Annotated in this window: 38 protein-coding genes and 1 other annotated feature; of the genes, 31 read left to right on the top strand and 7 right to left on the bottom strand. The window is 49.8% G+C overall.

The genetic code is table 11. The features are described from left to right. Positions 1-158: 158 nt before the first annotated feature. Together ACOBQJ_RS16275 and ACOBQJ_RS16270 are read right to left on the bottom strand one after the other, a co-directional pair. A complete protein-coding gene (locus ACOBQJ_RS16275) occupies positions 159-983 on the bottom strand; it encodes a hypothetical protein (protein ID WP_421072834.1) in 825 nt (274 codons plus the stop codon). A gap of 26 nt (positions 984-1,009) precedes the next feature. Beyond that, positions 1,010-1,357, bottom strand: a complete 348-nt coding sequence (locus ACOBQJ_RS16270) for a hypothetical protein (RefSeq protein ID WP_421072833.1) — start codon at positions 1,355-1,357, stop codon at positions 1,010-1,012. A gap of 513 nt (positions 1,358-1,870) precedes the next feature. Here ACOBQJ_RS16270 and ilvE point away from each other — a divergent pair. From ilvE to ACOBQJ_RS16185, 17 genes are all read left to right on the top strand, one after another. Further along, complete coding sequence (gene ilvE, locus ACOBQJ_RS16265) at positions 1,871-2,755, top strand: branched-chain-amino-acid transaminase (RefSeq protein WP_421072832.1); 885 nt, start codon at positions 1,871-1,873, stop codon at positions 2,753-2,755. Positions 2,756-2,903: 148 nt separating this feature from the next. Next, complete coding sequence (ilvB, locus tag ACOBQJ_RS16260; protein ID WP_421072831.1) at positions 2,904-4,571, top strand: biosynthetic-type acetolactate synthase large subunit; 1,668 nt, start codon at positions 2,904-2,906, stop codon at positions 4,569-4,571. 50 nt (positions 4,572-4,621) lie between these two features. After that, the gene (locus ACOBQJ_RS16255) at positions 4,622-4,990 is read left to right on the top strand and encodes a four helix bundle protein (RefSeq protein ID WP_421072830.1); all 369 of its coding nucleotides are present in this window, start codon (positions 4,622-4,624) and stop codon (positions 4,988-4,990) included. Positions 4,991-5,051: 61 nt separating this feature from the next. After that, positions 5,052-5,573, top strand: coding sequence for an acetolactate synthase small subunit (gene ilvN / locus ACOBQJ_RS16250; RefSeq protein ID WP_421072829.1), 522 nt, complete (start codon positions 5,052-5,054; stop codon positions 5,571-5,573). Continuing rightward, positions 5,573-6,565, top strand: a complete 993-nt coding sequence (ilvC, locus tag ACOBQJ_RS16245; protein WP_421072828.1) for a ketol-acid reductoisomerase — start codon at positions 5,573-5,575, stop codon at positions 6,563-6,565. Before ilvN ends, ilvC begins: the two co-directional genes overlap by 1 nt. A gap of 327 nt (positions 6,566-6,892) precedes the next feature. After that, entirely contained in the window at positions 6,893-8,554 is a 1,662-nt protein-coding gene (gene ilvB, locus ACOBQJ_RS16240) for a biosynthetic-type acetolactate synthase large subunit (RefSeq protein ID WP_421072827.1), read from the top strand. An 18-nt stretch (positions 8,555-8,572) separates the two neighbouring features. After that, positions 8,573-10,147 (top strand): 2-isopropylmalate synthase, encoded by a 1,575-nt coding sequence (locus ACOBQJ_RS16235; protein WP_421072826.1) that lies wholly within the window; start codon positions 8,573-8,575, stop codon positions 10,145-10,147. Next, the gene (gene leuC / locus ACOBQJ_RS16230) at positions 10,128-11,390 is read left to right on the top strand and encodes a 3-isopropylmalate dehydratase large subunit (protein WP_421072825.1); all 1,263 of its coding nucleotides are present in this window, start codon (positions 10,128-10,130) and stop codon (positions 11,388-11,390) included. The genes ACOBQJ_RS16235 and leuC overlap by 20 nt, the downstream gene beginning before the upstream one ends. A gap of 2 nt (positions 11,391-11,392) precedes the next feature. After that, positions 11,393-11,884, top strand: a complete 492-nt coding sequence (gene leuD, locus ACOBQJ_RS16225; RefSeq protein WP_421072824.1) for a 3-isopropylmalate dehydratase small subunit — start codon at positions 11,393-11,395, stop codon at positions 11,882-11,884. A gap of 296 nt (positions 11,885-12,180) precedes the next feature. Continuing rightward, complete coding sequence (gene leuB, locus ACOBQJ_RS16220) at positions 12,181-13,254, top strand: 3-isopropylmalate dehydrogenase (RefSeq protein WP_421072823.1); 1,074 nt, start codon at positions 12,181-12,183, stop codon at positions 13,252-13,254. A 330-nt stretch (positions 13,255-13,584) separates the two neighbouring features. Further along, the gene (cimA, locus tag ACOBQJ_RS16215; RefSeq protein ID WP_421072822.1) at positions 13,585-15,219 is read left to right on the top strand and encodes a citramalate synthase; all 1,635 of its coding nucleotides are present in this window, start codon (positions 13,585-13,587) and stop codon (positions 15,217-15,219) included. After that, a complete protein-coding gene (locus ACOBQJ_RS16210; RefSeq protein WP_421072821.1) occupies positions 15,200-15,700 on the top strand; it encodes a GNAT family N-acetyltransferase in 501 nt (166 codons plus the stop codon). Before cimA ends, ACOBQJ_RS16210 begins: the two co-directional genes overlap by 20 nt. Before the next feature lie 124 nt (positions 15,701-15,824). Next, positions 15,825-16,661 (top strand): diadenylate cyclase CdaA, encoded by an 837-nt coding sequence (gene cdaA, locus ACOBQJ_RS16205; RefSeq protein ID WP_421072820.1) that lies wholly within the window; start codon positions 15,825-15,827, stop codon positions 16,659-16,661. A gap of 5 nt (positions 16,662-16,666) precedes the next feature. Further along, positions 16,667-17,620: a YbbR-like domain-containing protein gene (locus ACOBQJ_RS16200; RefSeq protein WP_421072819.1), complete on the top strand. Its 954-nt coding sequence runs from the start codon at positions 16,667-16,669 to the stop codon at positions 17,618-17,620. Between the two features lie 123 nt (positions 17,621-17,743). Then, positions 17,744-19,081, top strand: coding sequence for a phosphoglucosamine mutase (glmM, locus tag ACOBQJ_RS16195; RefSeq protein WP_421072818.1), 1,338 nt, complete (start codon positions 17,744-17,746; stop codon positions 19,079-19,081). Between the two features lie 674 nt (positions 19,082-19,755). Beyond that, positions 19,756-21,585 (top strand): glutamine--fructose-6-phosphate transaminase (isomerizing), encoded by a 1,830-nt coding sequence (gene glmS, locus ACOBQJ_RS16190; RefSeq protein ID WP_421072817.1) that lies wholly within the window; start codon positions 19,756-19,758, stop codon positions 21,583-21,585. A 605-nt stretch (positions 21,586-22,190) separates the two neighbouring features. Next, a complete protein-coding gene (locus ACOBQJ_RS16185; RefSeq protein ID WP_421072816.1) occupies positions 22,191-22,697 on the top strand; it encodes a hypothetical protein in 507 nt (168 codons plus the stop codon). A gap of 206 nt (positions 22,698-22,903) precedes the next feature. Here ACOBQJ_RS16185 and ACOBQJ_RS16180 read toward each other — a convergent pair whose 3' ends face one another. Next, entirely contained in the window at positions 22,904-24,532 is a 1,629-nt protein-coding gene (locus tag ACOBQJ_RS16180) for an ankyrin repeat domain-containing protein (RefSeq protein ID WP_421072815.1), read from the bottom strand. 316 nt (positions 24,533-24,848) lie between these two features. Here ACOBQJ_RS16180 and ACOBQJ_RS16175 point away from each other — a divergent pair, with 316 nt between their 5' ends. The 5 genes from ACOBQJ_RS16175 to ACOBQJ_RS16155 all read left to right on the top strand — a co-directional run bounded on the left by ACOBQJ_RS16175 (position 24,849) and on the right by ACOBQJ_RS16155 (position 29,548). Then, the gene (locus tag ACOBQJ_RS16175) at positions 24,849-25,049 is read left to right on the top strand and encodes a hypothetical protein (RefSeq protein ID WP_421072814.1); all 201 of its coding nucleotides are present in this window, start codon (positions 24,849-24,851) and stop codon (positions 25,047-25,049) included. An 82-nt stretch (positions 25,050-25,131) separates the two neighbouring features. Continuing rightward, on the top strand, positions 25,132-25,740 hold the full coding sequence (locus tag ACOBQJ_RS16170) for a hypothetical protein (RefSeq protein ID WP_421072813.1): 609 nt from the start codon (positions 25,132-25,134) through the stop codon (positions 25,738-25,740). Positions 25,741-25,862: 122 nt separating this feature from the next. Next, positions 25,863-26,135 (top strand) — a binding site (T-box leader). A 51-nt stretch (positions 26,136-26,186) separates the two neighbouring features. Then, on the top strand, positions 26,187-28,718 hold the full coding sequence (locus ACOBQJ_RS16165) for an AMP-binding protein (RefSeq protein WP_421072812.1): 2,532 nt from the start codon (positions 26,187-26,189) through the stop codon (positions 28,716-28,718). Between the two features lie 198 nt (positions 28,719-28,916). After that, positions 28,917-29,144 (top strand): AbrB/MazE/SpoVT family DNA-binding domain-containing protein, encoded by a 228-nt coding sequence (locus ACOBQJ_RS16160; RefSeq protein ID WP_421072811.1) that lies wholly within the window; start codon positions 28,917-28,919, stop codon positions 29,142-29,144. Beyond that, a complete protein-coding gene (locus tag ACOBQJ_RS16155; RefSeq protein ID WP_421072810.1) occupies positions 29,144-29,548 on the top strand; it encodes a type II toxin-antitoxin system death-on-curing family toxin in 405 nt (134 codons plus the stop codon). Before ACOBQJ_RS16160 ends, ACOBQJ_RS16155 begins: the two co-directional genes overlap by 1 nt. Before the next feature lie 120 nt (positions 29,549-29,668). Here ACOBQJ_RS16155 and ACOBQJ_RS16150 read toward each other — a convergent pair whose 3' ends face one another. Next, positions 29,669-31,072, bottom strand: coding sequence for an ATP-binding protein (locus tag ACOBQJ_RS16150; RefSeq protein ID WP_421072809.1), 1,404 nt, complete (start codon positions 31,070-31,072; stop codon positions 29,669-29,671). Between the two features lie 312 nt (positions 31,073-31,384). Next, positions 31,385-31,534 carry a hypothetical protein gene (locus ACOBQJ_RS16145; RefSeq protein ID WP_421072808.1) on the bottom strand — a complete coding sequence of 50 codons (150 nt, stop codon included), beginning with the start codon at positions 31,532-31,534 and terminating at the stop codon, positions 31,385-31,387. Positions 31,535-31,763: 229 nt separating this feature from the next. Here ACOBQJ_RS16145 and ACOBQJ_RS16140 point away from each other — a divergent pair, with 229 nt between their 5' ends. The 4 genes from ACOBQJ_RS16140 (at position 31,764) to ACOBQJ_RS16125 (ending at position 36,849) form a co-directional block, all read left to right on the top strand. Further along, positions 31,764-32,450, top strand: coding sequence for a response regulator transcription factor (locus ACOBQJ_RS16140; RefSeq protein ID WP_421072807.1), 687 nt, complete (start codon positions 31,764-31,766; stop codon positions 32,448-32,450). Continuing rightward, the gene (locus tag ACOBQJ_RS16135) at positions 32,432-33,688 is read left to right on the top strand and encodes a sensor histidine kinase (RefSeq protein ID WP_421072806.1); all 1,257 of its coding nucleotides are present in this window, start codon (positions 32,432-32,434) and stop codon (positions 33,686-33,688) included. Before ACOBQJ_RS16140 ends, ACOBQJ_RS16135 begins: the two co-directional genes overlap by 19 nt. A gap of 69 nt (positions 33,689-33,757) precedes the next feature. Further along, positions 33,758-34,441, top strand: coding sequence for an ABC transporter ATP-binding protein (locus tag ACOBQJ_RS16130; protein WP_421072805.1), 684 nt, complete (start codon positions 33,758-33,760; stop codon positions 34,439-34,441). Continuing rightward, entirely contained in the window at positions 34,438-36,849 is a 2,412-nt protein-coding gene (locus ACOBQJ_RS16125) for an ABC transporter permease (protein WP_421072804.1), read from the top strand. The genes ACOBQJ_RS16130 and ACOBQJ_RS16125 overlap by 4 nt, the downstream gene beginning before the upstream one ends. Positions 36,850-36,969: 120 nt before the next feature. Here the strand turns inward: ACOBQJ_RS16125 and ACOBQJ_RS16120 are convergent, their stop codons facing one another. Beyond that, the gene (locus ACOBQJ_RS16120; protein WP_421072803.1) at positions 36,970-39,093 is read right to left on the bottom strand and encodes a HelD family protein; all 2,124 of its coding nucleotides are present in this window, start codon (positions 39,091-39,093) and stop codon (positions 36,970-36,972) included. Next, positions 39,086-39,937 carry a GNAT family N-acetyltransferase gene (locus tag ACOBQJ_RS16115; protein WP_421072802.1) on the bottom strand — a complete coding sequence of 284 codons (852 nt, stop codon included), beginning with the start codon at positions 39,935-39,937 and terminating at the stop codon, positions 39,086-39,088. Before ACOBQJ_RS16115 ends, ACOBQJ_RS16120 begins: the two co-directional genes overlap by 8 nt. Positions 39,938-40,264: 327 nt before the next feature. Here ACOBQJ_RS16115 and ACOBQJ_RS16110 point away from each other — a divergent pair, with 327 nt between their 5' ends. The 5 genes from ACOBQJ_RS16110 (at position 40,265) to ACOBQJ_RS16090 (ending at position 44,520) form a co-directional block, all read left to right on the top strand. Further along, positions 40,265-41,065: an ABC-three component system protein gene (locus ACOBQJ_RS16110; protein WP_421072801.1), complete on the top strand. Its 801-nt coding sequence runs from the start codon at positions 40,265-40,267 to the stop codon at positions 41,063-41,065. Further along, the gene (locus tag ACOBQJ_RS16105; RefSeq protein ID WP_421072800.1) at positions 41,049-41,276 is read left to right on the top strand and encodes an ABC-three component system middle component 7; all 228 of its coding nucleotides are present in this window, start codon (positions 41,049-41,051) and stop codon (positions 41,274-41,276) included. The genes ACOBQJ_RS16110 and ACOBQJ_RS16105 overlap by 17 nt, the downstream gene beginning before the upstream one ends. Next, positions 41,266-41,916: an AAA family ATPase gene (locus tag ACOBQJ_RS16100; RefSeq protein ID WP_421072799.1), complete on the top strand. Its 651-nt coding sequence runs from the start codon at positions 41,266-41,268 to the stop codon at positions 41,914-41,916. The genes ACOBQJ_RS16105 and ACOBQJ_RS16100 overlap by 11 nt, the downstream gene beginning before the upstream one ends. After that, positions 41,816-42,868, top strand: coding sequence for a DUF2326 domain-containing protein (locus ACOBQJ_RS16095; protein WP_421072798.1), 1,053 nt, complete (start codon positions 41,816-41,818; stop codon positions 42,866-42,868). Before ACOBQJ_RS16100 ends, ACOBQJ_RS16095 begins: the two co-directional genes overlap by 101 nt. Positions 42,869-43,017: 149 nt before the next feature. Continuing rightward, complete coding sequence (locus tag ACOBQJ_RS16090; protein ID WP_421072797.1) at positions 43,018-44,520, top strand: hypothetical protein; 1,503 nt, start codon at positions 43,018-43,020, stop codon at positions 44,518-44,520. Positions 44,521-44,677 lie beyond the last annotated feature (157 nt).

Raw genomic sequence — 44,677 nt, 5'->3', positions numbered from 1 at the left:
ATACTCGGGCCACTTCAGCTTTAGTATTTCCTTGATCTTGTTAGATGAATGCCTCATATTCTAATGTTAGCATAATATGGACAATCTTGCCATCACAATCAAAGTATACTTTCCTAAACAATAAAAAAAACCGCCTTATGGCGGTTTTGCCCAATATGCTATTTTTTTTCCTGCTCTTTATCTTTTTCTGCGGCGGATGGGGCCGCTTCCGGCACTGAAGCCATGCCGGGGGAGGGGCTTATAATCGGCCCGCCGCTGGTTATGGGGCCTATTGCGGGGGTGGTCCCGATACCCACGCCAGGGTTAAAAATGGGGGTGCCGGACCCGAAACTGGGGAGATTTGGCCCGTAAGTTGTGCCGGGGCCAAATATGCCGCCAGGCCCCATGCCGACACCGCCGCCGGCGCCTGCACCGGGTGCGGGGATGCCCATGCCGGGCCCCATGCCCATGCCGGGTCCCGGGGCCATGCCGGGGCCGGGAAGCATACCCGGGCCGCCAAAGGTATCAGACCCGATATTTACACCCGGGCTGGTCCCGATAGAAGGGCCAATGCCGATAGGGGGGCTGGGAGTGGGAACAACAGGAGTGGGAGTAGGACAGGGTTCGATTGGGTGGCATGGCATACCGGGGCAAAAACCGGGGCAGGTCACGCCAGTGTATAGCGGGCAGGGTCCTCCCATTACAGGCATAAATCCCATTTCCGGGCCAAAACCAGCGCCGGCGCCCATGTCCGGACCCATACCGGGCAAGAACATGCCCGGCTGCATCCCGGTTTCAGGATAAGGCTGCGCGCACGGGTCACAGGTGCTGCAGAGGACATTGTTCCAAAACATCGCCTCATGCAGTTCCTCACTGATTAAATGCAGGACCATATTCCTTGCCGCCTCGTCCGGGGCCAGTATGGCCAACCGGGCCAGGTGGCATATTTGATGCAATTCCGCGTTTATTATTTGTCTCACATTGTCACACCATGTTGGCATCAAAACAATAACCTCCTTATTATAATTATCTATTTTTCTTGCTTGTCACCCGCGGCGTAGAAATTAGGCGGCATGAAAGGCGGTAGTTGAACGGGTGGCGGGTCACCGGGCATAAAAGGCATGGCTGCCCCAATTCCATAAGCGGCCGCGATGGCGGCAAGCGCAGCGGCCTGGTTGGCCTCCTGGGCGGCCATCATCGCGATCGTCCTCTGCAGGCAGGGTGTGGGGGCGCACTGGGCAAGTGCGCAATACAGCGCCGCCTCGTTCTGCTCATGCATGGCAATGGCGTCAAGGAGTGAGCCCGGATCCATGGGACACATACCTGTCATGTGGTCGTTCATCATGGCTTCAGCCTTGGCCTCAGTCTTATTATCCATATTTTATATTCCTCCTGATCACTTTTTTACATAATATGTGAAAATATTTATTGTGGTTACAATTTCCAAAGGTCCACCTTTCTTCGAAATTTGTAATAATATAAAGGGACTAATTAAATTATAACTTGACACTTTTGGGGGATTTTTGTATACTGAAAAACAGTTATATTGGCAAAAGCTATGAAGGGGACCAGGGTCTGCCGGCAGAGCTTCAGAGAGCCGGGTTAGCTGAAAACCGGCGCTTTTAGGCAGGTTCCGATATCACCCCGGAGTCGCAGGCTGAAAATTAGAGTAAGCCGGGCCGGTTCAGGCATCCGTTATAATGCCGTGCTTTTTGAAGCACTATAAGAGGCTTCCTCTTTTGGAAGCAAGCAGGGTGGTACCGCGCAAGGTTTCAACCTCTCGTCCCTGACAGTTTAGAGAGCTGTCAGGCGAGAGGTTGTTTTATTTCTAACGCCTTAAAATATGAGATTTTAATGTAAGTATTATATATTCATAGGGGGAGTTGTTCTTATGATCGTATACCTGAACGGTGAATTTGTACCAAAAGAGAAAGCGGTTGTTTCTGTTTTTGACCATGGACTGCTGTATGGTGACGGAGTTTTCGAAGGCATCCGGGCGTATCACGGCAGGGTTTTCAAGCTGGGTGACCACCTGGACCGCCTTTATGACGGGGCCAGGGCGATTAGCCTGAATATACCTGTAAGCAAGGACGAAATGCAGGAAATTGTGCTGGAAACACTACGCCGCAACAACTTGAGTGACGCCTACATCCGGCTGGTAGTAACCAGGGGCCCCGGAGACCTGGGCCTTGACCCGCGCAAGTGTCCGGAAGCTTTTATCTTCTGCATAACCGCTTCTATTGTCCTTTATCCTGACGAGTTGTATAAAAAAGGCATGTCGGTTATTTCCGTGTCTACCCGCCGGAACATACCCACCGCCTGTATCCCGAGGGTTAAGTCATTGAACTACCTGAACAACATTTACGCCAAGATGGAAGCCAACCTTGCCGGCATGCCCGAGGCAATCATGCTGAATAATGAAGGATACGTTGCTGAAGCGACCGGAGATAATATTTTTATCGTGAAAAAGGGCGTTTTAATTACGCCGCCTTCCTCCGCCGGCATTCTGGAGGGGATTACCCGCAACGCGGTCATGGATATAGCCCGCGAGAAGGGGATCCCCGTTGAAGAGAAAATGTTTACCATGTATGACGTCTACACGGCCGACGAAGTTTTCCTTACAGGCACCGCAGCAGAGGTTATACCTGTCATTAACGTGGACGGGCGAATTATTGGCGACGGCAAGCCCGGCCAAATGACATGGGAACTGATTACTGCTTTCCATGAGCTTACCAAGGTAGACGGCCCCCTTATTTACCCCGCGGAGGGTGCTTAAAATAGCAATATCTTTTTTTAATTAAAAACGGGCGAATGGCCGGCCGTGTACCGGCCATTTTTTTATAGAGTATAAAGCGCTCAAAACATTTATAGCGGCAGGCTCTCCTTAACTGGGAAAGGGAGTCTTTAAGGAAGGAATGACTGGCATGAGTGTAGTAAAATTATCTGGAGCGGAAATTTTATTAAAAAGCATAGAGGCCGAAGGGGTAGACACCATATTCGGGTATCCCGGAGGCCAGGCGCTGCCGATTTACGACGCGCTTTATGATTCAGGCATCCGGCATATCCTTGCCCGCCACGAACAAGGTGTCGCCCACGCGGCGGACGGTTACGCCCGGGCTACCGGCAGGCCCGGAGTCTGCCTGGCTACTTCCGGCCCCGGCGCCACAAACCTTGTTACCGGTCTTGCAAACGCGTATATGGACTCTGTGCCCATGGTAGCAATCACCGGACAGGTCACACGGTCCTCACTGGGTAAGGACTCCTTCCAGGAAGCTGACATCACCGGCATCACCATGCCTATCACAAAACACAATTTTTTGGTCAAAGACCCTTCCGAGCTGGCCATGACGGTAAAAGAAGCGTTTTATATCGCCACTACCGGCCGGCCCGGCCCGGTGCTGATCGATGTTCCAAGTGATATTTCACTGTCTCAAATTGATTACAAACCGCCGGGAGAGATTAAACTGCCCGGATACAAACCTGTGCCGGATATCGACGTGAAGCAGGTAATTGAGGCGGCCGAAGCGATAGCATGTTCAAAACAGCCTCTTATATATGCGGGCGGCGGCGTGGTTATTTCCGGAGCGCACGACGAATTGCTCAGGCTGGCCGAGATGCTGGCGGCGCCGGTTACCTGTACCCTGATGGGGCTGGGGGGATTCCCCGGCAACCACCCGCTTTCTCTCGGCATGCTGGGGATGCACGGCACCAAGTACGCCAACTTTGCCGTTTGTGAATGCGACCTGCTAATTGCCGTGGGGGCGCGTTTTGACAACCGGGTGACCGGCAAGCTGGAGACGTTTGCCCCAAAAGCGAAGATAATTCATATTGATATAGACCCGGCCGAAATCGGCAAAAACGTGAAGGTCGACATCCCCATTGAGGGCGATGTCAAGGCAGTGCTGGGCCGGCTGCTGGAAGTGCTCCGGCCGAACCTGGAAGACGCCTGGCGGGAAAAGATCAAAGCCTGGAAAAAAGAATACCCCTTGAAATACTGTGAAAGCGGCAACATAAAACCGCAGTATGTAATCCAGGAAATATACAACCTCACAGAGGGCAACGCCAGGATTACCACCGAGGTGGGACAGCACCAGATGTGGACTGCACAGTATTACTCTTTTACCAAACCGCGTTCCTTTATCACCTCGGGAGGCCTCGGCACAATGGGGTTCGGCCTGCCCGCGGCCATCGGCGTCCAGGTGGGCTGCCCGGACGAAGTGGTATTTGACGTAGCCGGCGACGGCAGCATCCAGATGAATATCCAGGAGCTTTGCACCGCGGTCAATTATGATCTCCCCGTCAATGTGGCAATATTAAATAACGGCTATTTGGGTTTGGTCAGGCAGTGGCAGGAGATGTTCTACAACCGGAGGTATTCTCAAAGCGAACTGCTCAACCCCGATTTCGTAAAGCTGGCTGAAGCCTACGGGGCAATCGGGATCAGGGTGGCCAGGAAGGAAGAGGTTGTGCCGGCGCTGAAAAAGGCGATCCAGGCCAAAAAACCGGTTATGATAGATTTTATTATTGACAGGGAAGATAACGTCCTGCCCATAGTTCCTCCGGGCGAGTCGCTGGACAACATGTTGGGATAATATGAGACGTGGGATATGGGACGTGAGACGTGGGAAAAGGGAAATGAGATGTGAATAATGTGGTTACCGGATATGGCAATCTTGAAGTCTATAAGAGCGCATTTGGTTTAGCAATAAAATTGCATAAAATCACATTGTTATTCCCTGATTACGAAAAGTATGAATTAGGCAGCCAATTAAGAAGAGCAGCAGTTTCAGTGGCATTAAATATTGCAGAGGGATACGGAAGGAAAGATTCTTTAAAAGAGTTTCAACATTATCTTAGAAATGCTTTGGGTTCATGTAATGAAGTGTGTGTTTTACTCGATATAGTTAAAGCTCTCGGATATATTCAAGAAGCTTCTTATAAGGAAGTATTTGAGGAATATGACATTCTCGGAAAACGAATTTATCGCTTAAGAGAAAAAAATATTAAATAAATCGGTTTTTCTCACGACTCACGTCACACGTCTCACGACAAATTATGGGGGGTTAAAAAAAATGAGGCATACCCTGGCTGTATTGGTAGAAAATAATCCTGGAGTGCTTGCCCGGGTCGCGGGGCTTTTCAGCAGGCGCGGCTTCAACATCGACAGCCTGGCTGTGGGCCGGACGGATAATCCCTCCGTATCGAGGATGACCATCGTGGTCGAGGGGGACGACAGGTATTTAGAGCAGGTGAACAAGCAGCTCCACAAGCTGGTGGACGTTATAAAAATCAGCGATATCACCAGGGATGCCTATGTCGACCGGGAGCTGGTCCTGATTAAGGTCAACGCCGACGCTTCAAAGAGGGCGGAAATAATGCAGCTGGTGGATATTTTCCGAGCCCGCATTGTGGATGTAGGCCCCAAGACCCTGACTATTGAAGTAACCGGCAATGACGGAAAAATAACCGCTTTTGAAGACTCGCTGCGCCCATTTGGAATCAAAGAACTGGTCCGCACAGGCAAAATCGCCATGCTGCGGGGGTTTAAAGCCAGTTCTAAAAATCATATGAATAAAGAGGAGGACGAAAGCTAATGCCAAAGATTTACTACGACCAAGACGCGGACCTAAACTTATTGAAAGGTAAGACCATCGCAATTATCGGGTACGGTAGCCAGGGCCATGCCCAGGCGCAAAACCTCCAGGAAAGCGGTCTCAATGTAATCGTCGGACTGCGCCGGGACCTGCCTGACTGGCAAAAGGCAGAGGCTGACGGGCTCAAGGTAGTGACTGTGCCCGAAGCGGCAAAAGCGGGAGACATCATTCAGATCCTGGTCCCCGACGAGCTTCAGGCCGGAATCTACCAGGAGCAGATCGAGCCGTACCTGGAGGAAGGCAACGCGCTCATGTTTTCCCACGGATTTAACATCCATTTCGGCCAGATCGTGCCTCCGGCCAATGTCGATGTATTTATGGTAGCCCCCAAGGGACCGGGTCATATTGTGCGCAGGATGTATACGGAAGGCAAAGGCGTGCCCTGCCTGATCGCGGTTTACCAGGACTACAGCGGCAAAACCAAGGACATCGGCCTGGCTTATGCCAAGGGTATTGGCGGGACCAGGGCGGGCGTTTTTGAGACCACCTTCAGGGAAGAGACCGAGACCGACCTGTTTGGCGAGCAGGCAGTGCTCTGCGGCGGCGTCACCGAGCTGATGAAAGCCGGCTTTGACACCCTCGTGGAAGCGGGTTATGCTCCTGAGATAGCTTATTTTGAGTGCCTGCACGAAATGAAGCTGATCATTGATTTAATTAATGAGGGCGGACTCAACCTGATGCGCTATTCCGTCAGCAACACCGCTGAATACGGGGACTACATAGCCGGCCCGCGCATTATCACTGAAGAAACCCGCAAAGAGATGAAGAAGATCCTGTCCGAAGTGCAAAACGGCGAGTTTGCCAAGAGATGGATCCTGGAAAACAGGGCCGGCCGCCCGGCATACAACGCCATGAAAAAGAAAGAAAGCGAACACCTGGTCGAGCAAGTCGGCGCCGAACTGCGTAAGATGATGCCCTGGCTGAAGAAATAGAAGTCGGTCGTCGGACGTCAGACGTCAGAATAAAATCAATCATTTTCACAGGGTTAACAGGATTAAGGATAAAGAATTATTTTCACAGGATTAACAAGATTTAAAAGAATTATTTTCACATGATTAACAAGATTGGCAAGATTAACAGGATTAAATTTAAAACTAAAATTAATATATAAATTAAATTAAGGCAATCTCGTTAATCTTAAAAATCCTATAAATCATAATATAAATTAAATCTTTATTTAAGAAATCTTGTTAATCCTATAAATCCTGTAAATCTGGTGAAAGTGTTATTAGCCCACGACTAAATTGGGGGAGTTAGTTTTGGAAATTACTGTTGCGGAAGCCCTTGTCAGGTGCCTGGAGCAGGAAAACGTGGAAATTGTGTTCGGATATCCGGGCGGAGCGGTACTGCCTGTCTACGACGCCTTGAATAATACCAGCATCAAGCATGTCCTTGTGCGGCATGAACAGGGCGCCGCCCACATGGCGGACGGCTACGCCCGGGTTACCGGGAAGGTCGGCGTGTGCCTGGCCACATCAGGTCCCGGCGCGACCAACCTGGTAACCGGCATTGCCAACGCTTACATGGACTCCGTGCCCATGGTGATCATAACCGGCCAGGTGGCTACCAGCATGGTGGGGACAGACGCGTTTCAGGAAGTTGACATCACAGGCATCACCATACCCATCACCAAGCATAATTTCCTGGTAAAAGAACCGGCACAGCTGCCCTCGGTGGTCAGGAAAGCGTTTCTCCTGGCTTCCACCGGCCGTCCGGGCCCGGTGCTGATAGACCTGCCAAAAGATGTGGCCCAGGCTATAATAAAGTTCAGGTATCCAAAGACAGTGGATTTGCCCGGGTATAAACCAACCGTCAAAGGGCATACCGCAATGGTGCAGCAGGCAGCCAAAATTATGATGGGGTCCGAGCGTCCGGTTATATACGCCGGCGGTGGCGTGCGGATCGCCAACGCCGCGCCTGAGCTGCTCCAGCTGGCGGAAACCATCTGCGCCCCGGTGACCCATACCCTGATGGGGCTGGGTTCCTTCCCGGGCGACCATCCTCTTTTTCTGGGCATGCTGGGGCTGCACGGCACCCGCTACGCCAACCAGGCGGTTACTGAGAGCGACTGCCTGATAGCTGTCGGCGCGCGTTTTGACGACCGGGTTGTCTCCAAAATAAGCGGCTTCGCTCCCACTGCCAAGATTATTCATATTGACATAGACCCTGCTGAAATAGGCAAAAACGTCCGGACCCAGCTGCCCATAGTGGGCGATGTGAAAAACGTCCTGGGGGCAATCCTGCAGCACCTGGAAAAGAAGCAAAACAACTCCTGGGTGCAGAGGATCTGTAAGCTTAAAGAGGTTATGGCGCTGCGGTATAAACAGGACGGCACTTTAAAACCACAATTCGTGGTGGAAAAGCTGAACGAGTTTAAGGAAGACAGCGCCATTGTGGTCACGGACGTGGGGCAGCACCAGATGTGGACGGCGCAGTACATGCGATTTAACGAGCCGCGCTGCTTTCTGTCTTCCGGGGGGCTGGGGGCGATGGGATTTTGTCTGCCTGCCGCCATAGGCGCCCAGATGGGAGCGCCGGACAGGAAGGTAATCCTGGTGGTGGGCGACGGAGGCATCCAGATGACCATGCAGGAACTGGGCACCGCCGCCGAGCAGAAGCTGCCGCTGAAAATTTTTATTTTGAACAACAACCGCCTGGGTATGGTCCGCCAGCTGCAGGAATTTTACTGTGATAAAAGATATATAGCCGTGGACATGAATTTCAATCCCGATTTTGCTGAACTCGGGCGGCTATACGGGATGGAAGGGTATACCGTCGAGACCCCGGAGCAGTTAGTGGAAATACTGCCGCGAGTTTTAAACTCTGACGCGCCGGTAATGGTTAACTGCCTTATCGACCGTGAGGAAGACGTGCTGCCCATGGTCCTGGACGGTTACAACATAGATGAGGCGATAGGCTGAGATTGACAGGGAGGAATTATGAGCCAGCGTGTTTATATTTTTGACACCACCTTAAGGGATGGAGAACAGTCACCCGGCGTAAGCCTGACCGTGGGCGAAAAGGTCCAGATAGCCAAGCAGCTGGCCAGGCTTGGTGTCGATATTATAGAGGCTGGTTTCCCGATCTCATCGCCGGGGGATTTTGAATCCGTCAGCGCCATCGCGCGCACGGTCAAGGGAGTCACCGTGGCCGGCCTTTCCCGGGCCGAGTCCAAGGACATAGACAGGGCCTGGGAAGCTGTGCGCCACGCCGAGCAGGCCAGGATACACACTTTTATCGCAACGTCGGATATCCATTTAAAATACAAGCTGCGCATGACCAGGGAGCAAGTGCTGGAAGCGGCTGTGGCGGCGGTTAAGCGGGCCAGGTCGTACACCAGCGACGTCGAATTTTCCGCGGAGGACGCCTCAAGGTCGGATTTTGACTACCTGTGCCAGGTTATCGCCGCGGCCATCGCCGCCGGGGCCACGACTGTAAACATTCCCGATACGGTCGGTTACGCCGTCCCGGGCGAGTGGGGCGGGCTGATCAATGATATCTGCCACAAGGTGCCCGGGATTGAAAAAGTTATAGTAAGCGTTCACTGCCATAACGACCTGGGCCTGGCCGTGGCCAACTCGCTGGCCGCTGTCATCAACGGCGCCCGGCAGGTGGAGGGGGCTATTAACGGCATCGGGGAGCGAGCCGGCAACGCCGCCGTCGAGGAAGTGATCATGGCCCTGCATACCCGCAAGGACAACCTGGGGTACCATACCGGCGCCCGCACCGAAGAAATTTACCGGACCAGCAGGCTGGTAAGCACTCTGACCGGGATGAGAATACAGGCCAACAAGGCCATAGTGGGCGACAACGCCTTTGCCCACGAGGCCGGCATACACCAGGACGGTATGCTGAAAGAACGCACCACCTACGAGATTATGAACCCGGCCATGGTCGGCATCAGCAGGAGCAACCTGGTGCTGGGCAAGCACTCCGGGCGGCATGCTTTCCGCCAGAGGCTGGAAGACATGGGCTACTTCCTATCCAAGGAAGAACTGAACAGCGCTTTTGCCAGTTTTAAAAAGCTTTCCGATAAAAAGATGAATATTACCAGCGAAGATATCGAAGCGATCATTGAGGAGCAGCTAAGCAGCCTCCCTCATTCATACACGCTGGAGTACCTGCACATTTCCAGCGGCACCGCCGTCGTGCCAACCGCTACAGTCGGCTTAAGGCGGGACGGGCAGCTTTTTGAAGAGGCGGCCTGCGGCAACGGCCCGGTGGACGCCATCTGCAAGGCGGTGGATAAAATTACCGGGATCAACTGCACCATGATCAACTGGGGTATCAACGCTGTCACCTCAGGTAAAGACGCACTCGGTGACGTTAACCTGAAAATTACCACGGACGGGGTAAAGGTCTTCATGGGCCGCGGTATAAGTACCGATATCCTGGAGGCAAGCGCCAAGGCATACTTGAACGCTGTGAACAAGTTGGTCTATGCGAGCCAGACAGCCGCCACTGAACAGGCTGGGAAAAAAGAGGTGGATACTGATGCCGATGACAATAACTGAAAAGATCCTGGCCGCTCACGCCGGCAAAGAGCGGGTTGCGCCCGGGGAGCTGATCAACGCCCGGGTCGACCTGGTGCTGGGAAACGATATCACCGCGCCGGTCGCCATCAAGGAATTCAATAAAATAGGGGCCGCAGGTGTCTTTGACCGTGAACGCATCGCTCTGGTCCCGGACCACTTTACCCCCAACAAAGATATAAAGTCAGCCGAGCAGTCGAAAAGTATAAGGGAATTCGCCAGGGAGCACGAAATTGTCAACTATTTTGAGGTGGGCAGCATGGGCATCGAACACTGCCTGCTGCCGGAGCAGGGTTTGGTAGGCCCTGGCGACCTGGTAATCGGAGCAGATTCACACACCTGTACTTACGGCGCCCTGGGCGCCTTTTCCACCGGCATGGGCAGCACCGATATCGCGGCCGCCATGGCCGTCGGGGAAACCTGGCTGAAAGTGCCGGAGTCGATCAAATTTGTTTTTGAAGGCGAATTACAGCCCTGGGTCGGCGGCAAGGACCTGATCCTGCGCGTCATAGGCGATATCGGCGTTGACGGGGCCCTGTACAGGGCCATGGAGTTCACCGGCCCCACAATTGAAAAGCTATCCATGGACGGGCGTTTCACCATGTGCAACATGGCCATTGAGGCGGGGGCGAAGAACGGCATAGTCCCGCCCGACCAGGTAACCAGGGAATATATTGAGGGGCGCTGCAAGCGGCCGTTCAATTTTTATCAAAGCGATCCGGACGCCCATTACGCGAAGGTCTATAAATATGACGCCACAAAGATAGAGCCGCAGGTGGCTTTTCCGCACCTGCCGGAAAACAGCCGGGCTGTAAGCGAGGCAGGCAAGGTTGATATCGACCAGTCGGTAATCGGTTCATGCACAAACGGGCGGATCGAGGACCTGAGGATAGCGGCAAAAGTGCTGAAGGGCAAAAAAGTCCATCAAAACGTGCGCCTGATCATATTCCCGGGGACGCAGGAGATTTACCTGCAGGCCCTGGGGGAAGGCCTGATTGAGGCCCTGGTCAGGGCCGGCGCCGCGGTCAGCACGCCCACCTGCGGCCCCTGCCTGGGAGGCCACATGGGCATACTGGCGAAAGGCGAGCGCTGCATCGCCACCACCAACCGCAACTTTGTAGGCAGGATGGGGCACCCCGAGAGCGAGGTCTACCTGTCCAACCCGGCGGTTGCCGCCGCCTCGGCCATTCTTGGACGCATAGCCGGCCCGTGGGAGGTGGAGTAACTATGGAGCTGAAAGGAAGGGCGTGGAAGTTTGGCTCGGACGTGGATACCGACGCCATCATACCGGCCCGTTACCTCAACACGTCGGATCCGGCCGAACTGGCCGAACACTGCATGGAGGACGCCGACCCCTCCTTCCCGCCGGACTTTAAAACCGGTGACATATTTGTGGCGGGCAAGAATTTCGGGTGCGGCAGCTCGCGGGAGCACGCGCCGATAGCCATTAAGGCTGCAGGAGTTTCCTGTGTCATCGCCAGGACTTTCGCCCGTATTTTTTACCGCAACGCCTTTAATATCGGCCTGCCCATATTTGAATCGCCCGAAGCGGCCGAAGACGTGCGCGACGGTGACGAGCTGGCGGTCGACGCCGACAGCGGCACAATAACCAACCTTACCACCGGCCGGACCTATAAGTCCGCCCCGGTGCCGCCGTTCATGCAGGAAATCATCGCCGCCGGCGGCCTGATCAACTACGTCGCGGCCAAGATTAAGTAGGAAAAGAAATATCACTGGATTTACAGGATTTATAAGATTAACAAGATTTCAGAAATAAATTTGAGAATTTAAATTATATAAATTTAGTCCTGTTAATTCTTAAAAACGCTTCTATCGTTTTGAGGAATAATAAACTCAAAATAATCTAATACAGGATAAAGGATTTTCAAGATTAACAAGATTAAATAAGACGTGAGACGTGATAATTGTAGGTGCGGCTTTAGCCGCACATCTTTGGCGGGATAAATCCCGCCCTACACAAGATCTGAAGAGTCTATTAAGAAGAAGGATTAAATATGTACAAAATTGCTGTTTTGCCCGGTGACGGGATCGGCGCCGAGGTCACCGCGCAGGCTGTCAGAGTGCTGGAAGCAGTAGGGCGCCGTTTCAACCGGGAGTTCACCTTTACTGAAGGCCTGGTCGGCGGGGCCGCCTATGACGCCGCGGGGACCCCACTGCCCAAAGATACGCTGGAACTGTGTCTTGCCAGTGACGCCATCCTGTTTGGCGCCGCCGGGGGCCCGAAGTGGGACTCCCTGCCCGCGCACCTGCGCCCGGAAGCAGGCGGGATCCTTTCCCTGCGCAAGGAACTGGGCCTCTTTGCCAACCTTCGCCCGGTCATGGTTTTTTCGTCGCTGGAAAACGCCTCCACCCTCAAGCCGGAAGTTGTGGCCGGAGTCGACCTTCTAATTGTCCGCGAACTGACCGGCGGCCTGTATTTTGGCAAAAAATTCAGGGAAAAACTGCCTGACGGTGGTGTCAGGGCGGTTGACACGCTGGAGTACACAGCAAATGAGATAGACCGGATCGTCCGTGTGGCTTTTGACCTGGCCAGGAAGCGGAAGGGTAAGGTCACCTCCGTGGATAAGGCCAATGTACTGGAAAGCTCGCGACTCTGGCGGGAGGTCGCTTCCGCAGTCGGGCGCGACTACCCGGATGTCGGCTTGGACCACATGTATGTGGACAACTGCGCCATGCAGCTGGTCAAGAACCCGGGCCAGTTTGACGTCCTGGTAACTGAAAACATGTTCGGAGACATCCTCAGTGACCAGGCCTCGGTCCTTTCCGGTTCACTAGGCATGCTGGCCTCTGCCAGCCTGGGGGGCAGGACGGCGCTGTACGAGCCGGCGCACGGTTCCGCCCCGGATATTGCCGGGCGGCAGCTGGCCAATCCTATCGCCTCCATCCTTTCCGCGGCCATGCTCCTGCGCTTTTCGCTGGATATGGGTAAGGAAGCCGGCTGTATAGAGAAGGCAATCACAGATGTGCTCAACCTGGGATACCGCACCGCCGACCTTATGGAACAAGGTAAAACCGCGGTGAATACGGTTGAGATGGCAGATTTGATTATAGAGAGAATGTTAGGTTAGATTTGTTGCCTTTATCGTTCAATGTAACCAGACATAGGAATGGGGACACATCAAATAAGACGTGAGATATGAGACATGAGACGTGAGGATGCAAGACAGATATTAAGGGTTAAAGACCCGAAAGGAATGCATGAATTCCACGTCCAACGTCTCACGACCCACAACTCATATAATGTCCCCGATTGGAAAGCACACGGGGACGGTTCTCGTGTGCTAACGATATAAAAAATGCGACAGTAAGAACCGTCCCCCTTGTCGCAAGAACCGTCCCCATTGTCGCAGGCGTCCACCTTGTCGCAGAAATTTAATTTTCAGAATGGTGTGAAATTTATGCGGTTTGTTCAAATCTACGATACGACTCTGCGCGACGGCTCACAGGCCGAGGGCATATCCTTTTCCTGTGAAGACAAGATTAAAATAGCCCTGAACCTAGATAAAATGGGCTTTCATTATATTGAGGGCGGCTGGCCCGGCTCCAACCCCAAGGACCTGGATTTTTTTACTTCTATCCGGGGGCATAAGTTAAAGAACTCGAAGCTGGCTGCTTTTGGATCAACCCGGAAAGCCGGGATAAAGGCGGAAAACGACGCCAACATCAAGTCCATTTTGGATACTGGCGTGCAGGTGGCCACTATTTTCGGCAAGTCATGGGATTTCCATGTCACCAAGGCCCTGCGGATCACCCTTGAAGAAAACCTGGCCATGATCAGGGACACCATCGCCTGCCTGAAAAGCCGGGGCCTCGAGGTGATCTACGACGCCGAACACTTCTTTGATGCCTGCAAGGCCAATCCTGAATACGCGCTCAGGACAATCGAAGCGGCAAAAGAAGGCGGCGCCTCAACCGTCGTTTTATGCGACACTAACGGCGGCAGCCTGCCTTTGGAAATAAAAGAAATGGTGGAGCTGGCGGTGGGCAGGCTGGGCATTCCGGTCGGCATCCACGCCCACAACGACACCGACGTGGCCGTGGCCAACTCGCTTATAGCTGTCCAGGCCGGCGCCGTCCAGGTGCAGGGCACGGTAAACGGCTATGGCGAGCGGTGCGGCAACGCCAACCTCTGCTCCATCATCCCCAACCTCACCCTGAAGTGCGGGATAGAGACCATTCCGCGGGAAAACATCGCGCATATTACCGAGATGTCCCGCTTTGTCAGCGAAGTAGCCAATGTCAACCCCAATACCCACCAGCCTTACGTCGGGGCCAGCGCCTTTGCCCATAAGGGCGGCGTGCACGTGAGCGCGCTGTTAAAAGACTCAAGGTCGTATGAACACATAGAGCCGGAACTGGTGGGCAACCGGCGCCGGGTGCTGGTTTCCGAGCTGTCGGGGATTTCCAATATGCTGTACAAGTATAAAGAGCTGAACCTTAATATTGACCAGCAAAACCAGGAAGGAAAGCGCATCCTTGAAGAGATCAAGAACATGGAAAACAGGGGCTTCCAGTTCGAAGGGGCGGAGGGTTCCTTTGAGCTGCTGCTGAGAAAGGCTTATGACGGGTATGTGGAGCCGTTTACCCTGGAGGCCCTGCGGCTGCTGGTCGAAGTCAAGCAGGACGGAGGCGCTTATTCCGAAGCCATCATTAAGATGAGGGTCGGCGAGAAGGTCGTGCATACCGCCGCGGAAGGCAACGGCCCGGTAAACGCGCTGGACAACGCCCTGAGAAAAGCGCTGGAGAGCTTCTTCCCGTGCATCAGCACGATGCGCCTGACCGACTACAAGGTCAGGGTTATTGATGAAAGTGACGGCACCGGGGCCATCGTGCGCGTGCACATTGAGACCGGTGACGGGCAAAAATCGTGGGGCACGGTGGGTGTATCGGAAAACATCATCGAGGCCAGCTGGCAGGCGCTGGCGGACAGCCTGGCGTTCGGCTTGCTGAAAGGCGAAAAGTACATCGATAAAGGCGTCGGCAATATTGCCGGCAGCAACCATACGGGGGATAATGATGATCCGCAGGTGTAAAGAAAGCGAGACGGAAAATATCTTCAGTATTATCAATGACGCCGCCAGGGCTTACATTGGCGTTATACCCGCCGACCGCCTGAAAAACCCATACATGCCCATGGATGAGCTGCGCCATGAAATAAACAGCGGCGTCGAATTCTGGGGCTGCGAGGAAGATAACGAACTGGTTGGCGTAATGGGCATCCAGAATGTGAAAGACGTGACTTTGATCAGGCACGCCTACGTCCGCACAGCCAGGCGGAACCACGGTATAGGAGCGGCGCTGCTGTCTTACCTGCGCACAATGACTGGTCGCCCGATCCTGATCGGCACCTGGGCGGACGCTTCCTGGGCCATCCGCTTTTATGAAAAGAACGGTTTCAGGCAGGTCTCCCCGGAAGAAAAGGACCGGCTGCTCAAAACTTACTGGACGATCCCGGACCGCCAGGTGGAAACTTCTGTAGTTTTGAAAGAAAATGATAGATCAAATCCCATATAATCTCGCCAAAATATAGGGGTTCCCTGCAGGAAACAGCTTCCCGCTTCCCGAAATAGGGTATTGCGGGTTTTTTGTAATATAATGGAGACATAATATTCCTTGTAAGATAAGGGAGGTTTGACTTTTGGAGCAGTTCTGGCTCCCAAGTCTCGACTATTTAAAAGCAATTGTAAAGTTCAACCTGAGCAGCGTCATAGATATCCTGATCGTCGCCTATTTGATGTACAGGCTGATGCTGCTGATCAAAGGCACCAGGGCGGTCCAGCTGCTTAAAGGTCTGGCTGTCTTGCTGGTGATAACCGCCTTTGCCAGCCTGTTTAACCTCTACACCATAAACTGGCTGCTCGGCAAGTTGATGACCGCGCTGGTGGTAGCCCTGCCGGTCGTATTCCAGCCGGAGTTGAGGCGGGCGCTGGAAAAGCTGGGGCGCGGCAGGTTTTTAAACCATACCACCCTTAGCTCCTACGGTGATATCGACCAGGCCAAGGTTATCGCTGAGATTTGCAGGTCAGCCACCGTGCTGTCCAAAAACAGGATGGGCGGCCTGATCATTATTGAAAGGGAAACCGGCCTGGAAGAGCATATCGATAACGGTGTCAAGATCGACGGCCTGGTAACCGCCGAGTTCCTGGTAAACATTTTTGTGCCGAAAACACCGCTGCACGACGGCGCGGTGATTATCCGGGGCGACCGTGTCGCGGCGGCCGCTTGTTTCCTTCCGCTGAGTGAGAACCCTCACCTTTCCACCGACCTTGGCACAAGGCACCGGGCGGGGATCGGCATCACCGAGCATTCCGACGCGGTGGCGGTAATTGTATCCGAGGAAACCGGTTCCATTTCACTGGCTGTCGAAGGGGTCCTCAACAGGCACCTGGACGAGGCCGCGCTTTCTAAAAGGCTGTCGGAGCTTTTATATTACCGGTCCGGCCATTCGCTGTCAGCATTACTGCTCAGGAGGTAGACACATTGGCCCAATTTAACTGGCGCAACAATTCCCTGATGCTCCTCTCGCTGCTGCTGGCCTTTGCCCTGTGGCTTTACGTCAGCAACGAACAAAACCCGCTGCGGGATAAAGTTTTGACTATAGAGCTGGAACAAACCGGCCTTGAACAGGGCCTTATAGTTACCGGAGGTGTGCCGGACAGCGTCACGGTGAAAGTCCAGGGTAACCGCAGCCAGCTGGCCAACCTTGTCCCGGCTGATTTCAGGGCTGTGGTGAACATACCCGCGGGAAAAACCGGTGATTTGACATTGCCAGTGCAGGTGAGCACACCGACTGGAATGCGCGTGACCCAGGTTACCCCTGATATGGTCAGCATGTTTATCGACACCGTCACGGAAAAAGAGGTCGCGGTCGCGGTCAGCTTGAGAGGAGAGCCGGGTCAGGGTTTCACCGCGCTGGCCCCGTTTTACCAGCCTAATACAGTGGTCGCCAGGGGGCCCTCCAGGGTAATTAGCGGTATCAAACAGGCTACAGCTTTGATCGATATACAGGGAGTTGTAAAAGACGTGGAGCAGTCCCTCCAGGTCAGCGTGGGAAATTCCGATATAACTCTTAGCCCCGCAACGGTCAAAGTGGTGGTGCCGATTGTCGCAATGGTGCCGGCCAAAACTGTACCTGTCCTGATCGCGGTGACCGGCAGCCCGGCCGAAGGTTATTACGTAAAAAGCTCTGTTTCCGACCCGGCCACCGTGCAGCTGTCCGGGCAGCCGGAGGCCCTCAGCACAATTACCAGCATAAAAACAGAAGCTGTTGATATCACCGGCGCTGACAAGAACATTACCAGGGAGGTGGGACTGGCAGTCCCGCAGGGGGTCAGCGTCCAGCCCGGCCGGGTCAAGGTGCAGGTTGAAGTGGTGAAAGGTGAAGCCCCGCCCCCACCGCCGGGTGACGGTGGCGATACAACACCAAAAACTTAGTTTTCGAGCCGTTTAAATTGTCAGACTTCCGGTTGATAACATAATATAAAGAGAAATTGACAACCGGAATGTGCGAAGTTTATAATAAGTTGTATTTTTTCCGCTGGGAGGAGACGCTTTCTAATGGGAGTAATGTTTGGCACCGACGGGGTCAGGGGCGTTGCAAACCGCGACCTGACGCCGGATACAGCTTTTAAACTCGGCCGGGCCGGGGCTCATATATTAGCCAGGTGCTGTTCCAACAACAGGATCGTGATAGGCAGGGATACCAGGGTTTCCGGCGATATGCTGGAGGCCGCCATGGTGGCCGGCATTTGTTCCGCCGGAGTCGACGTCTTAAAAGTAGGGGTATTACCCACGCCCGCCATAGCCTTTCTGACAAGAGAGCTGAAAGCGGCTGCCGGGGTGGTGATCTCCGCTTCCCACAACCCAGTGGAAGACAACGGGATAAAGTTTTTTGGCGCCAGCGGCTACAAGCTCTCCGACGACACCGAGGCGGAGATAGAAGCCCTGGTTATAGATAACTGCGCCGGTGTAATAAGCCCCGTCGGCGGAGAAGTTGGGCGGGTATACGAGGTGCGTGACGCGGCGGACCGCTATGTCAAATTCGCCTGCGGCACTATTGCCACCGATCTGAAGGGGCTCAAAGTCGTGGTCGATTGCGCCAACGGGGCGGCCTGCCGGGTGGCCCCGCGCATCTACAGCGAGCTTGGCGCGGAAGTAACGGCGATTTTCAATCATCCCGACGGTATTAATATCAACAGCGGGTGCGGCTCCACCCACCCTGAAGCTTTGATGGAGGCCGTTGTCTCGGCGGGGGCCGACCTGGGCCTGGCCCACGACGGCGACGCCGACCGCGTGCTGGCCGTTGACGCCAGGGGCAGGCTGATCGACGGGGACCAGATCATGGTTATCTGCGCGCGCAATTTAAAAAAGAAAGACTGCCTGGCGGAAAATACGGCTGTAGTAACTGTCATGAGCAACATGGGACTGCACCTGGCGATGCGGGAAAGCGGCATCCGGGTGTTGGAAACAAAGGTCGGCGACCGCTATGTGCTTGAGGAGCTCCTGCGTTCGGGGGCCAGGTTCGGCGGCGAACAGTCCGGCCACATCCTGTTTTTGGACCACAACACAACCGGAGACGGCATCCTGACCGCGCTGCACCTCCTCGCCGTGATGAAAGAGGAAGGCCAGCCGCTGGATATACTTGCCGGCCAGATGGAGCGGCTGCCCCAGCTGCTGGTGAACGTGCAGATTGCCGATAAGGACCTGGTCATGAACAGCCCTGTCCTGGCCGGGGCCATAAAGGAAGAAGAGCGAAAGATGGGCGGCAGCGGCCGCATCCTGGTCCGCCAGTCGGGCACGGAGCCCCTGGTGCGGGTAATGGCCGAGGGAAGGGATATGGATCAATTAAAGGATATTGTTGAGAGGCTGTCGAATATAATATTAGAGATAGGGTAGTTTTCCAGAATAATCCTGCATAATATATTATATAGCTGCACCGCTCACATGAATGACTATAATTTTAGGAGGTGTTCCTACAGGGAAACAGCACCATACATCTCATCAAAATAAATAAAAGCGCCAGAACCCAGATATGGGACGTGGGAAAATGAGACGTGAGACGTGGGTATATCCTGCATTTCTCTTTGGTCTTTCAAACATTGTGTTACAAATCTCATATGTCCTTCTGGGTTGACGAGGAGGGGGTTAATCGAAATTTCGGCGGGTGCCCCCCGGTCCGGCCGGACCGTTAACAGCATCACAAAACCACCGGGTAACTGGTGGGACAGAAGTGCCAGCGGCCAGCAGCGGCTTTACAGGTGGAGTGTTGCCTTTTTTAAAATGCCAAAAACGATCTAACGCCGTGGCTTTATAGCGCCCGGCTTTTCTATTTTCTGACGGTGCTGTCGAAAAGACTCATCTGCTGCGTTGCGGCAATGATTTTTCGCTTCAACGTACCAAGATTCGGACGTCATTCGTATATGAAGGATATAGAAAGACATTATAGATAAACTCAAATGTCAATAAGCCTGACTACTGACTACTGACGACCGACTACTGAATTGGGCAGCCCCGGAACTGTAGGTGCGGCTTTAGTCGCACATATCTGGTAAACATGAGGAGGAATAAACATGTGTGGTATAGTGGGATACATCGGCCCCAAAGAGGCCGTTTCCATCCTGGTTGAAGGACTGGAGAAGCTTGAATACCGGGGTTATGATTCCGCGGGTGTCGCCATTACCGGCAACGGCAGCATTGAAATATTAAAAAAAGAAGGCAAGCTGAGAGCCCTAAAAGATGAGCTGAACGGGCAGACATACAGCGCCAACGTGGGCATCGGACATACCCGCTGGGCGACCCACGGCAGGCCTTCGGATGAAAACGCGCACCCCCATACGGACTGCACCGGGAAGATCGCCGTGGTCCATAACGGGATCATTGAGAACTACCTTTCCCTGCGGGAATGGCTCCAATCCCAGGGTCACGTTTTTAACTCCCAGACCGACACCGAGGTACTGCCCCACCTGATCGAGGAATTTTACGAGGGTGACCTGCTGGAAGCGGTGCTTAAGGCGTCATCAAAACTGGAGGGCTCTTTCGCCCTGGCCGTGGTGTCCTCGCACGAGCCAAATAAACTGGTGGCCGTCCGCCAGGACAGCCCGCTGGTAGTCGGGCTCGGCGAAGGGGAATATTTCCTGGCTTCGGATATCCCCGCGCTGCTCAGGCATACCCGGTTTACTTACATCCTCAACGACGGCGAGATAGCTGTGCTCGAGCCTGATCGGGTCAGGGTCATGGACCGGCAGCGCAATAAAATTAATAAAAAAGTGCTTGAAGTCAAATGGGAAGCCGAGCAGGCCGAAAAGGGCGGGTACGACCACTTTATGCTGAAGGAAATACACGAGCAGCCCAAGGCCCTGCGCGACACTTTCAGCGGGCGTATAGCCGCGGACAATTCCAGGGTTATCCTGGACGAAGTGAAAATCACCCCGGAACAAATCAGGGGTTTGAAGAAAGTCTTTATTACAGCCTGCGGCACCGCTTACCACGCCGGGTTTGTGGGCAAATACGTCATAGAAAGGCTGGTCCGGCTGCCGGTGGAGGTCGATATCGCCTCGGAGTTTCGCTACCGCCAGCCGATTATTGAGCCGGGCACACTGGTGATCATAATCAGCCAGTCCGGCGAAACCGCCGATACCCTGGCCGCGCTGAGAGAAGCCAAGCGCCAGGGGGCCCATGTTATCGCCGTGACCAACGTGGTGGGTAGCTCCGTTTCCCGGGAGGCCGACGACGTTATCTATACCTGGGCCGGCCCGGAAATCGCCGTCGCTTCCACCAAGGCTTACACCACCCAGCTGGCGTCGATGTACCTGATCGCCCTGCACCTGGCCACCGTGCGCGGCACGATTGCGCCTGGGGAACTGGGCGGGATCCTGTCAGAGATGAAACAGCTGGACGCCAAGGCCCAGCTGCTTGTTGACAATTCAGTGGAGATCAGGGATTTCGCCGAGGAAATTTGCTCCTCCAGAAGCCTGTTCTACATCGGGCGCGGCCTGGACTATGCCGTGGCCATGGAAGGCTCCCTCAAGCTGAAGGAAATCTCCTACATCCACGCCGAGGCTTACGCGGCCGGGGAACTGAAGCACGGCACGCTCGCCCTTATCGAAGACGCTGTCCCGGTGGTGGCCCTGTGCACACAAAAGGACCTCTACGATAAAACAGCCAGCAACATCCAGGAGGTTAACGCCCGGGGCGCCTCCGTGCTGGCCCTGGCCATGGAGGGCTTCAAGGAAGTGGAAAAAGTGTCCGACAAGACCATTTACATTCCGGAAACCCATCCGCTCCTGGCCCCGATACTGACCGTGATCCCGCTGCAGCTGCTGGCCTACCATACCGCGGTGGCAAGAGGCTGCGACGTGGATAAGCCGAGGAATTTGGCCAAGAGCGTGACGGTGGAGTAGGTGTAGTAATATGTAGTTCCTAGTTAGTTAATCAATTATTCAATTAATGTGTAAGTTTGTGTTGTTTCTCTCTCATAACAACAACTGACAGTTGTTCTCACAACAAGTGACAGTAGATGCCAAAAAACCACTCGTTTGGATACGGGTGGTTTTAAATATTCGAGCCTGTTAAATTTGTGTTACCCTGGATATTGGTTGATATCCTGGGTAACATTGTTTCTTCCGCCAAGTTTACGATTTATACCGGTTGGTAAGGCCTGCATTAGCAAAGAGGTAATCATTGGACGGAAAAAGAATTCACAACACCTAAGTTCCCTAAAATGACAATGTTTTGCAGGATATCCAAACAAAAAGGCAGAAGCATACAACTAAGTTATCATTATCCATTGCCAAATTGATCCATGAATTGTGTGATTGAGGTGTGAAATATGCTTTTTATACTTTATTCAGTCTTTATAGTACCATTTTTATTATGCACAGGTTTAGTATATATACTTACTTCTAAAATGGGAAAACAGAATCGTATAATGTTTTGGGGAATATACTTGGCCGTTATCTCAATTTTACTTTACATTCATTTTAAGGATGATTACTACTACCAGTACGTGGATCTCGAACGCATTGAAAAGATAGAGATAACGGAGGATTTACCTACCATCTGGGATTTCCAACAGGAAGGGATGACATTTGATTGGAGCCGTGCTCCTGAACTTGATTTTAAAGGAGGGCCGACAGAGCATCTCGAATTTCTTACATCAAGTCATAGGCTTTCAAGAACTAATGTTAGAATGACTTTATATAAAGACAGAGAGAAAGCGGCCGAAGGTTATCTATTCTATAAAAACTTTAATCATAACCGTACTCAGTTTGAAAAAGTAATCAACGCTAACGACGCGTATTGTATAAGTAAGGTAAAAAGAATGCGCGAGGAAGATTTGGCTGGACTTGTAAAGATGAATCAGTATCTTTCAGAAGTGGTATTTGTAAAAAACAACCTTGTTGTATCTATCTATTCCTATTACGATGATAATACGGGCAGCGACAAACAGGTTGTAATCGACATTGTAGCGGATTATTTGGAAAAGAAAGCCGCCAAGGAAAAGACGCTTTAGTTAAAGGTTAGCAAAAAATACATTGGGTTAAGTGTTATCATCATCATCAATAACAACTAATTACAATAAATTTGATACTTGAAAGCCCCTCCATGGGGCTTTCTCACTTTGGACTTTATAACTTATCCGGAAAAACAGATTGAAGATGGTGAAATGTCAGACGTGATTTCCATTGCTTACGAGGCCTATTATTTGGATATGTTTTTTCACTCTTCAGAATAACCAGGAATCCACTCAAATGAGTCAATAATTCCTTCAAAAATCTTAAGATATTCAGGATATTTATCTGTTTCAGCGGTATAGGTAATTCTATAAGCTCTATTATCCTTAATTGTACATATTGTTAAATATTTTAGACTCAATTCTCCTTCTTTACTCGTTATAATTATTTTTTTAGCGGGTGTTCCGGCCAATTTCGTTTCACTTAATTCAACAACATTAAAATCAGAATATTTTTTAGATAACGCCAGACCAGAGTCAACATATTCGTCAAGTGTAGTTTGTTTATCATTTACTAATTCACCAATGATTTCAATGTTATCCGAATATACATCTGACGAATTCTCTTGATTAAAGTAAAATTTAACTGTGTTATTCCTTTCCTTTTTAAACAGTTTTTCCGGATATTGAATTTTAAACCCACGAGTTTTATCAATATATGGTAAGTAGCCGTTATTGTGTTCTGCTCCTGATTTTTGCAAAAGATTAATGATATCTGTGTATCCCCTCATTTTAGCAATGATTAGGGCGGTTAACCCGTCGCTGCTTTCCATATTGGGATCCGCGCCGGATTCAAGAATAAATTTCACTAACTCATGATTGTTACGTGTGGCAGCGATCATTAGTGGTGTTCTGTCATCATAAAATGCATTTATTTTTGCCCCTGCTTTAATTAATGCTTTTATCATTTCTGTTTGATCTGGGCCACTCCACATAGCATGATAAATAACAGGATATTCACTTTTACCTTTGAAATTGGGGTCGGCGCCGCCGTTCAGCAAAGCCTTAACCACTTCAGTACGGCCGCTGTTAACTGCTGAGTTGAGCGGTGTCCAGTCAACTGAATAATTATTATTTGGATCTACCCCCGCTTCCAGCAAAACTTTAACGGTATCTGCCTGGTTATCTCCCTGCTCTCCAAAGATAGCAGATGAAAGTACAGTAGAGCCAAATTTTTTGTTTTTATAATTAACATCTGCCCCAGCAGCTATTAAAGCTTTAACAGTATCTGTATCTCCTTTTCCTGAGGCAAACATTAAAGCCGAATTTCCATTTTGAGATGTATTTGGGTCCGCACCTGCGGTCAGTAATTTTTCTACCGCGCCGCCATGACCTTCCTTGGCCTCAGCAAGCAAGAATTCGTTGAGTTTTGTTTTATTTAATGCCAGGTAATTATCTAAAATCTTATTTTTGGTGCCGGAAGTGGAAATGAGAACTGCTTGAAAATCCTGGTCCCAATTTACGGTTGCACCAAAAGCCTCACCCACAAAACGAAGCGGGACCATTGTGCGGCTTTTTATTATCTTCGCCGGAACATCGAGCACAATTGGCTCCCCGTTTTTGTAAGCAGGGCCATCTATTATGAGACTAATTGTAATATCACCTTTTTTAGCTGTGACTGTTTGTGTATCTTTATCCCATTGCACATCGGCGCCCATGGCTTCAAAAATATTCCGGAACGGAACCAAAGTCCGGTCGTTTTCTACTATAATGTGCTGACCGGAATCAAAAGATATTATCTTATCATCAATAATTACTAGCGGTGAGGCCAAGGCGACACCGGCAAAAATAAGATAAATAAAAATAATCATAGATGAAATTAAAATCTTCCACATACTAATAATCCCCTTTCAAAATAAAACGGAACGCTTTTGTCGTCCCATTGCTGTAGTTATAGTAAAATTATACCATAAAAAGAAACAAGAAGAAGAAACAAGATGAAGCAACAAAAAGAAGCAGGGTGAATTGGGCGATTGTTTTTCAAAGGATATGCACGTACGTAAAATGAGACCTTCCTTGAAGAACATTTTTTTGATATTCTCTATTTAGCCAAATTAAGGCATTGGCTGTTTGGCTGGAAGGATTAAAATGACAGGAAATGGCATCAAGTAACTGTCTATTCAATCATTTATGCTAAAGGCGGGAGGTATCGTGTTAATCACGCTTTCTATTTTACTGGCCTGTATACTCATTCTTGTTGGCGTACTGCTGGCATGGAGCCCAGGTAAGCCAAAACCATTTCTCAATGAGAACGGAAAAGTGCTGGCCGGAAGTATCTCCGAAAAAATCCATGTCAATATCAATGGGGTGGAGCAGGGGATGATTTACAAATTAGATTGTCCGGTTGGATAGGAAAATCATAGAATTATGACGAATAACATTTGGAGGTAATATTGGTAAGTGTTTTCTCACCAAAATAAGGGGAGTGATCATTTTGAAGATAAACAAACTATTTTTAACTCTTATATTTTTTGTTTCAATAATACTGCCTGCGTGCACAAATAAACAAGATTTTATATTGCATAATTATAGTGCTAAGGTTTATGAACATGATGAAAAACAGTCTGTCTCAGCGGCAGATCCCCAAACAGGTAAACATCTGGGTTACATTTATGATACTGTTTTGCATTATGAATTTACCCTTGAAAGCACAAGGGATATGGGGAGCATAGAGGAAATAGACAAAATGATATATCTAGTCATAGAACCAACTGATAAATTATTATCATTACTAAAAGGGAATCCTTTTGAAAATCAAAAAATCGGGTCATTAGATAATAATAACAATAAACATGATGAGGTTTTATACCGATGTTCTTACAATGGACCTACCAAGTTGGAGGCAGGAGAAAAATTAGAATACGAGATAGAGTTCGTTATTGGTACTAGAGATGAAGCAGGAACGGAAAATCCGGATAAACTTATTCGTCCTCCCACACCGGAAGAAGCTGAAGATATTGAAAAAGAGGCTTATAATGCAAATTTATTGATAAAACAAGGTGAAAAAACAATACAAGCTGTTCCTTTAAGCGATTATAATTGAACCGAAGTGATCGATATGTTGCCGGGCGTACAAGAAACCCCCTCTGTATCAAAATCCTGCTTGACAGATATTATGAAATTTGATAATATTTCGAGTAATTAGTTATATATTTGGAATATTATTTAAATGCAATGACAGGGAAAACACCTTGCGGTATGTCGCTCCAGAGAGCTGTTGGATGCTGAAAGACAGCGCGCAGAGCAAGTTGACTCCCCCTTGAGCAGTCAGCTGAAAGCTGAAGGTGCTGTTATGGCGGCTTAAAGCAAGTAGGTGCGAACGGGTTTCTCGCCGTTACAATGAGAGGGCATTCGTCAGTTGACCGATGCTGTTAAGTGGGTATGTTTAACATGCCAAAATGAGTGGTACCGCGGAAGTTTAGCGCTTTCGTCTCTAGCAGAAATGCTATGTGACGGAAGCGCTTTTTAAATTAAGGAGGGAGTTTTTCTATGAAACTTGCATTTTCAACACTCGGCTGTCCCGACTTCAGTTGGGTCGACATCTGCACCATGGCCAAGGACCTTGGTTTCAGAGGCATTGAGGTGCGCGGGCTTGGCAGCGAAATATCCGCGGTGCGGGCCCAGCCTTTCACCGAATCACAGCTTCCGGAAACGGTAAAAAAGCTTTCCGAGCTGCGCCTGGAAATCCCCTGCCTTACTTCCGGCTGCTGCTTGAAATTTGCTGAAAATGATGAGAAAAACCATGCTGAGCTGGTGCAGTATATTAACCTGGCCGCCAGGCTTGGCACACCATACATCCGCATTCTCGCTGACCTGGAGCCGCATCCCATCGGAGAAGTCGATGACGAGGTGGTCCTGGCCGCTTTGCGGCGATTGGCGCCGGTTGCTGAAGATAAAGGCGTGACCCTGCTGGTGGAGACCAATGGCGTCTATACAGACACAGCCCGGCTGAGCGGGCTGCTTCAACAGGTGGCAAGCGACGCGGTGGCAGCTCTTTGGGATGTGCACCATCCCTACCGGTTTGCCGGTGAGAGCCCCGAACAGACTGTCAAAAACCTCGGCGCCTATATCAAATATGTACATATCAAAGATTCCGTGGTGGAGGACGGCTCCATACGGTATCGTATGATGGGTGAGGGGGATCTGCCGGTTGACGACATGATGCTGGCGCTGCGCTCGATTAACTACGACGGCTATATATCTCTCGAATGGGTCAAGCGCTGGGCGGATGATCTTGATGACGCGGGAGTCGTCTTCCCGAACTTCGCCAACTATATGAGTCGTTACACTGAAATAAACGTGGTAAAGGGCCACCTGTTCGAAAACAACGCCAAGACAGGGAAATACATCTGGCAGAAGGACACGCTGATCGACCTGACCTTTCCCCAGGTGCTGGACCGCATGGTGGAAGAGTTTCCCGACCAGTATGCTTTCCGCTATACTGTTCAGGATTATACCAGGACTTATGCAGAGTTCCGGGACGATGTGGATACATTCGCCCGCTCGTTGATTGCCCTGGGCGTCAGGCCAGGTGACCATGTGGCGATCTGGGCGACCAATGTTCCCCAGTGGTTCATCACCTTCTGGGCCACCACCAAGATCGGCGCCGTACTGGTGACTGTAAACACGGCCTACAAGATCTATGAAGCTGAGTACCTCCTGCGCCAGTCGGACACCCATACGCTGGTAATGATCGACGGCTATAAGGATTCTGATTATGTAGGCATTATAAAAGAGCTTTGCCCCGAGCTGGAAACTGCCGAGGCGGGAAAACCGCTCCATTTAAAACGCCTGCCTTTCCTGCGCAATATCATCACCGTAGATTCCAGGCAGAAGGGCTGCCTGACCTGGGAGGACGCCATAGCGTTGGCTGAAAGAGTCCCGGTGGAGGAGGTTTACCGCCGCGCCATGTCCATCAACAGGCATGATGTCTGCAATATGCAGTATACCTCGGGGACCACGGGTTTCCCCAAGGGCGTTATGCTCACCCATTATAATGTGGTGAATAACGGCAAAAACATCGGTGACTGCATGGACCTTTCCACTGCCGACCGCTTTCTGATCCATGTACCCATGTTCCACTGTTTTGGTATGGTGCTTTCCATGACGTCGTCAATGACCCACGGTTCGACCATGACCCCGATGCCGTATTTCTCACCCAAGCTGTCCCTTGACGCTGTAAACAGGGAAAAGATTACCGCCATCAACGGAGTTCCCACCATGTTTATCGCGATGCTTGAACATGAGGATTTCTCAAAAACTGACTTTTCCCATATGAGGACCGGCATTATGGCGGGCAGCCCCTGTCCGGTCAAGGTTATGCAGGATGTGGTGGACAAAATGAACGTGACGGAACTTACAATTGTGTTCGGCCAGACTGAGTCTTCGCCGGGCTGCACCCAGAGCACCGTCGATGATTCGATTGAGCTGCGCGTCAATACGGTGGGCCGCCACCTGCCCGGTGTTGAATGCAAGATCGTTGATGTCGAGACCGGCCGGGACCTGCCCCCTAATGCTGATGGTGAATTTGTAGCGCGCGGCTACAACATCATGAAAGGCTACTACAAAATGCCTGAGGCCACGAAGGCTGCCATCGATGAAAACGGGTGGCTGCACACCGGTGATATGGCCAGGTGCGATGAAAATGGGTACTACAAAATCACCGGCCGCATCAAGGATATGATCATCAGGGGCGGCGAGAATATCTATCCCAAGGAAATTGAGGATTTCATCTATACCCATCCCAAAGTCAAGGATGTCCAGGTAATCGGCGTGCCCGACAAACAGTACGGCGAGGAGATTATGGCCTGCGTGATCCTGAAGGACGGTGTGACCATGACTGACGATGAGCTCAAGGAGTACGTCCGTTCACACATGGCGAAGCACAAAACGCCGCGCTACGTCGATTTCGTCGATGACTTCCCCATGAATGCCGCCGGGAAAATTATGAAATATAAGATGCGCGAGCATGCTGTTGAAAAACTCGGCTTGCAGGCAGCCAACCGCATTGAAACCGCCTGACAAACCACTGGTTAGTTAACGGTACCGGCAAAAGAAAGGGGCCTCACTCCCTGTTGGGGGAGCGCAGGTCCCTTTTAGTCAATACCGGCGCCGCCTGCTTAACGAACATTGGCTTCTTAAGTAACTTGATTTTTTCTTGAAACCATTTAATTATGGTGCTACAATGTTATAACAATGTAATTACAGGAGGGGATTTTTATGATTAAAACATTAACCTCACATGGCAACAGTGCCGCCTTAGTAATAGATAAAGCTATTCTAGAATTGCTGGGTATATCGATGTCTACACCGTTAAAAATTTCCACAGACGGGAAAAGCCTTATAGTATCACCACTACCGAATGTCCAGCGTGAAGAGAGATTTAGAGCGGCTTTAGACAAGGTAAATAAGAATCACGGAGACACACTCAGAAAGTTGGGGGAATAATGAGCAAGGAAGAATTTATTTTTTTAAACCTGGCGGAGGTAATTGAGATCCATGAGGACCAGATCAAACGATACGGCGGTCATCCAGGGCTGCGGGATTATCATCTTCTTTGCTCAGCTTTAGCCATGCCGGAAGCGTCATTCGGCGGCGATTATTTGCATATCGATATTTTCGAGATGGCAGCCGCTTATGTTTATCACTTATGTAAGAACCACCCGTTTGTTGACGGCAATAAAAGAACAGCCCTTGTGTGCGGCCTGGTATTCCTGGAAATAAACGGAATCACGATTGCAGATGAAGCGGGAAAGCTCTACGAAGCTGTAATATTGCTTTCTTCCGGCGAGTTGGACAAGGTGTCTCTGTCAAAAATATTCTTTGAATTACATAGAACGGCTGCTTTATAGTTCCAGAACCAGCGCGGGAAACAATATATTACTAGCAATAAGCTGCTTTGAGAATGTAGAAGGTGTATTATAAACCGGATGGCGCCGTTACCATCCGGTTTTTCGCAAGACTGCTTAAACCTATTCCTGCAGGTACAGTCCCCCGCTGAGGTTGTCGATAAACTGCCGCGCGGTGCGGCCGGACAAACCGTTGTGCCAGGACGCCCACAGCAGCGCCCTGCGCTCAAGTTCACCCTCCGCAAGCTCAAGGCCCATGTGTTTGGCCATTTCCCGCACTATTTTGAGGTAAAGCGCCCTGTCCGGGGTGGTAAAGAAAATGGTAACCCCAAACCGGTCGGCCAGGGACAATTTTTCCTGGACCGTGTCGTTGCCGTGCAGCTCATCCCCCATGTCCCGGTCGGAAAACCGCTCCCTGACCAGGTGCCGCCTGTTGGAGGTGGCGTAAATCAAGACGTTGGCGGGACGGCTGGCCAGCCCGCCCTCCAAAACAGCTTTAAGCTCCTTGTATTCGACTTCAGATTCTTCAAAGGAAAGGTCGTCCACAAAGATGATGAACCGCTGGGGCAGTTGCCGCAGCAAGGTAATGATTTTGGGAAAATCGCCAAGGCTGCTCTTGGGCACTTCAACCAGGCGCAGCCCCTGTTCGGCGTATTGGTTCAGCAGGGCTTTAACAGTGGAAGACTTGCCAGTGCCCCGGTCGCCGTAAAGCAACAGGTTGTTTGCCGGGAAGCCGGCCAGGAATTTTTCGGTGTTTTCCACTACCTGCTGCCGCTGGTCCTGATAGCCGACCAAATCATCAAAATGGATGGAATCCGGCTCGTCGATCCCTTCCATCCGGCCAACCGCGCCACACCAGCGGAAAGCCCGGTATCTCCCGGTCAGCCCCGCTCCCGCCTTCCGGTAATAGCGGGCCAGGTCCTCCAGGCACGGACCCCAGTCACCGGAACGGGAGAGCAAATCAATTATCTCCCCAGTCAGGTGGTTTTTAGCCTTTAAACTATCCGCAGCCGGAGCGGAAAGCTCTTTCCAAAGGGGCAAACCGCCGCAGGGTATGTCGGTCGCGCCCAGTTTTTGCATTACAGCCTCGCGGGCGGCGGCGCAGTCTATCCTGTACATGGCATGGAGCCTGGCCAGGTCGCCCCTGGCGGCGTCCAGCAGTGAAGCCCCGAGCTTTTCGGGGGAGTACAGCGACGCCCACCGGCTGAAGACATTGTCATCATACAGCAGCAACTGCAGCAGGTGGTCCTGCCACGCGTCCCCGGTGAAACCGCCCTCAGATGGTCCGGCCTGCTGCGTCAGGCAAAAGAATAACTCGCAGTACATGTTAAGTGTTTCATCGGCCGGCCTGTCCCCGGCCACGGACTCGACAAAGTTAAGCCAAGCCCTGCAGGCCGGGTCTAAAATAATGTTCCTGTATAGCACCAGGCTTCTGGCCGAGCGCAGCGCTTCAAGAAACTCTTTATTTTCCATGGTCATATCTCCATCAATAATATGATTGTATCCTGTGCATAAAATATTCTTCACATGCCCTCCTTTTCCCTGCGTTGGGCGGTAACTAAAGCCCCCTGGCGAGGCGTAGGTTTTGACTGAGTCTCCATGGTGTTGAACCTGCTTGGCTCATTTTCAATGGACCGTGTCAAGAGGACGGATCTTTCTAAGAGGCTTTTTCTCTCGAGCGTGTCATGAGGACAGTTCTGTTGACACGCTTTTGTCTCAAGATTTAATAATAGAAATCGTGTCAACAAAACCGTCCCCAAGACACGCCCGGCAAACCGTTCCCTTGACACGCCCGGCAAAGTCCTCTGGACACGCTCCCACGGTGCAAAGGACCGTCCTTCAACTCGCCGCCCTGGCGCGGCAGTCAATCAGAAAATGGCTGTAAGTCCTGCTTGTCCGGTCTGGTGACGGGTCGATTCGCTCTGAAGAAACAGGAAAGACAGGAAGGGAAAAGAGGGGGAGTTCATAGGCGCCGGGGTAAACCGGCATAGGGCAGGGGACGAAAGAGCCCTTAAGTGGAAGGAGCGGCGATTCTGGCTTACTTTAAGTTATCTTCTTTCTTATAATGTCTGACCAGCCAATTTTGAAGGATTTTTTGCAACTCCGGATGAATAGGCTGACACTGGGCCTTACTGCCTTGAAGCTTTTGAATTATGGTGCTACAATGTGATTATTTCCATAGCGGTATTTTCAAAAATTAATTGCGGAAGTGACATGAATGCATAGAATTTTACTCGTTGAGGACGACCTCAGCCTGATTGACGGGTTGGAGTTCTCTCTTAGGAAAAACGGTTTTGAAGCTGACGTCGCCAGGACCGTCAAAGAAGCCCTGGCACAGCTTGCGGCGCAAAAATATGATTTGCTGCTCCTTGACCTGACGCTGCCTGACGGCAGCGGCTTTGAAATTTGCAGAAAAGCGAGGCAGGCATCAGATGTGCCGATTATTTTTCTGACTGCCTCCGACGAGGAAGTAAACGTGGTCATGGGGCTTGACATGGGCGGGGACGACTATATTACCAAGCCCTTTAAGCTTAACGAGTTAGTATCCAGGATCAACGCGCTGCTGCGCCGAGCGGGCATTTCCAAGGCTCTACACACAGAGCTGAAATCAAACGGAATAACTGTCAGGCTTGGCGAAAACCGGGTGCTGAAAGACGGTTTTGAGATCGAGCTCACCGTCGTGGAGTACCGTCTCTTATGCCTTTTGATGCAAAATCCCAATAATGTCCTGACCAGGGCAGTCATACTGGACAAGCTTTGGGACGGGAGCGGCAGCTTTGTTGACGACAATACGCTGTCAGTCTATGTGCGGCGGCTGCGGAGCAAGATAGAGGACGATCCGGAAAATCCAATGTACTTATTAACAGCGCGGGGTGTGGGATATAAATGGAAAGTGGTAAGGTGATATTTAACGATAAAAGTGTCCGGCGCCAGGCTGCCGTGACCGTGATAATTTTGCTCGCGTTTATCCTTTTAGGACAGCTAATCGTCGCGCGCATGGCGGAGGACTACAAAAAGGACATGGTTGAACATGACTATACTGTGGCAGGGTACCTGTCCGGCAGCGGAGTGGACAAAAGGCAGATTGTCACGGCCTTTACTTCCGATAAAACCGGCGCGGACACTGAAGCAGGCGCGTCTCTGCTGTCTTCTTCCGGGTACGCGGAAAGTACGCAAAACAGCCTGCTGCCTGTGGTGGAAAGTTTTCATCAAAAATTTGCCCTGACCATGCTCTTAATCACCGTCCTGTTTTCCCTCGCCATTCTGGCCGTACTTTACCTTGGCGAGCAGCGCCGCGGCTATCAGCTTGAAACAGCCGCCGGGCAGCTCCGGCACTTCATGGACGGAGACACTGCCGTCCGCCTTTCGGACTGCGGAGAAGGCAGCCTGGCCAGGCTCTTCGCGTCCGTTAACGCCATGGCGACGTCACTGACCGCCCATATCGATAAGGAAAAGCAGAACAGGCAGTTCTTAAAGGATACGGTATCCGACATATCCCACCAGCTGAAAACGCCCCTCGCCGCTCTTCAGATGTACAATGAGATTATTTGCGATGAAAAGACCGGCAACGAGGTGGTGGAGAGCTTTACGGATAAAAGCCGCCGCGAGCTTGAGCGGATGGAAAACCTAATTCAAAACCTACTGAAACTTGCCAGGCTCGACGCGGGGACCATTGAGTTGGAAAAGGCCGTTTTCAGCCTACAAAGTTTTTTGGAAAAATGTATTGGCTCCTTTGCCACCCGCGCCGCACAGGAGGGAAAAAGCATCACCCTGCGATGCGGTAACGGCCCCATGCTGTGCCTTGACGAAACATGGCTCGGCGAGGCGGTCGGCAACATCATAAAAAACGCCCTTGACCACACGGACTCCGGAGACGCCATTGAAATATCCTGCCAGGAGGCGGCTGCGGCGACAGAAATTATCATCCGCGACAACGGCGCGGGCATTCATCCCGAGGATATCCACCATATTTTCAAGCGGTTCTACCGCAGCCGTTTTTCAAAGGATAAGCAGGGCGTCGGCATCGGGCTCGCGCTCTCCAAGGCCATCGTCGAAAAACACGGGGGCGCCGTCACCGTCCGCAGCGAACTGGGCCGGGGAGCGGAATTTCACCTGATATTTCCCAGGCTTACAAATCTGTAAGACATAATTCACCGGAAAGTAAGGCTGGCATGCTATCATCATCACATCAGAAAATGTGAGGTGAGATCATTGAACATATTAACCGTACAGGATTTATGCAAGACATATGGCGCGGGGGACACAAAGGTCGAGGCCTTAAAAAACGTGTCGTTTACCGTATCAAAGGGCGAATTTGTCTCTGTTATCGGGCCGTCCGGCTCCGGGAAAAGCACGCTGCTCAACATGATCGGAGCGCTGGATTATCCGACGTCGGGCAAGGTCATTATCGACGGCAGGGATATTTATACGATGAAGGAAGAGGAACTCTCGGTCTTCCGCAGGCGCAACATCGGCTTTGTATTTCAGGCCTATAACCTTGTGCCGGAGCTGAACGTGGAAGAAAACATTGTACTGCCGATACTGCTCGATTATAAAAAGCCTGACCAACAGTACATTTCTGAATTGCTCGGCATTTTGGGGCTGGCGGAACGAAAGCGCCACCTGCCCGGCCAGCTTTCCGGCGGACAGCAGCAGCGTGTGGCTATCGGGCGGGCACTCGCGGCCAAACCGGCCATTATCCTTGCCGACGAGCCCACCGGCAACCTTGACAGCAAGAACAGCAGGGATGTGATCAACCTGCTCAAGCTGTCTGTCGAGAGATATCGCCAGACGCTGATTATGATCACCCATAACCAGAGCTATGCGTCTTTTGCGGACAGGGTCCTCAGCGTGGAGGACGGCGTTGTTGCCGAGCTCGGGGGTGGCGCAAGATGAACGGGTATCTTGACCTGGCGCATAAATATCTGGCCGCCCATAAAAAGAGAACGAGGCTTTCGATATTCAGCATTGTCCTGTCCGTGGCGCTTGTCGTAGGGATTTTTTCCATGCTGGACGTGTTTTTGAAATTCGAAAAAATACAGGTCATCAATGACTACGGAAATTACCACCTGTTGGTTAATAATGCGACTGACGGGGAAAAAGAAGCGATTTCAAGCCGGATCGACGTGAAAAACACCGGCACGCTGGTAGCTTTCAAGAGCGGCAGCATCAACGGCAGCCGGTGCGATATTGTGGCCTTGAGCGATAATTTTGCCGCTAATATGAGCATGAACCTGCTTAGAGGGACTTATCCGGAAGCCGAAAACGAGCTGATGATTGAAAATTGGGCGGCTGAAAAGCTGGGCGCGGGCATCGGCGACACGGTGTCCTTCGCCTTTGCGGATAAAGCGGAAAGGCCGTTTGTGATCAGCGGAATATTCGCCGATTACGGGGGCACCAAAGCAACCGGCGAGCCGGGCGTGGCAGTTTCCATGCAAGCAGCCGAAAAGGCAAGCGTGGAAAAGACCGGTATCTTCCTGATCGAGTTCAAAGAACAGGCAAATATGAAAAAAGCGGAGCAGGAGATCAAGGAAAGCCTTGGGATATCCGACGAGCGCATGGGGCGGAACGAGCGCCTGCTCGCCGTTATCGGGCAAAGCGATCACAAGGCGGCAGTGGGGCTGTACCAGGCGGGAGCGATCCTGTTTTTTATCGTCCTGGTTGCGGGCGTGGTAATGATTTACAACACCTTCAATATATCGGTCATGGACAGGATGCGCTCGTTCGGCCTTCTGCGGTGCGTCGGGGCGTCGAAAGCGCAGATCAGGAGGCTGGTGAAAAGGGAAGGGTTTTTGCTGCTGCGCTGGGCGATTCCGGGCGGCGTGCTTCTGGGGATAGCCGCCACGCTCTTTTGCTGCGCGCTCCTTAAATTCTATAACAGCTATATTTTTTCCCAAATTTCCCTGTTTACCATAAGCCCCACAGGCATCCTGGCCGGTGTTGCCGTCGGCGTCCTCACCGTTGCGATTGCGACTTTGCTGCCGGCGAAAAAGGCCTCAAGGGTGTCTCCGGTCAACGCCGTGACGGGAAACAGCGAGATCAGGATGCGAAAAGTCCAAAAAGGAGGGATCCTGACCAGGCTGCTGCCTGTTGAGTCGGCGATGGGGATTGGGAGCGCGGCCGCCCGGAAAAAAACGCTGGCCCTGATGTCGGCCTCCATCGCTTTTAGTATTATGATGTTTCTCGGCTTCAACGTGTTTGTTGATTTCCTGCATACGAGCCTGAAGACAACGAAGCCGTATACGCCCGATATATCCCTGACCTCAGAGGAAAGCCTCAGCCCTGATTTGTACGGTCAGCTGTCGCACTTGCCGGGAATAAAGCACGTATACGGCAGGATGTTCGGCTATGTAAACGCGACCTTCGACGCGTCCCGGCTTACCGAAGAGTATGTGAAGGAGGTCGGCAGCATTGAGGTCAACGCCGAGGGCATCTTTGAGGCTCCGGAAAAATCATGGCTGATCTCCTATGACAAAAATCAATTGAAGTGGGCAAAAACGGACCTGGTGGAAGGCGACTTGTCCGAAGACACGCTCAACACCCAGGACGGCATTATCGCCGTTTTGCAGAATATACGAAAGGGCGTCTCGGTCCGTACGGCGGAGCTCCATGCGGGGGACAAGGTTTATATCGACACCGTATCCGGGAAAAAGCCGTTCACGGTTATGGCCGTCCTTCGTACTGTGCCCTTTGCCGACAGCAACTTGAACCTGGCGACCTTCATTACGACGGAAAAGCAGTATACCGCAATAACGGGAGACTCCACCCTTAAAATCATTGATATTCAGCTGGAAAAGAACGGTCAGGAGGAAACAGTTTCCGAAATCAAGCGCATGATCGGGAGCAATATCACCTATCTTGATTCGCGGCAAAAAAACAGCGAGATGAACCAGACCTTTTTTACCATGGCGGTTTTCGTATACGGTTTTGTGGTGGTTATCGCGCTCATCAGCATCCTCAATATCGTCAGCACGATGAATACCAGCGTCACTTCAAAAATGAGGTACCTGGGCGTCCTGCGGGCGGTCGGTATGTCGGGAAAACAACTTAACAGGATGATCACGGCAGAGGCGTCGGCATACTGCATTACGGGCGCCGTCGCCGGGTGTATCCTCGGCCTGCTGTTGCAAAAGGCGCTTATAACACAGCTTCTGACGTCGCTCAAAATAGTGTGGGTCTTCCCACTGGTGCAAATCGTCTGCGTTTTCGCCGCCGCGCTTCTTGTGACCCGGCTTTCCGTCATCGGGCCGCTCAAAAAGATCAAGGCCAAAAGTATTTCCGAAAACATCGGCTCGCTGCAATAGCAGGCACATGGGGGAACAGTTGGAAAGTGCCGGGATAAACCGGCACTTTTGGATGCAAAGTCAGAGTAATAAGTTTTTAAAGAGGCGGTTAGACAGAAGAACCGTCTCTTGTCTTGTTGTTCAGCTATCATACGCCCCAATCAGCCGGGTCAGTTCGCCGGTATAGGTCAAAGACAGCCGGTGCATGGCCCGGGTGCAGGCAATGTAAAGCAGGCTGCGGTCATATTCGCTGGAGTAGGTCTCGCTGTTGGCCGCGGGTATGATCACCTGGTCAAATTCCAGCCCCTTTGACATTTGAACCGAAGTGATCGATACGCCGTTCACAAAGTTCGCGCTTTCCGGCGAAATCAAATGCACCTGGCAGTTTCGGGACAGCACATCATAAAGAGCTTTTGCCGCGCTGTTCGTTTTCAGGATAATGCCCAGGGTGGCATGCCCGCTATTCTGAAGAGCGTCGATTTTTTTCTTTATCACCGCCAGTTCTTCCCGCCCGCTGCGGCAATAGACAAGATCGGGAGCATCCCCGTGGCGCTCAACCGCCTCCAGGGAAGCAACATTCCGGATGCCTTTGGCGAAGGTGATGATTTCATAGGTCGAGCGGTAGCTCTTGTTCAGCTCTACGTATTCCGCGCCTTCATACAACCGGCGCAGGTCTCCGAGCGAGTTTAAATGGTTTGGGTTGATAAACTGCCCGAAGTCTCCCAGGATCGTTTTCCGGCACTTGAACAGGGCATTCATCACCGCGTATTGGACCGGTGTGTAATCCTGCATTTCGTCGATAACCAGGTGGCGTATAAGCCGGCTCTCCCGCAAACCCTCAAAAGCGGCGTGGAAGTACATAAACGGGTACACGTCGGACCATTCGAGGGTTTTCTTGGCCGGCATCACAAATTTGTCCGCGATATTGTTCTGCTTATAAAAATCCTTGTAGAGCGACAGGGTATTCTTCATCTTCAGCATCGCCGCCAGGCTTTTTAAGACGGCCCCGGCCTTTGGCAAAGGCTTATCCATGAAGTAGTCCGTTTCATAGCGGTCAAGAATATCGTCCGCAATCATCACCAGGCGCCGCTTGACCGGGAGCCTGTGGTAAGCGGCAAAGCGGCCCCGGATCCATTCGCTTTTGGCGGTGAACCTGCCAAAAGTGCAGTCGGACGGCTCAAAGACGGCCTCAGGCATCCGGGCCAGGTACTCGTCCACCAGTTTTTTAAAATCCAGCGTGGATTTGAAGCGCACTCGCTCCGCCCATTTGGGATCATCTGTTTCAAGAGGGTCCTTGTCGGCCTCGAAACGGATGACGCCCTCAAGCTGGACCCCGGCAATATCCGCAAAGCTCATCCCGTAGACCGGCTCCTCGCCTAATTCGGGCAGCACATTGGAAATATAATCCCCAAAGACCTTGTTGGGCGACAGGATGGTCACGTTCTTTGCCGATAACCTGTCTTTAAAGCGGTAGAGCAAGTAGGCGATCCGGTGCAGCGCGATGGAGGTCTTGCCGGAACCCGCGACCCCCTGAATAAGGAGGGTCTCCGCCTTTTCGTTCCGGATAGCCAGGTTCTGTTCCTTTTGAATGGTGGCGATGATGGATTTCATCTTCTCGTCCGAAGTATGGCTCAATTCACGCTGCAGAAGATCATCCTGGATATTAACCGAGCTCTCCAGCGCGTATTCCATCACGCCGTTCTTGATTTTGAACTGCCGCTTCCGGGTCAGCTCGCCGTCGACCCGTCCGTCCGGGGCGTCGTATCCAGCCGGCCCAACCTCGCAATCATAAAACATGCTGGCCACCGGGGAGCGCCAGTCAGAAATGTGCAGCTCGTTGCCGTGGCTGAAAGAAAACCTGCCGATGTAAAAGGCGGCGGGTGTTACTTTGGATGTCTCCCGAAAGTCAATCCGGGCAAAGTAAGGCGAGTCCAGGAGTTTGGCGAGTTTATCCCGGAGCCCGGCCGCAGCGGCCCCCCGTTTGTCAATGCGCTTTAAAGCCATTTCATTTTGAAACATCTCGTGGGGATCGATTTCACCGCGTTGCTCTACCATGTACCGCTTGACATCCATATATTCTTCGTCGATATGCCCGACTGAATCATGCGCTTGCTTGACGGCCTTATCCAGCTTGCCCCTGATATCTTCAAGATGGGCAATTTCATCGGGAAAAGCCGGTTTTTCAACTGGTTTTTTCTTTTTGCTTTCGTTAATACGGGCAGGCGCGTGAGGGTTGCGCCTGCCCGCTTGCTGTGCGTCAGTCATTTTTATTCTCCCTGGGCAAAACCATCCTTTGGGTCGGATATCCAAACTCCGTCAGCAGTTCCTCTTCGGCAAAGCCCAGCTCCTTGAGAGCTTTACGATATCCCGTGTCTGCTTTGTCGCCTTCCCGGAATGTGGTAATGCTGATTTCCTTGTTCTTCAGCAGCTCGGTGAGCGCCGCATGCAGGAAGTCCCGGGAAATACCCTGTTTCCGGTAAAGCGGGTGTACCGCGAGGAAATCTATGCTGCCGGTTTTGTAGTTTATCATCATGCCGCCGATAGAAATGCCGCCCTCGGTTATAAGCAGCACGCCTTTGTTGGCAATATAGCGTTTCAGGACAGTTAAGTGCTGTTCTTCTTCCAGGCAGGGGAACCCGTCAATGGCCAGGCGCACCAGGTCCATCCATAACGGAATATCCGCTTCTCCGGCAAAGCGGATTTCTCGCGCGGAATTTTTCCGCGCATTTTCAAGGGTTTCGCGCTGGTCTTTGAAGTTGTATTCCAGCTGCAACGGATAAAACACCTCATTTTTTCTAAATTGGTGAGGAGACTGCTTATACATGGCCTTGAACACATTGCTGAAAGCCTGCTGGCTGTCGTAACCGGCCAGAATGGCGACGTCAATAATCAGCTTATCTGAAAAAACCAGCAGTTTGGCAGCTTCCGTCAACTGCCTGCGCTGCGCGTAATCATGAATAGTAAGCCCCACCGCGTCGGTAAAAATGCGGTGCAGGTGGTATTTCGAGTAGTGTACCGCGGCGGCAACAACATCCAGGTCGATCTTTTCGTTTGATAAATGTGTTTCAATATATTGTATTGCGGCTATCACTGTCTCAAGGTTTTTCATAGCGCCTACTTTCACATATACGGTAAATTGGCCGAATCAATTATATCAGATTTAAAGAGGTCGTTTTTAATCATTATTGCGATTTGTGCTGAGGCTACTTGTTTATGCATGCTTGTTCTTCCGAGTAAGTATTAGCTTAGTACTTATTTACCCCGAGTGGGTGTCCCGATATTTCCCCATAAATTACGACAAAGTTCTGCAGGAAATTTTATGCAAAAGGTAGAAGCATACAACTTAGTTATCATTATCCATGCCGCTAATGTCTATAATGTGAACCTAAATTGGATTTAAATAATTGCAAATAATGGGAATAAGGTGTGGAATGCGTTGCCCAATGCTGATATAAATGAAGATTCTTATCTGCAATCAAGAAAAAATCCAACCCCAGCAGAGTTACGGCTTTTCCTGCTAGAAGCCGATAACCACTGCCCATTGTGTGGAAAGAAATTGGTGTCTCGTGAGCAGAAGAAATTAGAGGAAAAGAGATTTCAAATTGCTCATATTTATCCAAATAATCCTACGGCAGAACAGGAGAAGGAATTAAGAGGTTTGGAGCGCCTTGGAAGCAACTCTGAGTCTTTTGAAAATAGAATTGCATTATGTAAAGACTGTCATGGAACACAGGATTATCATACCAAAGCAGATGAGTATTTAGATTTAGTGATGATCAAGAAGGATCTCCTTCGGAAAACATCTCTGCATGATCTTGCACAACCGCTGGGATTGGAAGATGAAATTTTAGAGGTTGTAAAAAAAACTATCAACCTATCACAGGAGGAATTGTCGGACTTAAATTATGCAGCGGTGCCATTAGTAAATAAAATTGAAAACAAAGAGATGCTTTTAAAAACAAAAATACAAGGATATGTAACAAATTACTATCTATACATAAGAGATTTGTTCCGCAATATAGAAAAATCTAGCAATTTTAACTTTGAAGTAATAAGTATGCAGATTCGAACCTGTTTTATTAAACTGGATGCTGGAGGAGCAAGTCAAACAGAAATTTACAATGCGATAGTAGATTGGGTTAATAATAGAACCCTAAAAGTATCACTTATGGCTTGTGAAGCTGTTGTCGCCTTCTTTGTTCAGAACTGCGAGGTGTTTGATGAGATTACCAAATAAAATAATATCATTCAAAGAAAGCTCGCTCAGTAAATTCCCAACAATATTGGAATGCATACAAGATTGTGATATGACTCCATTGGAGTTATATGCCAAAATCGAAAAATGCTTCGATAGTATTAGTGATTATATCGAAACTTTGGATTACTTGTTTGCTCTGAACAGAATCTCTCTGAATCCTGATACAGGGAGGATTACCTATGTTATATGAGATTATATGTGATAAATTCAAAGAAAAACGGGTTGAGTTTCATAATGGCTTAAACACAGTTCTAGGGACCGATTCTGGGGATAACTCTATAGGGAAGTCAACTTTTTTAATGATCGTTGATTTTGTGTTTGGTGGTAGCACTTACACAAAATCGGCAGATATCATTCGAAATGTAGGCCATCACGATATCAAATTTTCATTTATTTTTGAGAAAAAGCAATATTGGTTTATCAGAAACACTCTGGAATCTAATGACTTATGGTATTGTGATAACTCGTATAAAAAAATAAAAAGTATTTCCTTGGATCAGTACTGTGCATGGCTTAAAAAGGAATATGGATTATCATTACCCTTTTTATCTTTTAGAGATGTTGTAGGGCGGTACATTCGCGTTTATGGAAAAGAAAATTTAAACGAAAAATTTCCGTTACATGTTGTTAAGGATGAAAAAGCAAAAAAAGCAAGCTATGCGCTTTTAAAACTTTTTGATTTATACACGCCTATTCATGAGTTGACAGGAGTCTATGAACGCTCGATGGATGAGCTTAACGTATATAAGAAAGCTCAAAAATATAAATTTATTTCGAATATCACGAAGGCAAGCAAAGAAAAACCAAAAAGATATAAATCGACTAACTGAAGATATCGATGGTCTAGCTACAAGACTTGAGAACGGTCTACTTGATCTCGATGCTGAGTTATCAGAAGAAGCTATTAGAATTAAGCAGCAGTTGTCTAAAGCAAAAAGGCAACACACTTACTTGAAATCAAAATTGCAATCAGTAGAGAATAATCTAAACTACAATTTTTCGGCAACAACGCAAGACTTTGAGCAACTTCATAAATTTTTCCCTGATACAAATATTCAGTCTATAGCTACAATTGAAAACTTTCATAATAAAATTTCAGATATTTTAATTTCGGAATTGAACATGGAAAAGAAGCGATTAGAGAAACAAATCTCGGACGTCGAATCTGTCAATTCAGGATATACACTACAGTTAGAAAAGATGATTCAAAATCCGCAGATTTCCAAAACGATATTGTCGCGATACGCCGCACTTCAAAGGCAAATTAGAGAGCTTCAGAATCAAAATGAGGCATATTTTAAACTTGCAATACTTAGAAAAGACGTTTTAAATAATAACGAAAAACTTCGAGTAGTTGAAACAGAGCAGTTTGCCCTACTACAAACAAAAGTAAACCAAGAAATGACGATCATCAATGATTTTATATATTCTGGAACATACAATGCGCCTGTCTTGTCATTTAGTGAAAAGGGTTATGATTTCTTTACGCCAGACGATACAGGAACTGGAATTGCGTATAAGGGGTTAGTAGTTTTCGACTTGTCTGTATTATCATTGACAAGATTGCCTGCAATTGTTCATGATTCTGTGCTATTGAAACAAATATCGGATGAAGCGATTGAAAAAATACTTGAGTTATATCAGAAATCTGGAAAGCAAGTTTTTATTAGTCTGGACAAACAAAATTCATATACAAAAAAAGCTCAAATCATTTTAGAAGAAACGTCTGTCTTGAAGCTGAATCCTAATGGCGGAGAACTGTTTGGCCGTTCTTGGGGTTAAACTTTACATACCTCATTTATTTTATTTTTGAACTTAATTAAGTGGTCATCCAAGGATGCTAATAATCGAAGGGTTTCCACTGCATGTATAAAAGGATAAATATCTTAAATCAATGGAAATTATTATGTGGAAGGGTAGGGGGTAATAACATGTTTTTTTCAGAGCGATTTCGGATTGATACTGAATTATTAAGAGCATATGGTGCAGTAGATATTTCTTTGGTTTGTGATATACCGTTATTTATTGACCCAATGCTTATCTTTAATAGTGAAAAGCCAGAATATCAAGCACTTCATAAAGAAATTATCCGCTATTTCCATTTTTTATATATTAAAGCAAAGCAAGGATTATTCTCTAAGGAAATAAACGCATGGTTTAATTTTAGTGAAGTTCCTAACAATTGGTTAGGTTTTTCATTGGAAGGGAATAAGGGGCTGGCTTTGGGTAAGAAGTATGCAGAATTCTTATACAAAAATATTGGATTTGCGCTTGATACACATGGTATCTCAAGAGGACAACATATAGAGAAAACTATGTTGCTTTATGAGGGAAGCGGTAAGGATAAGATAAGCGATTTAACAGTAAATCTTATAAAAAGGTTTCTTTGTGAATACACTGAAAATTTTGCTATAGAATATATTGATCCTAAATTGCGTAAAACACTCCCTGTTGAGAAAGCATATTTTAACTATAATACTGAAAGTTTTGTAAGTAAAGAATATGTACTTCCATACATCTATAATAAGAAAGGAGAAATTGAATACGTTCTGTTAACACCCTATGATATTCTCCGTGAAGATGAACCATCTATTAACAGAGATGATTTTTATAATAGCCATGAGCGCATTCGTGCTGTCATAGAAAATGATACTTTAAGAGCCTATGTAAATAATTATATTGGTCAAGCTGTACGGCGATATGAAGAAAATCAAAAAAGAAATCGCCGTGCTGTTAGGGGAAAATCAATTCGAAAAATTGAAAAAGATGCGTTTAAAGAAATTGTTAAAGAATATCCCGAACTTTATGACTATTACATTAAGTTGCGAGAAGCAGATACTGATGAAATTAGGCTACAGTGTATGAAAGAGCTAAATAAACAGTTAGAAAAACTATTATTAGCTTCTAAAAATTTAATTTCTATCTTTAAACAAAATGGATATTTGAATGAGGAAAACCTATCTGCTAGAGAGGAAGCCAAAAAGCGCCTGGCGTTTTTTAAACACGTTATTGAAGATTGTGATGGCTACAAAAATCTGTATGTAAAGGGAGAACGAATAGCGAAAGAAAACGATTTGCAAAGGTTATTCCGTTTTGTTTGGTATGGAACAAACTATAAGGTAGATGCGGAACCTAATAACGGTAGGGGGCAAGCTGATTTCATTGTGTCAATGGGACAACAGAACCAAAATATCGTTGAGTTTAAACTCGCCAGCAATTCAACACTTAATCATGTATTTAAACAAGTTAAGGTATATGAAGCGGCTAACTGTGCAGATGGTAGCTTAATTGCAATATTTTACTTTTCTGAAACCGAACACCTTACTGCTCGGCAAGTAGTAATAAATGCTGGTTATGAAAACATGATTGATGAGGCTATATATTTAATTGATTGCAGAAATGATAATAAAGCTTCAGCTTCAATAGCGCAATAGTATTTGAAGAAAAAACATCAACTTCCCATTATTCTAAGTCAATTATACGAAGTTAGGCTCGTGAAAAAGCCCAAGCAATCTTTACAGCTTGAGCTTTGGAATGGCAAAAAAGCAGCCTAACTTTGGATAATTCGGATAGCACGAAACTGCGGTGGTA

The sequence above is a fragment of the Pelotomaculum propionicicum genome (assembly GCF_048984525.1).
GTDB lineage: Bacteria > Bacillota > Desulfotomaculia > Desulfotomaculales > Pelotomaculaceae > Syntrophopropionicum > Syntrophopropionicum propionicicum_A.
This window is presented reverse-complemented; position numbering and strand designations above follow the sequence as displayed.

Bases quoted from the DNA above. Each gene is read 5' to 3' on its own strand.
- ACOBQJ_RS16270 (WP_421072833.1), bottom strand. From the start codon at position 1,357: ATGGATAATAAGACTGAGGCCAAGGCTGAAGCCATGATGAACGACCAC.
- ilvE (WP_421072832.1), top strand. From the start codon at position 1,871: ATGATCGTATACCTGAACGGTGAATTTGTACCAAAAGAGAAAGCGGTT.
- ilvB (WP_421072831.1), top strand. From the start codon at position 2,904: ATGAGTGTAGTAAAATTATCTGGAGCGGAAATTTTATTAAAAAGCATA.
- ilvN (WP_421072829.1), top strand. From the start codon at position 5,052: ATGAGGCATACCCTGGCTGTATTGGTAGAAAATAATCCTGGAGTGCTT.
- ilvC (WP_421072828.1), top strand. From the start codon at position 5,573: ATGCCAAAGATTTACTACGACCAAGACGCGGACCTAAACTTATTGAAA.
- ACOBQJ_RS16235 (WP_421072826.1), top strand. From the start codon at position 8,573: ATGAGCCAGCGTGTTTATATTTTTGACACCACCTTAAGGGATGGAGAA.
- leuC (WP_421072825.1), top strand. From the start codon at position 10,128: ATGCCGATGACAATAACTGAAAAGATCCTGGCCGCTCACGCCGGCAAA.
- leuD (WP_421072824.1), top strand. From the start codon at position 11,393: ATGGAGCTGAAAGGAAGGGCGTGGAAGTTTGGCTCGGACGTGGATACC.
- leuB (WP_421072823.1), top strand. From the start codon at position 12,181: ATGTACAAAATTGCTGTTTTGCCCGGTGACGGGATCGGCGCCGAGGTC.
- cimA (WP_421072822.1), top strand. From the start codon at position 13,585: ATGCGGTTTGTTCAAATCTACGATACGACTCTGCGCGACGGCTCACAG.
- ACOBQJ_RS16210 (WP_421072821.1), top strand. From the start codon at position 15,200: ATGATGATCCGCAGGTGTAAAGAAAGCGAGACGGAAAATATCTTCAGT.
- glmM (WP_421072818.1), top strand. From the start codon at position 17,744: ATGGGAGTAATGTTTGGCACCGACGGGGTCAGGGGCGTTGCAAACCGC.
- glmS (WP_421072817.1), top strand. From the start codon at position 19,756: ATGTGTGGTATAGTGGGATACATCGGCCCCAAAGAGGCCGTTTCCATC.
- ACOBQJ_RS16180 (WP_421072815.1), bottom strand. From the start codon at position 24,532: ATGTGGAAGATTTTAATTTCATCTATGATTATTTTTATTTATCTTATT.
- ACOBQJ_RS16165 (WP_421072812.1), top strand. From the start codon at position 26,187: ATGAAACTTGCATTTTCAACACTCGGCTGTCCCGACTTCAGTTGGGTC.
- ACOBQJ_RS16160 (WP_421072811.1), top strand. From the start codon at position 28,917: ATGATTAAAACATTAACCTCACATGGCAACAGTGCCGCCTTAGTAATA.
- ACOBQJ_RS16155 (WP_421072810.1), top strand. From the start codon at position 29,144: ATGAGCAAGGAAGAATTTATTTTTTTAAACCTGGCGGAGGTAATTGAG.
- ACOBQJ_RS16145 (WP_421072808.1), bottom strand. From the start codon at position 31,534: ATGCCGGTTTACCCCGGCGCCTATGAACTCCCCCTCTTTTCCCTTCCT.
- ACOBQJ_RS16140 (WP_421072807.1), top strand. From the start codon at position 31,764: ATGCATAGAATTTTACTCGTTGAGGACGACCTCAGCCTGATTGACGGG.
- ACOBQJ_RS16135 (WP_421072806.1), top strand. From the start codon at position 32,432: ATGGAAAGTGGTAAGGTGATATTTAACGATAAAAGTGTCCGGCGCCAG.
- ACOBQJ_RS16125 (WP_421072804.1), top strand. From the start codon at position 34,438: ATGAACGGGTATCTTGACCTGGCGCATAAATATCTGGCCGCCCATAAA.
- ACOBQJ_RS16120 (WP_421072803.1), bottom strand. From the start codon at position 39,093: ATGACTGACGCACAGCAAGCGGGCAGGCGCAACCCTCACGCGCCTGCC.
- ACOBQJ_RS16115 (WP_421072802.1), bottom strand. From the start codon at position 39,937: ATGAAAAACCTTGAGACAGTGATAGCCGCAATACAATATATTGAAACA.
- ACOBQJ_RS16105 (WP_421072800.1), top strand. From the start codon at position 41,049: ATGAGATTACCAAATAAAATAATATCATTCAAAGAAAGCTCGCTCAGT.
- ACOBQJ_RS16100 (WP_421072799.1), top strand. From the start codon at position 41,266: ATGTTATATGAGATTATATGTGATAAATTCAAAGAAAAACGGGTTGAG.
- ACOBQJ_RS16095 (WP_421072798.1), top strand. From the start codon at position 41,816: ATGAGCTTAACGTATATAAGAAAGCTCAAAAATATAAATTTATTTCGA.
- ACOBQJ_RS16090 (WP_421072797.1), top strand. From the start codon at position 43,018: ATGTTTTTTTCAGAGCGATTTCGGATTGATACTGAATTATTAAGAGCA.